The following is a 57,671-nucleotide window of genomic DNA, read 5'->3' as shown; positions in this document are numbered from 1 at the left end:
ACCGAAGAAGAAGTAGACATAGTTCTGTCGGAGAAAAAGCAATTAATTCGACGCAACGGCATTCTAGAGTTCATTGAAGAAGACGAAACCCTGGATGCAGTCGGCGGGTTAGAAGAGCTGAAGCGGTGGCTCAAGCAGCGTTCCAATGCCTTTACAGAACGAGCGAGAGAATACGGCTTGCCCCAACCAAAAGGGATGTTAATTCTCGGCGTACCGGGATGCGGAAAATCGCTGATTGCCAAGACTACCTCCCGCCTTTGGGGACTGCCCCTGCTGCGCTTAGATATGGGTAGAGTCTACGACGGCTCGATGGTAGGTCGATCGGAAGCCAACCTCCGCAACGCCCTCAAAACCGCAGAATCCATCTCCCCAGCCATCCTCTTTATTGACGAACTAGACAAAGCCTTTGCAGGAGGCACTGGTTCGGCCGACTCAGACGGAGGCACCTCCAGCCGGATTTTCGGTTCGTTCCTCACTTGGATGCAAGAAAAGACTTCCCCAGTCTTCGTAATGGCAACAGCCAACCGCATCGAGCGGTTGCCGGGGGAATTCTTGAGGAAAGGTCGATTCGACGAACTCTTCTTTGTTGACCTGCCAACTAAAGAAGAACGCCAAGATATATTCAAAATTCACCTGTCAAAACGGCGTCGGGAAATTTCTCGCTTCGATTTAGAGCAACTTTCCAATGTTTCCGACGGCTTTTCAGGAGCAGAAATTGAGCAAGGGCTAGTAGCAGCCATGTACGAGGCCTTCGCTCAAGATAGAGAGTTTACGCAGTTAGATATCATCGCGGCCATTAAATCTACATTGCCACTGTCTAAAACCATGACCGAACAGGTCAGCGCCCTCCGAGATTGGGCGAGACAGCGCGCACGGCCCGCTGCGTCTTCCGTCGCTGAATACCAGCGAATGGAATTCTAAAAGCTTTCTCCTGGTCCAAACAGGAGCAAAGGCTAGCAACAGCTAGCAGTTCGATTGAAGAGCCGCCCAGCGGCACCGTTAAATCCAGACCGTTGTTGTTTCTCTCTCAGTTTTATTAGGAGGAAATCCAATGTCTCACTTTAGCACTCTGCGTACCAAAATCACTGATGCCGAAATCCTGAAAGCTTCTCTACGTGACTTGGGCATTTCAGTCAAGTCAGAAGCTGATGTTCGTGGCTATAATGGTCAGCGCGTTCGCTCCGACATCGTGGCGACTCTGGAAGGCGAATATGACCTGGGTTGGTCTCGCAATAGCGACGGTTCCTTTGATCTGATTGCAGACCTCTGGGGCGTCGCCAAAAAGCACAATCAAACTGAGTTAATTAACTCCATCAACCAGAAGTACGCTGTTAACAAAACTTTGGCAGCAGTCAAGCAGCGCGGTTTGCAAAACGCCAACGTTAAGCTGGTAGTCCAAAATTAATCGCTTTGCGTGTTTCTAAGCTTGCGGGTTAACCACATACGGGTTAACCCGTTTTTAGTTGGGATATAGCGACTTTAACTTTAGATTAAATGTGTTCACTCGCCCTTAATTAAGCCGGATTAGTTTTTACAAGTTCTTCCAAGCACTGAGCTAAAGTTTGTGCACTTCGGTCGTGGCTAAATTTGGCGATGATTTTTTTCCTAGATTCCTGACTGAGGCTCAAAGCAAGCTCGGGATTTTGGAGTATATTGGCGATCGCATCTGCTAATTGCTCGGGGGCTTCAGGTTCTACAAGTAGCCCATCAATCCCGTCATCTACAAGCTCCTTTACTCCTCCTGAGCCTGTAACTACTACAGGCATCTCCATTGCCATCGCTTCCATGATGGCGACACCTAGAGGTTCGTGCAAACTGGCAAGGGCAAATACGTGTGCTTTTTCGAGGGACTCATTGACGATATCTTCAGACACCGCACCGAGAAGGCTAACACAATTTTTCAAGCTAAGCTGTTCGATCAGCTTTTCTAACTCCTGACGGTAGCCACTGCCACCCTGTTCGTCTTCTCCTGCAATTTGCAGATTAGCATTAAATCCTCGTTTTCTGAGTATATCGATCGCAACAATCAAATCCGCATGACCTTTACATCTGTTGAGACGCCCGCAACTAAAAATGTGGCAAGCATCACTTCCATTCCACGCTGAGTATGCTGTTTTTCTGTGGAAACGCGAGAGTTCAACCCCCATAGGAGCTATTTCAATCTTGTGAGGAAGATGACCAGCAAGACAGTTGTTCACTTCGTCATAAAGCTTTTTAGTGATGACTATTGCAAAAGTAGAAAAGTGCCATTTTTGTTCTTGGTTAGGGCCGTAGTCAGTTAGAGGGCCGTGCAGCGTCAGGCTATAGGATACTTTTGAGAGTAATGAGGCGAACATCGCTATATTGGCAGAATCAGCACAGGAATGAACGTGGATGTGCGACCAACTTTTTGTTCTTGCTAACCCTACGAGTTTGCCAGCAACCAAAACCAATGCCAATAGTCGAACCTTTTCAGATAAGGATGTATCTTTTGCTTTGGAAATAACTGCGAGGCACTGCCACCAGGCAGCGGGACCAGCTTTGAGAACCTCTATGAATGAGTTAATAAAATCTTTCGCAGTCAAGGGAAATAGATAAACAGTATTTTTTTTAGCTTCTTCTGCCCATACGTGAGAAGTGATAGCTCTGGGGGGCAGTTGAGTTGATACCAAATCTGTTTCAATTCCAAGTTCTGCAAGAAATTGTCGCTCCCGCCAAAAAAAAATGTGTGTTTGTCCTGGAAATTGTGGAAGAAAGTATCCAATTTTTGCCTTCATCACGCACCTGCTTTCTAATTTTTAACCCAAGGATATTTATCTATGCCGATACACGAACACCTTTCTCAGCAAGCATTTTTTCGTAAATCTCGACGATTTTTCCTGCCTTGTTATCCCATTCAAAGTCTTTGGCTCTGTCGATAGACTTGGCTGACATACTTTCCCGCAGACGATCGTCTTCGACCAAAATTTGAATTTTTTTTGTTAATTCTTGGGTAAGATACTCTCTAGAATTTGGCTCGATCTTAAAACCTGTTTCTTCAGTTACGTATTCTCCAATACCGCCGTTGTTTGCTACAATACAGGGCAGTCCGCAAGCCATAGCTTCGATTACCACTGCTCCGCCAAACTCTCGGATCGAAGGGAAACAAAAAATATCTGCTTTCCTGTAATAATCGCGAGTTTCCTGTTGATTTACCCATCCGGCAAAGCTGACTATTTCGCCTAAATTAAGTTCCTGCACTCTGTTTTCCAAGCTACTTCTTTCTGAACCGTCTCCCACTATAGTTAAGCGTATTTTACTTTGAATTACAGGGTCTAATTTTCCAAGAGACTCTATAACAACATCGGGGCATTTATAGGGAACTAATCTGCCCACAAAAAGTAAATTTATCTTGTCGCCTGCTTTTTTGGCTGGTTTTGCAGGCATTAAAAAATCCTGGGAAATCCCATTTTCGTAAAACAGCTCTATTCTTCGATCGGGGATAGCAAACAATTTTTTTAGCAAATTCAAGGTATATGTTGAACCTGCCAATACTTTGTCTGCTTTCTTGTAAGTTTCTACGTAGCCCGGTACTAACGCTCGACCCACAGCTCTCAAAAAGTTTAAATAAGCAAATTCCTGTCTAGCTACTTCTTGAAAACCGGGAGGAAAGGGAACGCCTCCATTCACGGGGCCCAAAAGAAAAGGAGTTTGCTTGCACGCCTTGACTGCTTTGACAGGATATCTAGGCATCATCGGAGTTAGAGCGTGAACTAAATCGTAATCTCCTCTCTGGATTTGCTCTTGGAATTGCTGATAAACTTTGTGATTGAATTCTGCATATATCGGGTAGCCGAGAGTATTAGCTAAAGGCCAGTTATTGCGACCTTTTAGTGTCATGCTTGCCATCAGAGGGTAGTATTTTTTTGTTAACTGACTCTCCTTTATATAAAAAACATTATTATACTGATTGAGTCTTTCCAGGGCTTCTTTATTTCTAATGTGGGTAACTAGCGTTGCATCTACAAGCTTGTTAATTGCTTGAAAATATTTGTATCCTTCCAAAGGTACAGATGCCATTTCTGGATTGCACTGCTCTATAATTAGCAATATTTTTAATTTTTTTTGTATCATTTGTTTGCTACTTTTGAATGTAGGTTAATTTGAGTATAGCAGAGGTGTTGAAAAACAGCAAGTCCGCTGCATTTAAGACCAATTCTCATTAACTATTTAACTATGTGTTAATTTGGTTAGCGGTCTTATATTCGATCAACTTGCTGCGCTGCCCTAGCAATCGGCGCAGGTGAAACTGAATTTGACCCTGTAGCTGAGGAAATTTGGCTATTACACAAGACAGGGCATACACGGCAGCGTTTTTAGCTGTGAAATTCGGCTGCTTTGCATAATAGTTATAGGTGCGATAGGTTGCCAAAAGGTAAGCGCTGCACGCTAACAGGCTCCAGCCTTTTGTCGGCCATGCCATGGACAATGCTAGCACTGGTAAGACTAATCCCCAAAACCAGGTGCTTCGGGTTTCTTTGACCCAATGGCGCTCCGGTTCGCTTCCGTGCATCCAGGCGCCCTCGGCATAGGCGTGACCCGCTCTTTGAGCGCGCTTCCACCACTGAGCGAAACTGGTCATTTGGGCGTCGTGTAGGGTCATTTCTGCGTCTAAGCGAAGGATTTTCCAGCCTTTTTGGCGCAACCGCAAGCACAGTTCGGGTTCTTCGCCAGCTATTAAAGCGGGATTGAAACCTTCGACTTGCTCAAATGCGGTGGCGCGCATCATGGAATCGCCACCGCAGGCTTTGGTTTCGCCGATCGGGGTATCCCATTCGATGTCGCATAATTGGTTGTAGATAGTAGCTTCGGGGTACCTTTCGCGCCGGCGGCCGCACACCGCAGCTACATCGGGGCTGGCTGTGAGTTCGCTGTGCGCGCGATCGATCCATCCCTCAACCACTTCGCAGTCGCCATCCACAAATTGGACAAATTCGATGTCGGGTGATAGTTCCAGCAGGCGAGCAAAGCCTACATTCCTGGCGCGAGCTGCGGTAAACGGTGTAGACAAGTCGAGTTCCACTACATCGACTCCTAGGGAAGAAGCTAACTCAACGCTGCCGTCTGTGGAGCCGGAATCGACGTAGACGACGCGGGCAACTTTGCCACTGGCCCAGACTAGGCACTGGCGGAGCCGCTGCCCTTCATTTCGTCCGATCGCCACTAATCCAATTTGTTTCAAGTCTTACCTCTTGAATTCCACCAAGCTGTTCTTTTAATATTTTAGTAACAATCAAGTTAATTTCACAAGATCTTTATGTCAAAACTTTCAGCCCAGGGATGTAGTGGGGGTGAAAGGGCCTTGAGCTTATTATATATTAAGTTATGTCAATAGTTGGGCCAGTTTTTTAACACCCCTGTAAGCTTTACAGGGTTCGCCCTGCCATTTTTAAGGCATTTTTTGAAAGTTAGCACTCTTACTTAACGCCAGAAAAAATAGTCCACAAGTAAGCCCGCCTGGGTTTGGGGTACTCGATTAGCGCCCCCTACAGTCCGAAGTATGTTAATGTCACATCTACCGTTTTGAATTCAGCAGAGTCAACCATGCTAAATTTGAGTTCTTTGTTCACAATTTACTGTAGCGGTCAAGGAATCAGCCATATATTCTTGTCACTTTGCTCTTAGTGGGATTACCCAGACGTTAAAACCCGGATGGTTGTTCCCAATTGCCCGCCATCAGATCGCGGGTATAATATTGTTGAAAGCGTACCCCGATATTTGAAATGGCTCTACTACAGGGTCGGAGATACAGCGCAATCTTCTGCTGAAAAGCGTTTTCTGAGGGATCTCAATGATTTTGATGCAGTTTACTTGTTCCCTCCCACTTCACTGGAAACTTTTAGAAAGGTAAAGCAGCAGGGGAAAAAAAGTTTTTTTGAGCGTATTAACTGCTCTACTAAAAAGGCAAAAATTATTCTTGACGATGCTTACGGTCGCTTGGGCATCGCTCCCCAACATGGAATTACAGATGCGATGATTCAGCAAGAAGATGAAGAAATGAGCTTGGCTGATTTCATTTTTTGTCCGAGTCCGGAGGTCAAAAAATCATTTCTCGAAATAGGAGTTCCCGAAGACAAACTGATCTCAACCAGTTACGGGTGGTGTCCCAAGCGCTTCCCGAATATTTCGCCCAAAAAACAGCCGTCAGACACCGTTACTGTGGTCTTTGTGGGCAGCGTCTGCGTCAGAAAAGGAGCTCACTTGCTCTTGCAAGCTTGGGAAAAAGCCGGCCTTAAAGGCAGACTGCTGCTTTGCGGAAGGATAGAGCCTGCAATTGCCGAAATTTGCAGCGATATTTTAGGACGCTCTGATGTAATTCATATAGATTACACTACCAATGTTGGCGCGGTCTATTGCGAAGCTGACATTTTTGCCTTTCCGAGTCTGGAAGAAGGCAGCCCGCTGGTTACCTATGAAGCTATGGCTCACGGGTTGCCAGTTCTCACCTCACCTATGGGAGCGGGCGGAATTGTCCGGGACGGCACAGATGGGATCGTTGCAGACCCCTACGACTCTGAGGCTCTGGTTGAAAGTTTGCGAAAGCTTGCTTTGTCGCCGGAGTTAAGAGCACAGATGGGTTATAGTGCTCGCCAGCAAGCCGAGGAATTTACCTGGGAAAAAGTAGCACGCCGCCGGAAAGATTTGGTGCAGGAAAAATTGAAAGTTTAGGAAATAGGAGAATTCTCTGAAAGAATCCTTGCTCTGCAACTTCCTTTTTCCTGCCAATATTTCTCGTCGGGGTGGATTTTCAGGCTTAGGGTTTTTTTTCGATAATTTTTGCGGGTATTCCGACTGCGGTTGCGCCCGGTGGTACGTCGCAAATCACCACAGCATTGGCACCTATCAAAGCACGATCGCCGATCGTTACGGAGCGAATAATTTTTGCTCCGGCGCCGATATCGACGTGACCGCCAATTTTGACCTTAGCAACAATTGTTACCTGTTGAAAAATCAGACAGTTCGGGCCAATAGATGCCTCTGGATGAATGACAACGCCATTAGGATGAGGCAAAATCACTCCCCCTCCTATCTGGCAGTTCAAGGGGATGTCAGTTCCAGTTACAACGCTCCAGAATAGATGCTGGATTATGTTCAACCGGGATAAAAAATACCCTAAAATTCCACCTTGCTGCTGCCATTTTTGATAGTTGCGGATAGATTTTAGCAGTTGGCGACTGGGGTCCCACCACTTGCTAAGTTGTTCGCGGCTCCAATCTGGCTCTGTGGAAGAAATGACAGGTGTAGTTATTGATTGAACCATTCTTTGTGCAAGAGAACAGATAAGATATACTGATAATCATGTAACCCTGGAATATAAGTATATCTTACCGGGTTGGTGGTTGACAATATTTTTGGAAATTCTCTAGGAATCGTATTTGAGTTGTAAGGTTTTTGTAGGTTGCCAGGTTTTTCTGGTAAGCACGGGGGCACTAAGCCTACAAATTATTCACAATTAATACAGGATTGCTAGATGGTCAACTTATAATTATTTAGTTAACCGAGTTGATGTCTACAAACAAGCAGTAGCGATCGCACCCTTTGTGCAACTATAACAATTGCAATAGAACTCGACGATTTCGTAACAGCATCTATCACTATAGAGGTGGTATATCTCTAGTTTATTTAAGTCTCAGAAGAGACCGGTCAGTTTTTCGGGCACTAATTTAAGGATTGTTTTCGACTGGGCGAGATTTGATAATTTTGGCAGGGATGCCAACGGCAGTTTGACCAGCAGGAATGTCTGATAAAACGACAGCATTTGCACCGATATTTACGTCGTCTCCCAGGTGGACTTTGCCGAGAATTTTTGCTCCGGCGCCGACGTTCACCCGATCGCCCAATTGAGGGGATTCTAGGGGTTTTTCTAAGTAGCGGTTCCCCAGGGTGACGCCTTGGCGGATAATGCAGTCGTCACCAAGAGTGCAGCATCCGTGAACGATTATACAGCCTTCATGTTCAATCACGACGCGGCGGCCGAGCTTTACTGTGTACGGCAAATCTATGCCGTAGGTGTTGCGGACTTTTCGGTAGAGCGATCGATATAGAATGCTCAAGGGGGCCCGCAGCAGTTTTGGTTCTACCTGCATTCTCCAGACACCGAATCTTTGAACTGCTACGGCGCGAAATCCCGGTTTTGTCCAATCGCGACCGTGAGCAATCCAGTCTTCTTTAATCTGCTGCCACAATCCCAGTGCAGGGGTTTCTACTTGAGTTTCACTTGCTATTAAGTTTGGCTGCGTTACCATAAGCTGTACTCAACACTCTGTCTTGTTTAAGTTGTTATTAGATGCCCCAGATCTTAAGCTGTTTCTCGGGTTTTTCAGGGAGGAGCCACCCGCTTTCTTCACTCTAAAATACCAATTGCTGGGGTGAATCAGGCAATGTTTGGTTGGCCCGGATTAACCTGGTTTCTCAGGCTTTGATTTATTTACAAACAGCATTTAAAAGTTTTTGGAATCTTCAATCTTACCTCCCTTAAAAAATACACTATTCATGACAAAATCGGTGAGCATTTTTGGTGGATCGCCGTCTGCCTTACCTTGAAGTACGCGGCGGAACCTCCAGGCTGCAAAGCCTGAAGCCCAGGATACATCAGTTAATGCTGTGTAAACCAAGCCGTAGTTTTTGATAAAGTACCGGCGCCGGGAATCAAACCAATACTGTGGCAGTCGCTTATGGGGCTTTTTGGTGTCAGTAACACCTGAGCTTTGACCTACTAGGTGAACCACGCGACTTTCAGGTACGTACCAGCAACTCCAGCCGGCTTTGTTCGCTTGCAGACAAAAGTCCATTTCTTCGCAGTACATGAAATAAGCTTCATCCATCAAGCCAATCTTTTCAAATACTTCGCGACGGACGATCATGCTGGCTCCAGCTACCCAATCAGTTTGACAGATTTCTTGGGAAATAGGAGGCGCTGCGGTCCAGTTTGCCAATAACTTGGAGAGCAAGCCCGTCCGCCAACCAAAATCTAGTTCGGTCAAGAGATTGTGAAACCGAAAAGCTGACTCCTGCGGCGTGCCGTCGGGGTCTTCCAAGCGGCTGCCTGCGATGCCGGCGTCGGGATGAGTCTCCATGAAATCGACGAGGGCTTTCATGGCTCCGGGGCGCACTACGGTGTCTGGGTTGAGCAGCAGGAAGTAAGGGGGAGGATTGGTGGATTGCAGGACAGGACGGATCAGGGCGTTGTTGCCGAAGGCAAATCCGCCGTTGCGGTCTAGGGGAACGAAGGATGCCCATTCGCTCCAGCCTTCTGCTGCGATCGCGGCTGCTATTTGTTCGCTAGAATTGTCGCCTGATGCGTTGTCGGCAACTGCAACTCGCATACCGGGGAGCGATCGAACTTCGCTAACTAGAGAGTGCAAGCAGTCAATGGTTAAACCAGGGGTTCGGTAGTTGACAATGACGACAAGTAGTGGATACGGATGATTCGACGGGCTGGCATTGGACATAAGTGCGATCGTCTGTTTAACAATTTTTAGCTCAACTTGTCTCGATTTGGCAAGGTAGAGCGATCGCCAGTTGAGGCATCGCCTACTGTTTTGATAGTTTGGACATATTTTACAAAAGCGGCTACTATTTTTAATCTCTACTCTTGAAAAGCCTACTTTACTGTTAATAAAAACCCTGATAATGCCCCACAAAAATTCCGGAAAAGCTTGTTACATAAGGGTAAGGGGTGTGAGTCTTGTTGGATGTGTCTATTTATTTCTGATTATTTCTGATTATTTCTGATAAAAATGTGACACTCGCAATTGTATAAGCTGGAGTTCCATTTCGGGGTCGTAGGCTCCCTCGCGACTGTTAATTAAATCTGCCCACGGTAGGCTTTGAGTTTCAGTTTGCAATTTTTCCACCAAGTCTGCGACGCGGCCGATGGGTTTAGCGGGAACACCGGCAACTATATCGCCTTCTGCGACATCTTTGGTGACGACGGCACCGGCGGCGACGATCGCATTGGGGCCGATGGTGACGTTGCGGAGGACGATCGAGTTGTAGCCGATAAATACGTTGTCACGGATGTCTATTTTGCCCACAGCATCTAGTTTGACGTTGTAGGCTTGATTGAGCATGGCGACCGCTCCGTCGTGGCCGATCGGGATACAGGTGGAAAAGTGGACGTTGTTGCCGATGCGGACGTAGGAGGGGTCTGTAAACACCGTGCTTGGCAGGATCGTGCAATTTTCGCCGATCGAGTGCAGGTTGCCGTGGAGGCGGAGAAATTCGGTGTATTCCTCGGAACTAGGGTCGCATAATTGGACGTAGAGGCTTCGGAACTTGCCGTAGCGCATGGCTAAGTGGCGAAGGATTTTCTCAAAGGTTGATTTAATCATTTTCCCGAGCCTTGATAGATTTAAGCCTATTGGTAGACATACAAACCGCTGTTATGCCAGGAGGTAGATCTGACAAGATGACAGCGTTGGCACCAATGTTCGTGTCCTCTCCGAAAGTGATGCCGCCGATAATTTTACCACCATTGCTCAGGCGTTGATTCGATCGCCCAATTGATACCCTTCTGGGCCGCGATCGAGAGTGCAATTGCCCAAGCTTACCTATTGGCGGATCGTGCAGTTGTGGCCAACTAATAACAGTCAACTATCCTCGGGCCTTGATGTTCAGCAACTAGGTAGCGGACGAGTTTCACAGTGTTGGGCAAGTCTACGGTGTAGGTGTTGCGACTCTCTAGCTGCTGTTGCTGGCGATCGCCAGCATTCTAGTAGAGATCGAGCGAAACTAGGTTTTTGCTTGAGCAGGACACTGGTTTCAGATTTTTCGCGAAATGTCTATTGTTAAACTGAGCATTTTTTTTCCTAAATACAACTATCATACAAATTGTACTAACATCTAGCAGTTCGCCGTCTGATTGATAGTGTTTATTTTTTTCTCTTATACCGACCAGTTTGTGAGTGAAACAAACACGATTATTTGATAATTGGATAGCCCCATTTACTTGTTTAGTGTTCGTGCTTAAAGTCGATATTGCCTGTAGGCTTGACTTGCGGCTCGGTGCAGCAACGAATGTCGGTAAACTAACCCCTTCGTGTCATCGGAATAGCCTCCGCCAATCACGCAGGCAACGGGATAACCACCAGCCAAACACGCCATCAAAACTTGCATTTCCCGGCGAAATAGACCCGTATCAGTCAAAGCTAATTTTCCCAGTTTGTCGCCCTGATGGGGGTCTACTCCGGCATCGTACAAAACTAAATCTGGCTTGACATTTGACAGCAAGTCTGGTAAGAATATATCTAATGTTTGTAAATATTCGTCGTCCTCCATACCGACAGGCAAAGGTACATCTAAATCGCTCTTTTGTTTAGTGCCGGGAAAATTTACTTCGCAGTGCATCGAAAAAGTAAAAACGCTGCTGTCATCTTGGAAAATTACCGCTGTTCCGTCTCCTTGGTGCACGTCTAAATCGATAATTAAAACTTTGCGAACTAAACCAATTTTTTGCAAGACGCGACAGGCGATCGCCAAATCATTGAAAATACAAAAACCAGACCCAAAATTAGGGAAGGCGTGGTGAGTTCCGCCCGCAGTATTGCAAGCCAAACCGCACTCTAAAGCGAGCTTGGCAGTTAGTACCGTCCCAGCAACCGCAGTGCAAGTGCGGTTAGCAAGGGCCAGACTCCAAGGCAGACCAATTCGCCGCTGAGCTTTGGCATCCAGCGTTCCGTTGCAGTAAGCTTGAACGTAGCTGCGGTCGTGGACTAATTCAATCCATTCTTGAGGGGGAAGTTCGGGAGCGTGAAATTGCGATTTATCTGCTACCCCCTCCCCGAGCAGCATCTGGTAAAGCATCCGGAACTTTGCCATCGGGAAGCGGTGTTCCGGCGGCAGGGGTGCAACGTAATCTTCGTGGTAGATAATTGGTAAGTCCATGCCGATGATTGTAGAACGATCGAATTTCCCATTGAATGCCTGAAATCTCAAATTTAAATTCGCTGGAGAACTTTTATATGCAACTAAAAACAGTCTGGCAGTCCGGCAGCAACGACCCCGAAAATTCTAACAACCTCGATAATATCAGTCAGTGGTGGCGAAACCTCAACGGTAAAGAAATTAGCTGGGTAGAGCGACTGATTCCGCAAATCGGCGGGTTGAACGAAATTCACTGGCAGCCCCAGCGTTTTGACGAAACATTTGTGATAGTCAATCCCCAAATTCGCGAAGATACTCTCTATTGGTACAAACCCGATTCTCCTCTCGAACGCAATAACACAGTTGACAAACTAGAACTCGACAACCTGCAACAGCAATTGTACCTCTATCCTCAGTTGGAATCCGAACTGGTAATTCGCGTAGGGATTCCCGAAGTTAAATATCAAACACTTGAATTGAAGAATCCAGAAATTGCTTGGGCAGAAGATAATACTCTGTTGCTGTGGGAGGCTGACCAAGAACTTGAAATTAAAATCTCCCTCAGCCCTGAAAATATTGCTAAACTTAAGGAATTGCTGGCTTAGGAAAGACGGAGAAAAGAGTTGATACGGCGGGCAGTGGGTGCGGGCCAGTCAATCTATACTGTTACTTGCCTGTCTCGGTGGTGGATTTAAATTGTAGATTTCGAGAATTCATCAAAAATCGTCAAATCCGATCCCCATCGGCCCCTCAATCACAACAGACCATATTTCTAGCGCAACAGCCTATGAATATCTTAAAACTTAGGCGCGGGTGCATCTAAAGTGTTTTTTTTCAAGCGTTTGCTTCGTTGTAGCCCGGACAAGATTAAAAAACCAGGTTTTTTCGCGTCGGGTTGCGATCGCGCCTGTATCTCTGCTAAAACCTTTTTAAGGTGGCATTAAAATGTCAAGAAGCTTGCGTCATCCTCCTGGGAGTGTTAAGCCTAAAGTCAACCGAAAAAAAAGTCTTGGGCGCATCAACCGGGTTAGATGTAGGAAAAGACGCGTCGCAGCCCTAGAACAGAGTTAAAAAACTCAGGTTTAAAAATCTGGAGTGCCTCATCAATGATTTTTTTGGCAAAACTTAATATTTTCAGGGAATAATTGGATTTGTTTTTACGATAAAATATGGCAACAATCCGGTTGATTGGAGTTGCTAATTTAAGAGAAGCCGCCCAAAAAATAACCAAGAAAAGGTGCGTTACTCGATGGACTAATATCTCAAAATAATCCTGTGTCTGCTTACTTTTAAAAGGCAGGCTGAATAATTGACAATTCAAAAATAATTTGTCGCTTCATTAAATAATTAATCTGCTAACACTCGACCAGGAAAAATGGCAACACAAAAAATGGCTATCGACAAAGAAAGTATTCACATTTTAATTATTGACGACCAGCCTAACAACCTCCGATTTATATCAAATATTTTGACAAAAGAAGGGTATAAAGTTCAGCGGGCGATTTCGGGAGAAATGGTTGTAAATGCTAAATTTACCGTTCTACCAGACTTGATTTTGCTAGATATTGCCATGCCCCGAATGAACGGCTACGAAGTATGCGAAAAACTGAAGAATAACGAAAATACTAGGGAAATTCCGGTAATATTTTTAAGCGTTTTTAATGAAAGTTTTCACAAGGTAAAAGCTTTTGAAATTGGCGGTGTTGACTACATTTCTAAGCCTTTTCAAGTGGAAGAAGTTTTAGCGCGGATCGAAAGTCAATTGACTATCCAGCAGCTATCGAAACAATTAAAACAGCAGAATGTCCAACTGCAACAAGAGGTAGAATTTCGGAAGCAGACAGAACAAGCACTCCGGGAAAGCAAAGCGCGGTTGCAGAAATTGGCGGTTAATATACCGGGCGTTATTTACCAATTAGTAAAAGATTCAGAGGGAAACTCTAATTTTGAATATATCAGTTATGCTTGTCGGGAGATTTACGAATTAGAGAGTGAGGATATATTAGAAAATGCTGAGTTAGTTTGCGCTCAAAATCATCCAGATGACCGAGAATATGTGATAGAAGAAATTGCAGAAAGCGCTCGAACTTTAGAACCTTTTGCCTTTGAATGGCGGATTGTTACGCCGTCGGGCAAACTCAAATGGCTGCAATCTAATTCTCGGCCAGAAATGCGCGACAATGGCGATATAGTTTGGTATGGCGTACTTTTTGATATCAGCGATCGCAAGCAAGCAGAAATAGAAACTGCCGCAGCTAAAGCGGCTTTAGAACGGCAAGTTCAGCGAGAGTTGCTGATTGCCAAAATAACTCAAGAAATTCGATCGAGCTTGCATCCCGAACAAATCTTTCAAATAGCGGCCACTCAAATCGGTCAGACATTCTGCGTCAATCGCTGTTTGATTCATACTTACATTACTACCCCCCAAGTCGATATTCCTCTGGCGGCGGAGTATCTCGAACCCGAGTGCGAATCTATTTGGAATTTACCCATTCCTATTTGGGGCAATCCTCACGTCGTACAAATGATGATACAAGATCAGCCGATCGCCTCCAACAATGTTTACTCAGACCCTCTTTTGCAAGCTGCGAGACCGATTTGCCGCGAGATGGGCTTGAAATCGATGCTGGCAATTCGTACTTCATACCAAGGTAGGGCAAATGGCGCTATCTGCTTGCACCAGTGCGATCGCTACCGGCAATGGACGAAAGATGAAATGGACTTGTTAGAAGCGGTGGCGGCTCAGGTAGGCATCGCCCTGGCTCAAGTTCAACTGATCGATCGAGAGAAAAAGCGGCTTGGACAACTCGATCGGCAAAATAAACAGTTGGAAGCAGAAATTCGCACCCGCATCCTCGCCGAGCAAGCTTTGCAGGAGTCAGAAGCAGAATTGCGGATGATTTTTGCGGCTATGACTGACACAGTTTTAGTGAGAAATGCAGAAGGACGCTGCATGAAAATCGCCCCTACAGGAGCGACCAATTTGGTAAAACCTGCCAGCGAAATGATTCATAGAACCGCCCATGAAGTTTTTCCGGAACCTGTGGCAGATTTGGTATTAAGTGCCATTCAACAAGTGCTCAAAACGAAGCAAAGTATCAATGTTGAATATAGCTTTATGGCCGGAGAGCGCGAAGTTTGGCTCGATGCTAAAGTTTCTCCGCTGTCAGCAGAGTCAGTGATTATCGTAGCGCGAGATATTACCGATCGCAAACAAACAGAATCTGCACTGCGAGAAAGCCAGCACTTCATTCAGGCGATCGCCGATTCTAATCCCAACCTATTGTATGTTTACGATTTAATTGAACAGCGGAATGTCTACAGCAACCGCCAAATTGCTGCGATACTGGGCTACAACGTTCGAGAAATAGAAGATATGGGTACAGCCATGATGCCAAATCTGATGCACCCCGAGGATATGTTGGCTTTCTGCGAACACATCCAAAAGTTCGATCGAGCCGAAAGTGGCCAAATTATCGAATTGCAATACCGAATGAGGCACAGAAATGGCGAATGGCGGTGGATGCACAGTTGGGATACCGTATTTCTGAGACAAGCTGATGGTAAACCCAAACAACTTCTGGGCACGGCTAATGACATCACAGATCGCAAATTAGCCGAAGAAAAACTGCTAGCATCGCAGCAAAGAATCTCATTTTTATTGCAGCAAACGCCGATCGCAGTGATCGAGTTAAACTTGAATTTAGAAATTATCACTTGGAATCCAGCCGCGGAGGCTATTTTTGGCTACAGCGAGCAATTCGCCAAAGGGAGAGTCGCCACCGATTTGATTGTACCTGAAAGCTACCGCGAGCAAGGAGCTGAGATTTTTGCTCGCGGTTTGAGGGACAAATCCAGCGGCATTTCCGAAAATCTGACCAAAGACGGCAGAATTATCATCTGCGAGTGGTACAATACTCAGCTAATTGACGAGAACGGCAAAGCGATCGGTACCGCTTCAATGGCTGTAGATATTACCGAACGCAAGCAAGCAGAAATCGAACTCCAAGAAAGTGCTTTGCGGCAAAGAGCGATCGCCCGCATTATTGAAAGAATGCGGCAGACTTTAGATCTCCGAGAAATTTTTCACGCGACAACCCGAGAATTGCGCCAAACCATGAAATGCGATCGAGTCGCCCTTTACCGTTTCAATCCTGACTGGAGCGGCCAATTTGTAGCCGAATCCGTTGACAGCAAGTGGATTTCTCTCATTCAAGCACAGCAAATAGACCCCAACTTCACAGCAGGCGCTTTAGAAAGCGAAAATTGCCTCGTCCAAAAATTCGATAGCACCTCACAAGAAGTCTGCGATACTTATTTGCAAGAAAACGCAGGTGGAGCCTACAGCAGAGGTAAAACTTACCTTTGTGTCCCAGACATTTACAAGCAAGGCTTCGATAATTGTTACATCCAACTCTTAGAAAGATTTCAAGCCAAATCATATATTACAGTGCCCATTTTCTGCGGTGAAAAGCTCTGGGGATTGCTAGCATCCTATCAAAATTCAGCTCCCCGCCAGTGGAGCGAAGCTGAAATCAACGTTGCAGTTCATGTAGGCACTCAACTAGGAGTAGCATTGCAGCAAGCCGAATTGCTCACCCGCACTCAAAGGCAGTCAATGGAACTAATTAAATCCAAAGAAAACGCCGAAGTAGCCAACCGCGCCAAAAGCCAATTTCTCGCTTCCATGAGCCACGAATTGCGCACGCCTCTCAACGCCATTCTCGGTTTTTCCCAAGTCATGGCTCGCAACACTTCTATCACGGCAGAACAAAAAGAATACATAGAAATCATCAACCGCAGCGGCGAACATTTACTGGAACTGATCAATGATGTTTTGTCAATGTCAAAAATAGAAGCAGGTCAAATTACCATCAATGAAAGCCGCTTTAACCTCCACAACATTCTCAACAGCCTCAGAGAAATGCTGCAACTAAAAGCAAACTCTAAAGGCTTGTACCTAATCTTTGAAAACATCGGCAATTTGCCAAAGTACATTCAAACAGACGAAGCTAAATTGCGGCAAGTTTTAATTAACCTGCTCGGCAATGCGATTAAATTTACTCAACACGGAATTGTTAGTCTGCGCGTCAGCAGCCAAGCCGAAACCAACGAAGAAAACAAATCCCAATTGCTTTTTGAAATTGCCGACACGGGGCCCGGCATTTCCCCCTTGGAACTTCCCACATTATTCAAGCCCTTCGTACAAACCGAAACAGGTCGAAAATCCATGCAGGGAACCGGGCTAGGATTGCCGATCAGCCAACAGTTTGTCCGGATTATGGGAGGTGATATTTCTGTGGAAAGTCAACTCGGTCAAGGCACAACTTTCACGTTTAATATCCAGGTTAAGTTAGTCACAGAAAGCGACGAACAAGAAAAATCGGCGGCTCAAAAAGTTATTGCTTTAGAAGCCGGACAGCCAACTTATCGGATATTAATAGTTGAAGATGTAGCGGAAAATCGCCAACTGCTGCTTAAGCTCCTCACACCGCTGGAATTTGAAGTCCGCGAAGCAACTAACGGTCAAGAAGGAATTGCTTTGCAGTCAACTTGGAAGCCGCACCTGATCTTAATGGATATGCTGATGCCAGTGATGGACGGGTACGAAGCGACAAGACTGATCAAGCAAACTCCAGAAGGTAAAGAAACAATAATTATTGCCCTGACTGCTAGTGCTTTTGACGAGCAGCGGCACATAATTTTGTCTGCTGGTTGTAACGATTTGATTTGTAAACCGTTTCGGGAAGAGGTACTATTTGAAAAGATAGCCCATCACCTGAATCTGCGTTATATTTATGAAGAAGAAAGCTCATCTATTTCTGGCTCAGCACCGAAACTGCTTAAAAGTTTGACCACGGAGGATTTGAGTGTAATGCCTACAGACTGGGTGGTCGAGTTGTACCAAGCAGCACTTTGCGTTGACGACAACCGCATTCTCGGACTGATCGAGCAAATTCCCGAAACTGAGGCAAATCTCGCTAACGCTTTAACAGATTTAGTGGATAATTTTAGGATAGATATCATTATTGATTTAACTCAATTATATTATGATGAACGACCATCCATTACCAGCGACTCCTAGAGACATTCTGATCGTTGACGATATGCCGGACAATTTGCGACTTTTATCCACCATGCTAGCATCCCACGGGTATCTAGTCAGGAAGGCTATTAACGGACAACTGGCTCTGCAAGCGGCACAAATGTCTCCTCCCGATCTAATTTTACTAGATATTAATATGCCGAAAATGAACGGCTATGAAGTTTGTCAGCACTTAAAGAAAATTGAAAATACTAAAGATATTCCGGTAATTTTTATTAGTGCGCTCGATGACGTGCTGGAAAAAGTTAAAGCTTTTCAAGTAGGAGGAGTAGATTATATTACTAAGCCTTTTCAAGTAGAAGAAGTTTTGGCCCGCGTCGAAAACCAACTTTCCCTGCGTTCGTTGCAATCGAAACTGCAACAGCAAGCCAGGGAACTGCACGATCGCAATTCGAGATTGCAGGAAGAAATCGCGGAACGGCAGCGGGCTCAAGAATCAATCCGGTTTTTGCTGGAAATTACGCGGGCGATCGGCGAAGCTGCAAACTTTGACTCAGCTTTAGAAGTCATTCTGCACCAAGTTGGCGAAACAATCGGATGGGATTTAGGAGAAGCTTGGATTCCCAATGCAGAAAGAACTTTCCTGGAATCTGCTAGGGGTTGGTATGCGGGAAATGCCAGCATGGACTTGTTCCGCAGGGAAAGCCAAAAACTGACATTTGCCAGGAATATAGGGCTTCCGGGACGAGTTTGGGCATCCAAGCAACCGGAGTGGGTAGAAGATATTACCCAGGGCTACCCGCCTTTTACTCGAAGTCAAATAGCACTAGAAACCGGATTTAAAGCAGGTTTTGGTGTACCGATTGTGGTAGGCGATGAACTCTTGGCAGTGCTGGTTTTCTTTAAGATTTTTCCTGGTCGGAAAGACGCGCGATTTATAGATGTTTTTGATGCTGTCGGCAGTCAATTAGGTTCTTTGATTCAGCGCAAAAAAGCCGAAGAATTGCTGCGAATTGCTGAAGAAAGATATCACAGCATTGTAGAAAATGCGATGGAAGGCATTTTTCAAAGTACGCCTTCAGGAGGCTTTATCAGCGCTAATCCAGCTTTGGCAAAATTGTACGGTTATGACTCGCCAACAGAACTGATATCCTGCATTAACAATACTTCTCAAGTGTACGTTGAGCCGGAACGCCGCAAGGAATTCGAGGCAGCTATGGATGCACAAAATGCTGTGTTGGGGTTTGAGTCTATGGTGTTTCACAAAGATGGTCACCGGATTTGGGTATCAGAAAATGCCCGTGCTGTTCGAGATGCAGAAGGTAAGCTGATGTATTATGAGGGTACTGTTTCTGACATTACAGAGCGTAAATTAGCTCAGGAAGCGCTAAAAATTCAACAGCAACAAAGCGAGAAGTTGCTGTTAAATATTTTGCCCAAACCAATAGCAGAACGATTGAAAGCCGAGGAGAGTACGATCGCGGACAGTTTTGCAGAAGTAAGTGTTTTATTTGCTGATATTGTTGGGTTTACTGAACTGTCGGTGAGAATGTCTCCGACGGAGTTGGTAAAGCGATTGAATGTAATTTTTTCCCACTTTGACCAGTTGGCTGAAAAGTACGGTGTGGAGAAAATTAAGACTATTGGTGATGCTTATATGGTAGTCGGGGGTTTACCTACACCGAGAGACGACCACGCCTCGGCGATCGCCCAAATGGCCTTGGGAATGCAGGAAAAAATAGCTAAGTTGTCCGCCGAGACAGGAGAAAAACTGGCAATTCGCATCGGCATCAATTCCGGGCCGGTGGTGGCGGGAGTGATTGGTGTGAGCAAGTTTACCTATGATTTGTGGGGAGATACGGTGAATGTGGCGGCGAGGATGGAAGTTACGGGATTTGCAGGCAGTATTCAGGTAACAGATGTGACTTATGAACTTTTAAAAGATAAGTATTTGTTTGAGAAGCGAGGCATGATTCCGGTAAAAGGTAAGGGGGAGATGATGACTTATTGGTTGGTACAAAAAATTAGTCAGTAGTCATGGGGCATGGGGCATGGGGCATGGGGCATGGGGCATGGGGCATGGGGCATGGGGCAAACAGGGCAGTGGGGCATGGGGCATGGGGCATTGGGCATTGGGCATGGGGCATGGGGCATGGGGCATGGGGCTATGGGCATGGGGCATTAGTCATTAGTCGTCAGTGCGAGCGTCCCCGCTCGCGAACGTTATTAGTCATTAGTCTTTGGTAATTGGTAATAATGTTCTTGTGAGATGGGCTTTGAGCAGCGTCCCCAAAAAGGTGGGACGTTGCTCCTAGCCCGCCCCGGAGCGGGATTCTACTGCTATGATGAAATAAGTTAACGAAAATTTACATTTAGATCCGTGACAGCACAACAGTTAGTATCTGCAACGAGTTTAGAAAAGCTAATTTGGACTTGGAAAGGTCACAAAATCGAATATACCGTCCAAGGCACCGGCCGCCCTCTGATTTTGATTCACGGATTTGGGGCTTCGATCGGACATTGGCGGCAAAATATCCCCGCACTCGCAGCCGGCGGCTACCGCGTATTTGCGCTGGACTTGTTGGGATTCGGGGCTTCCGCGAAACCGGCCCTCGATTACACCCTGGAATTGTGGGAAGAATTACTCACAGATTTCTGGACTGATTTGGTACAGGAACCGGCGGTATTTGTCGGAAATTCGATCGGCGCATTGCTAAGTTTGATGGTAGTCGCCAACCATCCAGAAATCTCCGCCGGCGGTGTCTTAATCAACTGTGCCGGCGGACTCAACCACCGAGCCGAAGAACTGAGTTTTCCCCTGGGATTAATCATGGGGACTTTTGCTAAATTAGTTCGATCGCCCATCATCGGCCCCTTTGTCTTCAACAACATCCGCCAAAAACACCGCATCCGCAACACCCTGCGCCAAGTCTACAGCAACCGCGAAGCCATCACCGACGAACTCGTAGAACTCCTCCACGCCCCATCCTGCGAGCCCGGAGCTCAACAAGTCTTCGCCTCAATTCTCACGGCCCCAGCAGGCCCTCAACCGTCAGAATTGCTGCCAAAGGTCGATCGTCCGTTACTGGTACTTTGGGGCGCAGACGACCCCTGGACGCCGATCGCCGGGAGCCAGATTTATCAAGAATTAGCCACCAACGGTAAAGCCGTGAAATTTGTCTCAATTCCCAACACAGGCCACTGTCCCCACGACGAGCGACCCAATGAGGTCAATCATCTGATTTTGGACTGGATGCAGGAATTAAAATAAAATTTTTCTGCCGAATGCAAGGAAAGGGCTATCGAGCAAAACCCTTGCCTTGCATAGGTTATGCATCGATCCACCTCACCATGATCCGGACTTTGGCAGACTCAAAAAAAAACTTTTGTAAAAAGTATTGACACATTCTACCGAGTCAGCTATAGTGATGGACGTGTGAGGAGCGAACCAGTAAGAGCACCGAGACGAAACACGGCCAGTCGTCGGTGCTCTTTCTGTTGAAAAGCATTTTTAAGATTTTTCAATTATCTACAATTCCCATCCAAAATATCTGCAAACGGGCCCCTTGAATTCTTCTTCCTTCGCGTTCTTAGCGTCTTCGCGGTTCGTTAAATAAAAACTCTATGGTTCGATCGTTCGGACTTCAGTCCTCATAAAAATCAGAGGACTGAAGTCCGAACGATCGAACCATAGATAACAGGCTTTCCGCCCTGTTCCACAAATAATATCAGCTCGCGCCCAAAACAAATTGTTCGATCGCCGCAGCCACCCCATCATCCTCCACATCCGGCGCCACCCAATTAGCACCAGCCTTCACCCCATCAGGAGCATTCCCCATCGCCACGCCCACACCCGCGTAAGCAATCATTTCCAGATCGTTAAAATTATCGCCGATCGCCATCACATTCGCCGCCTGCAAACCCAAAAGTTCCTCCGCTAAATACTGCACCGCAGCTCCCTTATTCGCCGAAGGATGCGTTGCTTCAAAAAAAGTAGCAACGGATCGAGTTAAATAAAGCTCCGCAGGCGTGTAGCGCTCCCGCATACTGCTGAGCAAGCCGTCGAGTACCTCCGGATTCTGGCACAAAGCCAAAACTTTCGTCGGTTCCCCCGGAATATCTCGCCGCAAATCTTTAATTACATTTGGTTCAATCCCCGATCGATCGGCATAAAGTCGGGTAGCTGCGGTAATTTCCGGTACGTAAAGTTGATCTTCTATGTAGAAATGGATCGAAAGGAGCGATCGCAAATCCGGTGCTTCAAAATGCTCTAACAGTTGCAAAGCCGTTTGTTTCGACAGCGGTAAGTGGCGAAGCCGCTTTTCAGTCGCCGGATCTTGAATCCACGCCCCCTGATAGCAAATCAGCGGCAAAGTTGAGCCGATGTCCGAGTGAAAACGCAAAGCAGACTGGTACATCCTCCCCGTAGCCACAGCCACTTTCACTCCCCGCGACTGGGCTGCTAAAATTGCCTGCTTGACTGGTTCTCGGATCTGATTTGACAAACCTGCGATCGTGCCGTCGATATCCACTACCAGTAGTTTAATCTCTGCGGTGCCAAAATTGCGATCGGTCGCACTAGCTGGATTTGAGGCAATTATATTCTGCATGATTGTTTTGAGATTTTACCTGTTCATTTGCAAGCACCAGTTTATTTTGGCACTGCCGGGATAGCCAAGTGTGACTTTTCATTTTTTGAATACTAGAATATAGATAAGTGAGTAAACCCAAAAAAAGTATCAAGGATGAGCCTTTAGGGACTGGTTTAACTAAGCTACATAATAGCAGCTAGTTTACTGCCGTAAAAACCGCCCTCGATCTGCGACCTGTATTTTTACTTACTTAATAGTACCATGTAAAAAAAAGCAACAGCAGCCAATATGTCAATCATTCTGTCATCATTCATTCCCACTTATTCAATCTCAAATCTAAAATTTAAAATCTAAAATCCTCTAACCGTACTTTTAAACCCAGCCCTCAAACAGCATGATTACTATTCCAGGATACCGCATTGACAAAGAAATTTATACAAACCCTCACACAGTTATTTATCGAGGGATGCAGCTTGAGGAACAAAAACCAGTTATCCTCAAAACTCTCACGCCGCCATACCCTACACCAGCGCAAATAGCCCAACTCCTGCACGAAGCCGAAATCCTTAAAGATTTGAATTTTCCTGGAATAGTCAAGCTTTACAAACTCGAAAAATACAACCACTTTCCTGTTTTAATTTTAGAAGATTTTGGTGGCATTTCCCTAAAAGATTTTCTCAGCAACAACCAGATCGAGTTACAACAATTTCTGCAAATTGGCATAAAACTAGCAGAAACTATCGGGCAACTCCACGAACACCACATCATCCATAAAGATATTAAACCCAGCAATATTATTGTCAATAGTTCGACGGGGGATGTCAAGATTGCTGATTTTGCGATCGCCTCCCTGCTACCAGGCGAAAACCCAGCCCTCAACCATCCCAATTTACTCGAAGGAACCCTCGCCTATATGTCTCCCGAGCAAACGGGACGTATGAATCGGGCGATCGACTACCGCACCGATTTTTATTCTCTAGGCATCACCTTTTATGAAATGCTCTGCGGCGAATTGCCTTTTAATGCCACAGATCCGATGGAATTAGTGCACTGCCATATTGCTAAAACGCCCGTTTCTCCTGGCGAGAATAGAAAGCAGAAAGTAAAAGACAGAATCAATCAAACAGAAAGCGGCGAGATTCCTCAAGCCGTTTCCGATATCGTGATGAAATTATTAGCAAAAACTGCCGACGACAGGTATCAGAGTGCTTTCGGAATTTTCTACGACTTAGAAAAATGTCTCGCTCAACTGCAAACAACAGGCGAAATTTCTCACATCACCATCGGTGAGCAAGATCGATCGAGTCACCTGCAAATTTCCCAAAAACTTTACGGGCGAGAATCAGAACTTAATCTGCTTCTCAAAACCTTCGAGCGCATGAAGCGGGGCCATACAGAAATCGTGCTGATTTCCGGTTGTCCAGGTTTGGGGAAATCGTGGTTGGTATATGAAATTCACCAACCGATAGTCCGGGAAAACGGATATTTTATTGACAGCAAATTTGAGGAATTTAAGCGCGATATTCCCTACGCTTTTTTGCTCCAAGGTTTTCAAGACTTGTTGCGGCAAATCCTCACAGAAACAGCCGCCCAACTCCTAGTTTGGAGACAAAAAATATTAAAGGCCCTCGGCGGCAACTGCCAAGTAATTATTGAAGTTATTCCCGAAGTAGAACTGATAGTCGGGCCGCAGCCCCCAGTGCCAGATTTAGGAGCAAATGAATCTCAAAATCGCTTGAATTTAGTATTTCAAAAATTTCTCCGCGTCTTTACTCAAAAAGCACACCCGCTGGTAATTTTTCTCGACGATTTGCAGTGGGTCGATTCAGCATCGATCAAGTTAATCCAACTGCTAGCAACTGACCCAAAAAGTCAATATTTATTAATAATTGGAGCCTATCGAGAACAAGAAGTAAATGCAAATCATCCCCTAATGCTGACCGCCGAAGCAATTAAAAAAGCAGGCGGGAATGTGAGCGCGATCGCCCTTTCGCCTTTAGATATTAACAGCGTCAATCAATTCGTGGCGGATACTCTGAACTGCGCACCAGAAAAATCGCTAAATTTAGCAGAATTACTTTTTCAAAAAACCGGAGGCAATCCATTTTTTCTCACTCAATTATTGAAGTCTCTTTACTCACAAAAATTGCTCCAATTTAAATTAGTACCGTCGGAAAAATCGGTCGAACCAGCAGAGCCTCACCTTTCAGACTTTGCCCAACAAATCCCAGAGCAAGCTGTAAAAAAATGCAAAATCACAGGCGAGTGGCAGTGGGATATCGAGCAAATACAAGAAATAGGAATAACTGACAATGTTGTAGAATTAATGATAGACAACATTCAGAAACTTTCCGAAAATACGCAGGAACTGCTAAAATTAGCCGCTTGTCTGGGCAACAAATTTGATTTAGGAATTCTCTCGACAATCAGCGAAAAACCTCTGGCGTCCGCAGCAACAGACCTCTGGGAGGCACTTCAGTCCGGTCTGATTTTGCCCGTGAATAACGCCTACAAAATTCCGATCGCACTAGCAGCAAGCACAGGCTTAACAGACCAAATATCTAGAGACGTTACAGATGAATTAGCCCTACCAGTTGCTGATGCTGGTAGCGCGACTTATAAATTTTTGCACGAGCGAGTTCAGCAAGCAGCTTATGCTTTAATATCCGAATTTCAGAAACAAGAAACCCATCTAAAAATCGGCAGATTCCTGCTGCACAACGCGCCTCCTGAGCAATTAGAAGACCATGTTTTTGATATAGTAAACCAACTAAATGCAGCCCGACAAATCAGCAGTGAATTAGAAAAATTTCAACTATGCCAATTAAATTTAATTGCGGGCCGCAAAGCAAAAGCCAGTGCAGCCTACGAACTCGCTGTCAAATATTTAACCGTAGGTATTGAATTGCTTCCCTCGGAAAGTTGGGAAACTGACTACGACTTGACTCTTTCACTCTACGAGTCAGCCGCAGAAGCAGCTTACCTCGATACCGAGTTTGAAAAAATGGAAAAATGGGGAGAAATTGTCCTGCAACACGCAACCAATGAACTAGACAAAATCAAAGTTTTTGAGATCCGAATCACAGCTTGTGCGATGCAAACCCAACTGCAAGAAGCAGTAAAAATTGGTCGAGAAGCACTAACAATGTTAGGAATAAACTTTCCAGAATCGCCAATTCCGCTCCACATTCAGCAAGCACTCACCAAAACCGCCGCTTATTTAACCGGAAAAAAAATAGAAGATTTAATTAACTTGCCGCTGATGACAAATCCGCGTAAACTAGCAACGATGCGCGTGCTTTCCAGTATGTTTTCAGCTACGTTGATAGTTGAACCAGTGCTGCTGCCACTGATTGTCTGCGAGCAAGTTAATTTATCTATAAATTACGGAAATTCTGCGTTTTCTGCCTTCGGTTATGCTAATTACGGAGCCATTTTAAAAGGAATAGTTAGAGATATCGAATCGGGCGATCGTTTCGGTCAATTAGCTTTAAATTTGATCGATCGACTAAATGCTTTAGAATTTAAAAGCAAGACGCTTAATTTAGTCGCATTCATTTTGATGCACGGCAAACATCATGTTAAAGACACTTTGCCGCTGTTAGAGGAAGCCTATCAAAGCGCGCTACAAAATGGTGATTTAGAATGTGTCGGATATGCCGCCGTAAATATTTGTCAGTCTTTGTATTTCATCGGTCAAGAATTGCCGCAACTGGAACGGAAAATGGTAAATTACAACCATCTGCTGTTTCAACTCAAGCAAGAAACGGTATTGACTTGGAATCAAATATATCGGCAAACAGTTTTGGAATTGATGGGAAACTTGGCAAGCCCCGACATTTTATTAGGTGAAGCTTGCAGCGAAGAAACATTATTGCCGCTGCTGTTGAAAGTTAACGATCGGGTCGGACTCCAGCACTTTTATTTGCAAAAATTAATATTAGCGTATTTATTTGGAAATGTCGAGCTAGCGCTAGAAAATGCAGCGCAAGCCGAAGTTTATTTAGACGGAGTTGTGGGCTTTATTAATGTTCCTGAATACCATTTTTACGAGGCTCTAGCCCGACTAGCAGCATATTCATCTGCAACAAAGCAGGAACAAAAAGAGCATCTTTTTTCCGCAACAAGCAACCAAAAAAAGCTGCAAAAGAAAGCACTTTCTGCGCCCATGAACCTTCAGCATAAATGCGATTTGATCGCGGCAGAAAAAGCGCGCATTTTAGGAAATCTTGTGAAAGCAATGGAATATTACGACTCTGCAATTGCCGGAGCCCAAGCAAACGGATACATACAGGTACAAGCCCTTGCAGCAGAATTGGCAGGAGCATTTTATTTATCCCTAGGACGACAAAAAATTGCGAAAACTTACTTAACAGAAGCGCGTTATTGCTATCAGCGCTGGGGAGCAAAAGCCAAAGTAGCGCATTTAGAATCAAAATACTCGAAATTGCTAACTTCTGCTGCGATTTCAACTAATATCGAAACTCACAAATCTACGAGCAGCGCTTGCACTACGAGCGGCAGTGCAGGCGTGCTAGACTTGACAACAGCAGTCAAAGCATCGCAAACCTTAGCCGGCGAAATAGTTTTAGACAAACTGCTGGCAAAAATGATGAAAATTGTTATTGAAAATGCCGGGGGACAAAGAGGCTTTTTAATACTAGAAAAATCCGGCAAATGGGTGATTGAAGCATCAGGCTCTGTAGATGTCGATCGCGTTTCTGTCATGCAATCAATTCCCATAGATTTTGTAGCAGAGGATCGAGAAGTAAATTTGCTAGCAGTTGCAGTCGTCAACTACGTCGCCCGCACCCAGCAAAGTATAGTTTTAAACGATGCCACCCGCGAAGGACAATTTACTCGAACACCTTATATAATTGCCGTTCAACCTAAATCAATTCTTTGCACTCCCTTAATCCATCAAGGCAAACTCAGCGGCCTTCTATATTTAGAAAACAATTTGACTACAGGCGCTTTTACGCCAGACAGGTTAGAAATATTAAAACTGCTGTCTTCTCAAATTTCTATCTCGATCGAAAACGCCCAACTTTACACGAACTTGCAGCAATTTAATCAGAATCTCGAAATGTTAGTACAGCAGCGTACCTCCGAGCTTTCCCAAACTTTAGAAGACCTAAAATCGGCTCAAAATAAACTGGTAGAAGCGGAAAAAATGGCTGCGCTCGGAGGGTTGGTTGCAGGTGTTGCTCACGAAATCAATACTCCCATCGGCATCGGTATCACCGCCGCCTCCTTGCTCGCTGAAAAAGTCACCAAATTTTTTGAGCTTTACAGCAACGGCCAAATTAAACGCTCCGAGTTAGAAAAGTTCCTGGATACCGCCATGCAAAGCAGTAATATGATCTTATCTAACCTGACGCGGGCGGCAGACTTGATTCACAGTTTTAAAGAAGTGGCTGTCGATCAGTCGAGCGAATTAAAACGCAGGTTTAATGTGAAAAACTATATAGAGGAAATTTTGACATCCTTAAGCGCCAAACTAAGAAGAACTAAACACAAAATAGAGATTAAGTGCGATGAAAATATGGTACTGGACAGTTACCCGGGCGTGCTGTGTCAAATTGTGACAAATCTGGTGTTGAATTCGCTAATTCACGCTTACGATGGAGAAGATGAGGGCATTCTGGCCTTTGATTTCAAACTAGAGGGCGATCGGCTAATATTTGAATATGCCGATAACGGCAAAGGAATTACCCCAGAAAATCTCAGTAAAATTTTTGAACCGTTTTTTACCACGAAAAGAGGTCAGGGCGGCACCGGATTGGGACTGCACATAATTTACAACCTGGTTACGCAAAAACTAAAAGGCACAATTAGCTGCGAAAGTCAAGTAGAGAACGGCACAAAATTTATGATTGAATTTCCCGCTAAAATTAGCAATTAGTTATTCTACCGCCATTTTTAATATACTTTTATTTAGGAGAGCGATAAATGTCAGAAGCTAGTAAAAATCTGTTGGCTGCGGGCGATGACGAATTAATCGCGGCGGGGGACGATGAATTAATATTTGCCGCAGAAGATGAGGTGGAAGAAAAGCCGATAGCAGCCAGTTGGAAAATATTAATTGTAGACGATGAAATAGAAATTCACAATATTACAAAACTCGCCTTAAATGAATTTATATTTGAAAATAAACCGATCGCATTTATCAGTGCTTACTCAGGCAAAGAAGCCAAAGAAATAATCGAAGCCCATCCTGACATTGCCTTGATTTTACTCGATGTAGTTATGGAAACTGAAGAGGCAGGCTTGGAAGTAGTAAAATACATCCGCGATATTTTAGACAATCAAGTAGTGCGGATTATTTTGCGAACCGGGCAGCCGGGACAAGTGCCAGAAGATGTAGTAATTGTCAGCTACGATATTAATGATTACAAAACCAAAACAGAACTGACAAACAAGAAGTTATTTACCACGGTAGTGACAGCACTCAGAGCATTTCGCGCCCTGACTCAAATCGAAGCCAGCAAAAGTGAACTAGAAAAAATAGCAGCAGCGTCAGCGCGCTTTGTCCCCAGAGAATTTTTAAGATTTTTACAAATAGAAAGCATAGTTGATGCCAGATTGGGAGACTCTGTACAGGCAGAAATGACGATTATGTTTGCTGATATTCGTTCATTTACAAGTTTGTCAGAGAGTATGTCTCCCAGAGAAAATTTTGAATTTCTTAACTCTTATTTAAGCCGAGTTGGCCCAGTTATCCGCCAGTACAACGGTTTTATAGATAAATATATTGGTGATGGGATTATGGCTTTGTTTCCTAACCGTGCTGAAGATGCCGTGCAAGCAGCAATTGAGATGCAGCAGCAAGTTAAAATTTATAACAGACACAGGCAAAATAGCGGTTATCAACCTATTTCGATCGGGATTGGCTTGCATACGGGAACTTTAATGTTGGGTACGATAGGGGAGGCGGAACGGATGGAAAGTACGGTAATTTCTGATGCGGTGAATTTAGCTTCCCGGGTGGAAGGATTGACAAAGCTTTACGGAGTTGGTATTGTAGCTAGCGTTCAGACTTTGTGTCGGATTGACGACCCCCAACATTACAAGTGCCGATTTCTCGATCGCGTTCAAGTCAAAGGAAAACAAACACCTGTTGCTGTATTTGAAATTTACGACGGGGACTCGGATATCACGATCGAACTAAAAGCACAAACCCAAACTTATTTTGAACAGGGAATTTTTTTTCATTACCAGCAGCAATTCGCGCAAGCAAGGCAAATGTTTCTGCGCGTTTTGCAAGTCAACAAGTATGATAAGGCAGCATTTTTTTATGCTGAACGCTGCGAGATGTTGATGAAGAATGCTCTAATTATGACTTTGGAAGGAATTGAGATTTAGGTAATTGGTCAGTTGTCAGTGGTTAGTGGTCAGTTGTCAGTTGTCAGTTGTGAGTTGTCAGTTGTCAGTGGTAATGGGTAATTGGTAATTGGTAATGGGTAATGGGTAATGGGTAATGGGTAATTGGTAATTGGTAATTGGTAATTGGTAATTGGTAATTGGTAATTGGTAATTGGTAATGGGTAATGGGTAATTGGTAATATCATGTCCGAGAGACAACAATATTGTCGGGGCGGGTTTACGGGATATCTCGCTTATATTACAGACAATGCGCGAACCCGCCCCTACTGGAATTCGGGTTAATTTACCGGACATCATATAATGGGTAATGGGTAATGGGTAACTGGTAATGGGTAATTTTTAATCCGTTAAATCCCTTAAATCCCGTACACTGCTTCGTTGCCGAACTTGCTTCTATCCGTTACATCCGTTAAATCCGTTAAATAATCCGTTGCCGAACTTCTCTCCATGCGCTTAAAATCTCTTGATGTTTTTCGCGGAATTGCGATCGCCTCGATGATTCTAGTCAACAACCCCGGTAGTTGGAAACAGGTGTATCCGCCGCTAGATCATGCAGAATGGCACGGCTGCACCCCGACAGACTTAGTATTTCCGTTTTTCCTGTTCATCGTTGGCTGCGCGATGTCCTTCTCGCTGTCTAAATATACTGAAAATAATCAAAAAATAGGAACAGAAGCATCGGAAAATTCCGCAACACAGGAACAAACAACAAGAGAACAACAACCTTCTTCTTTTTCATCTCTTACTGAAAATATTTACTGGCGAATTGCGCGGCGGGCGGCGATTTTGTTTGGATTAGGATTGTTGTTAAATACATCTTCGATCGCCCTTGACGTACTTTTGAACGGCGCCCCGATCGCAAATTTCGGTAAAATCAGGATTATGGGAGTATTGCAGCGCATCGGTTTAGCTTATTTCATCAGTGCGATCGCGATTCTGAACCTTTCCCCCCGCAATCAAAAACTGCTCGCTGTTGCGGTGCTTTTAGGCTATTGGGGCGTGTTATCCGCAGGCGGTGTAGGGGGGTACAGCGCCTACGAACTGACGCCAGAAGGATATTTAGGTGGATATGTCGATCGGCTAATTCTCGGCAGCCAACACCTGTACAAAGGCGGCCCCTTCGATCCTGAAGGATTGTTGAGCACCTTACCAGCCAGCGTGACAGTGCTGATCGGCTACTTTACAGGAGAGTGGCTGCGCGTGCAGCCTATAAAAACCCGCACGAGTTTAAATTTAGCGATCGGCGGCCTCTGTTGCCTAGTAATCGGCCGTTTGTGGGGATTTGCTTTTCCCATTAACAAACAATTGTGGACGAGTTCCTATGTAGTTTTTACTGCTGGCTGGGCGTTGTTATTGTTAGCAGTTTGCTACGAAACTATAGAGGTGCGAAAGTGGAAATGGGGATGGCCGTTTGAAATCATGGGTTTGAATGCAATTTTTTTGTTTGTCGCGTCCGGTATTGTCGCCAGACTTTTGTTAAAAACTCATGTTGGTGGTGATAAAACTGCTCCAACAACTTACACTTGGATTTATGAAAACTGGTTTATACCTTGGGCTGGGCCGCTCAATGGTTCTCTAGCTTTTGCGGTGACGGCGGTATTGTGTTGGTGGTTGATTTTGTACGGGATGTACCGTCGAGGTTGGCAGATTAAAATTTGAGAAGTTTGGTGTAGTTGATGTAACTCTTTTAATAATCTCAGATAAGGGCGATCGATCTTTCTAGCAAAACACCAGTTTAATTTATAATTGAAGGCAGGAGGATATATTATGGCGACTAATGCTCGAGAAATTTATCTTCAAGTTGTCCGCACTTTGCCACCAACGGAGCAACTACACTTAGCAACTCTGATCCTCAACGATTTATCACAGGAAAATGTCTCTGTCGTCGAGCCAAGCGATACCTCAACTGAGGAAGATTGTCTCGATGTAACAACTAAACCAATTCAAATTGAAGAAGTCCTAGCACGGGTGAATACTTATCAGGGTTTGGAGAACATTCAAAAACAGCTTCGTCAAGAAATTTGCGATCGCCCACAAGCTGAAAACAATTTGCAACAAACCCTTGCTACCTTACGGGATGCACAAATGGAACTGCTACTAAAGGAGAGGGAAAAAAAATTGGTTTTGGTTAATCCATTAGACGGTGTTTCTCACGAAATTCATAGCCTGATCGGCTTTCTCAGCGGCAACATCGACTTCACTAAAATGGGCGTTCAAGACTTAATCGGACATCTAGCGCTCTATCAGCAACACTATCCCAACCCAGCAGCACCAATTCAACAGAATGCCGAAGATATTGACCTATAATTTTTAATCGAAGACTTGCCCAAGTTTCTGAATAATACAGCGCAACCAGCGAGCGAGCGCATCAGGAATATCTTCATTTCACTTCGTAATTTTTGTCGGGCTGACTCAGACTCGAAAGTTTTTTGTAACATTCACGACTACATTGACAGTCTAATCTTCATTCTCAAAAATCGCCTCAGAGGTAATTTAAACCGTCCCAATATTGAAATCATCAAAAATTATGGCAATTTGCCAAGGATTGAGTGTTTTCCCGGTCAGTTAAAGCAAGTGTTTATGAATATTCTGGTAAACGCGATCGATATGTTTGACGAAATGGCACAAACTCGGTCTTTTGCCGAAATTAAAGCCGATCCTCAACAAATTTCGCTCCGTACAGAAATCATCTCAAACCAGGTTAAAATCAGCATTTGAGATAATGGATTAGGTATGAGTGAAGATGTGAAATCTCAAATATTCGATTGTTTATTTATCGCAAAAACAGTTGGTAAACGCACAGGATTGGGGCTAGAAATCGCCCGTATCATTGTGGTAGAAAAACACGGAGGTGCGATCGAAGTAAATTCGACTCTGGGGGAAGGAACAGAATTTATAATTATTTTGCCAGTTGGCGGGTCGTAGATATGTGGGGTGCGCGCTGCGCGCACCTTACGTCCTAAATAATGTAGGGAGCGATCGCACCTATTAAACCTCTTGCAAAAATCCTTTTGATCAATTGATGGGACGGGCTCTCCGGCCCATCCCACAAAAAAAATAAATCTTGTGGGATGGGCCGGAGAGCCCGTCCTAATTATTTTTGCAAGATGTCTATTCTTAAAGCTGAGTTGGATCGATATCCAGTTCTCTTAGTTTTGCAGCCATTCGATCGCGCTGTTGCTGAATTTCATCGCGCTGTTGCTGAATTTCATCGCGCTGTTGCTGAATTTCATCGCGCTGTTGCTGAATTTCATCCCGCTGTTGCTGAATTTCATCCCGCTGTTCCATTAACTCGACATAAGATAAAAACCGCTGTCCGTCCGGACGAATTATCTCTAATTCTGGTTCTGCAAATACGAACCGAACTCCCAAACGCGGACTGATCCAGCCATCTAAAGATTCAATAACTGTCAGTCCTGCTTCAGTTCTTTGCCATCCAGTCAGATCGTTATTATCTGGATCGTAGAGATAATATTCTTCCACACCAAAGCGGTTGTAAAACTGCAACTTCAGCGCCATTTCCGATAGCGTATTTCCCGGCGACAAAATCTCAAAAACCACCTGGGGCGCGATATTATCTTCAAGCCATTGCTGATAAGACCCGCGATATCCTTTTGGTCTGCCAAATACCACCATGATATCGGGCGCGCGCTTCATTTTATTGTCACCTTCGACGGGATACCACAATAAATCTCCGGCTACGAATACAGTTGGATTGTCTTTAAATAAGGCTTCGCACCCTTCTTTGAGTTTGACAATCCAACCAAATTGAAGTGTGTTATCTGACATGGGCTGTCCGTCGCTGTCTGGATACAGAACTTTTTCTGGTTGTTGAGTTGGCAGTAACTTAGTTTGTAATTGAGAAGTCATTTCATTTCTACCAAAAACTTCCACACCTAATTATAACCGACGAGAATGCCTCAACTGGTTTCAGCTTCAAGCTTTTAGCCTTCAGGGCCGATCGCCCGCCACCGCACCCTAACTATAAATGAGCCCAAATCGCTAAAATAAAAAAAAGATACGTAATAGGCAGGCCCGTTCAATGATCCCAACAGTTATAGAACAATCCGGTCGTGGCGAACGCGCCTTTGACATTTACTCGCGACTCCTGCGCGATCGCATCGTCTTCTTGGGCCAACAGGTTGACTCCGACTTAGCCAACCTGATCGTAGCCCAATTGCTATTTTTAGACGCCGAAGACCCGGAGAAAGACATTTACCTCTATATCAACTCCCCTGGGGGATCGGTAACAGCAGGTATGGGCATTTTTGACACGATGAACCACATCCGCCCCGATATTTGCACTATTTGTCTCGGTTTGGCCGCCAGCATGGGCGCTTTTCTGTTGAGTGCGGGCGCTAAAGGCAAGCGGATGAGTTTGCCTCACTCCCGGATTATGATCCACCAACCTCTGGGCGGAGCTCAAGGACAAGCTACCGATATTGAAATTCAGGCGAAAGAGATTTTGTACCACAAACAACGCCTGAATCAATTTTTGGCAGATCATACCGGTCAGCCGCTTTCCCGCATTGAAGAAGATACCGAACGCGATTTCTTCATGTCGGCTGAAGAAGCAAAGGATTATGGTTTAGTCGATCAAGTGATCGATCGCCGTCCTTCTGCTAGCCGCCCGATCGCTGCTGTGGCGTAAATTAAAAATTAAAAATTAACAATGGGGAAATCTTCTTCATTGTTGATTTTTGATTTTTACTGTCCGCTTAATTCCTTTTCATCAAATAGGTTTGATCGTTCGGACTAAAGTCCTGAGAAAGAAGGACGCTCAGTCCGAACGCTCAAACCTATTTTCCTGATTTTTAGTGGGAGTTGTTCGATATTTTTGGACTAAAGTCCTTAGAAAGAAGGAGGGAGCATCTCAGTTTTGTAAAAAGCATTTTTTTGATCTTCCGTGCGAGCTGTCGCGAGCTCGCGTATTGTACAATACGCGAGCGGGACGCTCGCACTGTAAATGCAAAACTGAGATGCTCCCAAGAAGGACTCAAGAACGATCAAACCTATTTTCCTGATTTTTAGGGTAAAGATTCGAGATATTGCAGGAAGTCGAACAATTCTTCTCTATTTAATAAATGTCGCGCTGCTTTGCCGTAACCTTGATTGAGATAATCTTTTCCTTGGTTGGCTGTCCACCCCAATCTCTTGATTTCCTCGGTGGTTCTGCTGTAGATTTCTAGATATTCTAGGAAATCTGCTAATTGTTCGCTAGAAAGTTCTCTCTGGGACGATTTGCCATAGAGTTGTTCGAGACAGTCGGTTTCCGTTTTTTTATTCCATCGCTGGCGTTTGAGGATGCCGTCTATTTGGGCGATCGTATCAGAATCATCCTCGATCGCATCGCTGGGAATTCCCAGGGCGATCGGCTGCGATTCCCGGACTTCGGCGGCACCCTGCGACAGTTCGCGATCGCTAATATTCGGCACTTCCAGTTCTGGAAGCGGTTCGCCGTAGCTGGAAGACAGCCAAGCGTCCGAGTCTAACTGTTTTGGGACAAATCCAGGAACTTGGGCCCGATCGACTGTTGGCGGTAGCGGTTCCGGTACAGGTGCGATCGGCTCTGCATTTAATTTCGCTTCCGTATTGACAAAATTGGTTTGATGTGGTAAATCCACTTGGTCTGGAACAGGCATTTCTAAAACCGGAAGCGGAGCAAGGGCTGGCCCAACGGGAACGGGAACAGCAGGAGGGGGCGCTACGGGAACGGGAACAACAGCAGCAACCGGAGCCGGAGCCGGAGCCGGAACGGGAACAGCAGCAGCAACCGGAGCAGGAGCATCAAATGCGAGGACAGCGATCGCTCGCGATCGGGCGCGGTCTTCAGCATCCTCAACAGACTCAGCAGCCGACATACCAGTAGCAAGAGTTTTGCCGTCAACCTGAACCAGACAGCGAACCACAAACTTACTGTGATGAATAGTCAGCAACTCACAGATTAACTGTCCAGTGGGATAAAGGGCGCGAAATTGAGCAAGCATAATTTTTTTACCCCGAAACCTGAAGGGGCTGATGACTTCAGTTTAGTACAACCAGAGAGAAAACAATTTTCTGAAAGCACATATTCAACATACAATAAATGAAAGGTGAATCATGCGCGCAACCTTTCACGCCATAAAACCCTATCCCACATCCGGCGGTTTAAGCTAACAAGCACCGGGGGTCATTTCTACCTATAGGAGATGACACAGCAACTAGGCAAAAGTAGTAAAAGTCTCCGGTTTTGTGTACCTTGCACTTTCTACAGCACAGATTGCTCCCTACCCTGAATTTCACCTCCGTCCGCAAGGGCAGAGCGCTTGCAAAAACAGGGGCATCCCAGCGGCGAGCTACTAGCAATTTTGCCTAATCGCCGGTAAAATCTTTGGCTTTAGCAAAAGGCAAGAGGCACTTCAAAAAGAAGAAGAAAGCAGGAAAAAGGCAGAAGGAAAAAGGTAAGAGGCCCAAATGCAAATTTTCTCCCTCTCCATCTATCCCAATCCCCGAGTCTACCCGTCGCTTTCAGCATCGAGTCATCTTTTAAGAACCGACAGGGGCTTTCTACTTCGCGAAGATCTCGGCGCTCAAAGCGAAAAGCAAAGGAACCAACGCTAAAAACTTGTATTGGGGCATAGGGTGCGGGGCATTTGTTTGCACCGTCATCTGTCAGTTGCAGACAGACAGCAGACAATTAACGCTCGCGCCAGTGTCGGGAAAAAATCTGAAAAAATCCCCGCGCACGGGTAGCACCGACTGTGTTCGCATCTCCACCTACTAACCCGCGAATTTGTTGGGAAGCAGGCACAGCGAAGGCGGGAGAGGGCGCGGCGGCTGATTTCGCCAAAATTAGACTAATTGCTGGAAACAAGAGGATCGATCGCTACATGGAATTTTCTATCGCTGCACTGCTGGCAAATTTTACAGAAGACAAATTAGTGGCTCCCAAAGCACTAGAAAAAAAACTCGACTGCAATGATGAAACCAGTCAACTCAAACTTCAAATCGCATTAGAAGCTCTAGAGAAAATTGGCATATTAGTCAAAGACAAAGGCCGCTATCGTCGAGTAGTGGAAGACGACGTAGTAGAAGCAAAACTGCGCTGTTCCAGCAAAGGATTTTGCTTTGCAATTCAAGACGCTGAAGGCTCAGAAGACGTTTATGTGCGGGAAAGTCACCTCTCGACAGCTTGGAATGGCGATCGAGTTTTAGTCAAAATTATCAAAGAAGGTAGCCGCCGCCGATCGCCCGAAGGCGAAGTCATGCTGATCCTCGAACGCGCCAACCCCTCGGTACTGGCGCGAGTCAAGCAAACCGCCACCCCCACCGGCCGCGTCAGCTACAGAGCAATTCCCCTGGACGATCGCCTGTTGTTTGAACTAGACTTACTCGCCAACGGTACAAATCTCCAAGAGGCGATCGACCATTTAGTACACGTCGAAGTCAAACGCTATCCCCTCGGCACCCACCGCCCAGTCGGCAAAGTAGTACAGGTACTCGGTTCTGACGCCGAAGCTGCTGATGACCTCGACATCGTATGCTGCAAACATGACCTACCGCGCTCCTTCCCCGCCGCCGTCATCAAAGCAGCCGAAAATTTGCCCAGCAAAGTCAAAAAAACCGACATTAAAAAACGGTTAGATTTGCGCAACATCCTGACTGTTACCTTTAGCAAAAACGAGGCGGGAGAAATCAACAGCGAAATTGATGCCCCTCAAGCTCAGCAGGAAAGCTTCTCAGACGAAGCAGCCGAAAACGAGTTTGACCCGACCTCATTCCTCTCCGATCCGCCCATAGAACGCGCATTGTCGATCGAAAGCCTGAAGTCCGGCTGCTGGCAAGTTGGAATCCACGTCACCGACGCCGCCGAGTACGTACAGCCCGAAACCCCGATCGACCGCGAAGCCCGCAAACGAGGCACCTGCGCCCATCTGGGAGAAAAAATCATCGCCGTACTCCCAGAAATCCTCAACGAGCGCTGCTCCCTGCTGCTAGACGCCGAACGGCTGGCTTTCAGCATAATGCTCACCATAGACGAATCCGGAGAACTCCTAGAATACGAAATTCAAACCAGCGTCATTCAAATTGACTACCACCTCAGCTACCAGGACGCTCAAGCAATTCTCGAACCAGGCTCCGATGCCGAAGATCATGCTTTGTCCTCCGCCCTCCGTCCTTTCCTCGATCAAATCTCCGCAGCCTCAAAGGCTGCCAGAAAGGCGAGGCTCAAGCGAGGAGCTTTTGAACTAAATTTGCCCGACGCTAACTCTCACTTCGACGATGAAGGCGAATTAGGAGCTTTTGCAACGGCTCCCCCCGCCCAGTCTGCTGTCTCCGAGTTGGTCGTACTCGCCAACCAAGCTGTCGCCACCCACCTGCAAGCCTTGGGAGTCCCAGCAATCTACCGCGTCCAGCCGATGCCAGATCCAGCAGACATTCAAGAGTTCATCAAACTCTCCAACAACCTCGGAGGCGAACTGTATCTCGAAAACGAAGAAGAAGTTCTGCCCTTGGACTTTCAGCGATTTACCCAGCAGTTTGCCGGCCTCAAGTCCGAAAGAGTTCTCACCTACCTGCTGGAAGACACGATGAAGCCCGCTGTTTACAGCACAACTCCCAAGCCTCACTTCGGTTTGGCCCTGTCAAGCGGCTACACGCGCTGCACTTCGCCACTTTCCCGCTACGCCGATTTGCTGGTGCTGCGGGTGTTGCACGCTGTGTTAGAGCAAGGCCGCAGCAGCCGTACAACTCGCGCTAAGGAAAAAGTTAACCTGCACCATTCCTCCTGTCACGGTCAAATTACTTGGAATGTCCTGCCGCCAGACTTGCATCACGAGTTTGAGACAGAGTTTGCAGCGGCGGTGGTACACCTGACGGAACGCGAAAGGGTTGCTGAAGATGCCGAAAGCGATTTGCAGGGATTGAAGAAAACCGGATTGATGAAAGAGCGCACCGGTCAAACTTTCCAGGGTTTGATTACAGGGGTGCAGTCTTACGGTTTCTTTGTGGAAATTGAGGTGCGGCCGCCGGAAAGTGAACTTTTGCGTGTTGAAGGGTTGGTGCACGTTTCTTCGCTGAAGGATGATTGGTATGAATATCGATCGCGCCAGCAAACTCTAGTTGGCCGCAAAAACCGCAATCAATACCGTTTGGGCGATCGGGTAGAAGTTCAAGTTAAGAGCGTTGACTACTACCGCCAACAAATAGATTTAGTTGCTGTGGGCGGCGGTAGCCAAGCTTTTGATGATGATGAGTAGTCAGTAGTCAGTTGTCAGTAGTCAGTTGTCATTAGTCAGTTGTCATTAGTCATTAGTCATTAGAAGTGCTGTCGCCGCTCGCGAACAGCAGTCATAGTCATTAGTCATTTAACCGATGACCAATGAGTACAGAGATGGAGGACACGGCAGTGCCGTGTCCCTACAAACATCGAGTAGGGAAACGGCACTGCCCTGTCCTGAAAGACATCGCAACCTGTCGCGAAAGATATTGAAACCCGTCCCGAAAGATATTGAAACCCGTCCCGAAATACATCGCAGCCAATCCCGAAAGATATTGAAACCCGTCCCGAAATACATCGAAACAATCCCGAAAGACATCGAGCGAATTTGATATTATTTCTGCTTGCTTCTTCTCATATCGTGTCCGTTCGATTAACAGCAGTAAGATTCGTTCGTAGTGCGTCCTGGCGTCCGCAGAATGAAAGCGGACGCCAGGACGCACGCTCGATCCGTTTTTGTAGTGGTAATCGAGTGGACGCGCTCTCAATTCCTACTTGCTTCTTGCCTCATACTTGTTCCTGAAAAATAATGACAAATAACTACCCGCTAATTGTAGGAGTGACTGGAGCATCGGGATTAATTTACGCCGTGCGAACACTAAAATATCTCTTGGAGGACGATCGCGCCGTCGAACTGGTAGCATCAAAATCTACCTACATAGTTTGGCAAAGCGAACAGAACATCCGAATGCCCGCAGAACCAACTCTGCAAGAAGAATTCTGGCGAGAACAAGCAGGAGTACCCAATTCTGGCAAACTCCGGTGTCATCCCTGGCAAGATGTTGGTGCTAATATTGCTAGCGGATCGTTTCGCACCCAAGGGATGATGATTATTCCCTGTAGCATGAGTACACTAGGCAAATTGGCGGCTGGCTTGAGCTCGGATTTACTCGAAAGAGCGGCCGACGTTCAGCTCAAGGAAGGGCGAAAATTGGTACTTGTACCTAGAGAAACCCCTTTTAGTTTGATTCACCTGCGGAATTTAACTACGTTGGCGGAAGCTGGAGCTAGAATAGTGCCAGCGATTCCTGCTTGGTATCACAATCCACAAACTATTGAAGATTTGGTAGACTTTGTGGTGGCTCGTACTTTAGACCAGTTGGGGATTGACTGTGTTCCTCTCAAACGTTGGAAGGAAAAAGAGTTGACAGTTGACAGTTGACAGTTGGGAGTTGACAGTTGACAGTTGGCAGTTGGCAGTTGGCAGTTGGCAGTAGTCATTAGTCATTAGTTATTGGTTAGTTGTTATTGGTTAGTTGACAGATTAATTAGCAATGCCCAATGCTCAATTCCCCAATGCCCTGTTTGGCCAATTCCCCATTCCCCATTCCCCATTCCCCATTCCCAATTCCCAATATTATTAATATGCGTCCTGTATTATTGCTCGTGATTGTCGTGGGGCTAACTATTTTTGCCTTACAAAATGTGGAGCCGGCTTTATCGCTGGTATTTTTGGGAATTCGATCGCCCGCTTTACCCTTATCTATCTGGATTTTGCTCAGCATGGGGACGGGAGTTGTCACGTCTTTATTGATTTCTACTTTGCTCTCATTCTCAAATTACCTATCTCAAACACGACAGCGCAGCGGCCGCGACATTCGCAGCCGTGAGGCTGTCTCAGCAGACAGGAGAACAGCTTACGCGCCACCTCCTCCTCCCAGAAAACAGGAGATTGACCCCGATTTTGAGACGGTAAATAGCCAAACTTCCTATCGAACTGAGTACGGGACACCGGCAGGCTACACTCCGCAGACTTTCCAACAAGAAACTCCAAACCCAAACCCTCCTGTTGCCAAGAATTACAATCAACCGACAACTATTCAAGCCGCAGACGATGAAGACGATTGGGTTTCGGATGGCTCAAAATCGGCCTCTAGTGGCAGCGATGACGATTGGGGGGACGATCGCGATTTTGCCGCTCGACCGCAGGTAAATGACGTTCCAGCGGCAAATCCGAGGGCTTACGAATCGAAACAGGAACCGAAAAGCAAGTCTTGGGCTGGCTCAGTATACTCTTATGGCTATCGAGATCCCAGCAAGTCGGGGGTGGGACAAACAGAGTCTGTCTACGATGCAGAGTATCGAGTGTTGGTTCCCCCGCAAGATCCCATACCTCCCGGGGGTGGCGCCCAAGTCCCGCCACATCCTAGTGCAGACACAGAGGATGATTGGGGATTGGATGAGGATGATGTATTTGATGAGGACGATCGCCCCAGCAGCGGCCCGATTAACCTGAAAAAATAGCAAAATATTGGAGGATGTGGCGGTGGATTTGTTGAGGGGAGTTAATATCTATCTCGTCGGGATGATGGGTGTGGGAAAAACCACCGTCGGGCGGATTTTGGCAAGGGAATTAAAATACCGTTTTTTTGATACGGATGAACTAATTGTGCGAGTTGCTCGTCAGTCAATAGCTGAGATTTTTGATACCCAAGGGGAAGAGGCTTTTCGGGAATTAGAAACGAAAGTGCTCGGCGAATTGGCTGCTTATCAAAATTCGATCGTGGCTACGGGTGGCGGCATTGTTGCCCGATCGACAAATTGGGGTTACTTACATTACGGTATAGTGGTTTGGCTGGATGTGCCTGTAGACCAATTGTGCGATCGACTGCGATCGGACACCACTCGTCCCTTATTGCGGGAGGGTGAGCTCAAATCTAAGTTGGAAAGCCTTTTGAGCGAGCGAGAGCGTTTCTACGCTCAAGCAGATGTCCGAGTTAGCATTTCAGGAGGCGAAAGGCCTGAAGAAGTGGCGCGTCGGGCGATCGAAGAAATCCAAAAAGTTATCAAATCTCAAACCGAACCTGATATCAATTGAGACAGTCATAAACCTGGTTTCTGGGAAAATAGCCGATTTATGAGGACTTGTTAATTCCGTAAAAATACTGATTTCTGTCTGAGTGTGTCGGTTTAACCGCTCAATGTTTGCGAATCAACCGGGTTTGAGCGGATGCGGTGCGTAAATTTTCTCTAGCCACCACCCAGACTATTAGGACATTCTTAATTGCTGAAACCCTTGGTTTGATTGCCGCTTCTTGCTTCTTCCTGATGACTGATGACTACAGTTCGCGAGCGGGGACAGCACTAATGACTAATGACGGCAGGACTGATGACGGCAGGACTTCTGTTGTGCCAAAAAATAAAATGGCCCCACCGCGGTCGGGCTGTAGGGCGCAAGGACAGTTAAACGCTAACCTCATTGTCGGTAAATTTAGCATCGATGCTATCCTCCTATGTGACGATTTCGCGATCGTCCATCGACTGAGCAACTCTCCCGTATCAAAAAATGTAACCCAAGATCGATCGCATTCAACCTGTCCTATTCTAAAAACAATACCTCATGCATTCTGACGAGCAGCTCCCTAAAGCTGCTTTTTTATTGGGATTTAGTTTTTGGCTGCTACACTTGCGCGCGTTTGGCAACAACATTTTAGTCAAAAGGAAGAGGGAAGAGGGAAAAAATCCCGATCGCCCATTACCAATTACCGATTACCCATTACCAATTACCGATTACCCTGAGAAAATTCCCCAACCTGCCTGTTATTAACAAAAATTCTAGCGATCCGCCCACCCCCAAACCTGTTAAAGAAATAGTAGCTAATACTGCCAAAGCGCGCCAATTTTTCCAACCAGATATTTGAAGATCGAGTCTTGCCAAAGAGCCGGCTGAAATCAAGACTAAACAAGTAGCAAAAAGGTGCAGCCAGGTAACAACTACTACTGCCACAAAAGCTCCTAAAATAATAGAAATAAAAGCACCGACATCACTCGAAAACCACCTCATCATCAAGGATTTTGTATCCTTCAGGGGGAACGACAAGGCGACAGCTAACAGTAAAATAGAAGCTACGGCTAAAAACCAAGTCAGGTGCGGGGGAACATCAAACTCAGATAATTTCCAGCCAAAGGTGAAATAAGTAAGGAAAAGTAGAGTTAGGGAATGCCAAGAGTTTTTTTTCATCCGATGGAAAGATTAGGGAAACCAGGCAAAAAAAGATGACCCCGAGAAATTCGTGCGCGGGCTTAGAGGTTAGTAGAAATAGCTTGCACCGGACAAGTAGGGATGCACTGCTCGCAAACGATACAGCGCGATCGAGCAAACGTTAGTTTAAAGCTTTCTGGGTCAAGGGTCAAGGCTTCTGTGGGGCAAACCCCCGTGCACAAGCCACAGTTAACGCAGGTATCTTCGTCGATGAGTATTTCCCTGCTGGCTAGGGAAACGCCGATGCTTTGCGATCGCATCCAGTCGATCGCCGCTTCTAGTTGGTCAATGTCCCCTGATAACTCTAGCACCAGTTTGCCCACTTGATTCGGAGCCACCTGAGCGCGGATAATGTTGGCTGCAACATTAAAATCCTTGGCCAGTCGGTAAGTGACAGGCATTTGGATCGATCGTTGGGGAAACGTCAGCGTTACCCGTTTTTTCACTTTTACCTCGGTAATTTACAAACACAATCTTTCTTATCTTATTGTTTTAGCGCACTTGGTCTAATTAATGACCTTAGCCCTATTTTTTGATGAGATTGGTCTGATTATCTCAAAATGTGGTATAATTTAGACTGCTTATAAAAAATAAAAACATAGAAATAAAATCGGCATTTATTTTATGAGTCTCAATTCGCCAAACTCAACTTCTGCCCCCGCACCCAAAGATTCCGAAATACAAGCCGCCGCCCGCGTCAGAAACTTACTGATCGTGTTAGCAGCGATCGCCCTTTCAGTATCCCTCTTCTTAGGAGTGCGAACTCAAACGCCATCAAGCAGTCTCACCGAAATGGCAAAAGCCTCCGCACCGATAGAAACAGCCTTAACAAACGGCAAGCCAACACTCATGGAATTTTACGCTGATTGGTGCGGTAGCTGTCAAGCAATGGCTAAGGACTTAAGCGCCATAAAACAGAAATATGCCGAACCAATGAATTTTGTCATGCTGAATGTAGACAACGACAAATGGCTGCCAGAAATCACCAAATATCGAGTAGATGGCATTCCCCACTTTGTCTATTTGAATAATAAAGGCAGCAGCGTTGCTGAAACGATCGGCGAAACACCACGCAGTATTATGGAAGATAATTTAGAAGCTTTAATTGCAGGAAAACCAATACCGCACTCGCAATCTTCCGGTCAAGTTTCTGATTTTACTCCCGCCACAGGCCCTGTGAAAACAAGCAGTTCAGACCCGCGCGCCCACGGCAGTCAAGTGCAGTAAATGAAGGAAGAAGGAAGAAGGAAGAAGGAAGAAGGAAGAAGGAAAAAGGAAGAAGGAAGAAGGAAGAAGGAAGAAGGAACAGGCAAGATGCCTGTTCCACAATCAATAAACCTTCTTGTGGAGCAGGCATCTTGCCTGTTCCAGATAGTAATACCTTACAGAAATTCAACAGCAGATCGCAACTTATGTCAATTTCGGTTGAGGGCGACTACCTCCAAAGGAATATTCAAAAAAACTTTATTTACATTTTATTAAATTTTATTATAATTGCAAAAAGTGGAGTGTAAATATTCGATCGCTCCCGACAAACAATAAAATGCGATCGAAAAGAAGTTGGTCGCAATCCCCCGATTCATGCCTTCACAGGCTGAGTGAGGCAGGGTAGTTTTATTGTCAGGATAAGAAATCTGAAACAATAGAAAACGGGTGCATCTGGTTTTGGCAAATATGTTTGTAGGGGCGAAGCATGACCTCCGTGAATATGGGATTATAACTAATAACTTATATGCGGTCATGCTATAGCCCTATTCAAAAACCAGATGCACCCCAGAAAACATCGCTCAAAGGTCGGGTGGCGTATTAGATGCAACTGTCATATTAATCAAGGCACGTAGTTGGGCCCCGGCCCTCTTGAGGCGTATATCTAAAGAGGGCCGGGGCCCAACTACGTACCTATCTCCCGACTATAAAACCACCCTGCTTCGCACGCTGAGTGACGCCGTAAACTTTTCAATCTAAAATCTAAAATCCCCAATCGTCTAATCTAAAAATCTAAAATCTAAAATCGCATGACTTCCGACAAACCCGGATTCAGCATTAGCAGCATCTCAATCCGCCGCCACATCGGCACCCTGATGCTGACACTAGCAATCATCATCGTAGGCTTATTCTACATCACCCAACTGCCCGTTGACTTGCTACCCTCCATCACCTATCCCCGGATCAGCGTGCGCCTAGACGCACCGGGAGTCTCGCCAGAAGTAGCAGTTGACGAAATTACCCGCCCCCTCGAACAAGGACTTTCCGCCACCGAAGGAGTCACGCAAGTGTTTTCCCGCACCCGCGAAGGACAAGTCAGCGTCGATTTATTCTTCAGAACCGGCGGCGATATCGACCAAGCCCTCAACGACGCCACAGCCTCCGTCAACCGCATTCGCAACCGACTTCCCGACACAGTTGCATCCCCCACTCTGTTTAAATTTGACCCTTCCCAACAGCCGGTTTACGAATTTGCGCTGACTTCAGACTCGCGCCAAGGCGTAGATTTGCGAGTATTCGCCGATGACGAATTAGCCAGGGAAATTAACGTGATTCCCGGAGTAGCTTCCGTTGACGTTTCCGGTGGCGTTCAAGAAGAAATTCAAGTTAATATTGACCTGAACCGACTGCAAAGTTTAGGCGTTAATCTTAACGATGTTTTTAGTGCTTTGCGCGAGCGCAATTTAGACACTTCCGGCGGCCGACTGCGCCAAGAATCCAACGAACCGCTGACCCGCACAATCGGCCGCTTTAAAACAGCCGCCGAAATCAACAACCTTTCCTTTCAAATATCCGGTTCCAACCCGCCAAAACGAGTTTACATGCGCGATTTTGCCACAGTCTATGACGGCACGGAAGAACAGCGGGTCAAAGTTTTTCTCAATCAAAAACCTGCCGTTAAAATTAGCATTTTGAAACAGCCGGACGCCAACACGATTACTGTTGTTGACGGAGTCAAAAATCGCCTCAAACAAATGCAGGAATCCGGCTTGATTTCGGCAGACATGAAAGTAGTTACGACCTTAGACGAATCCCGATTCATCCGCAATTCCTTAGCGGATGTGGCGAATGCGGGAATTTCCGGGGCAGTCTTGGCTGCGATCGCCGTTTTGTTCTTTTTAGGTTCCCTCAGACAAACGCTGATTATCTCTCTGACTATTCCCCTGTGTACTTTAGCTGCGATTATTTTAATGCGGCTGTTCGGCTTGTCGCTGAACTTGTTTAGTTTGGGCGGTTTAGCCTTGGGAATCGGTCAGGCGATCGATACTAGCGTAGTTATTTTAGAAAATATTGTAGTCGGTTTAAACAGCAACCCCGACCTCAAAGGTGGCAAAATCAAAAATCGCCAACAACTGACCATAGAAGAGTCGGTAATGCGCAGTCAAGAAGTAGAATCAGCAATGGTTGCTTCCACGGCGGCGAACTTAGTATCGGTGCTGCCATTCTTGCTGATCGGCGGCTTCTTTTCGTTGCTATTTAGCGAACTAATTTTGACAATTTGCTTTGCAGTAGCAGCGTCTTTGCTAGTAGCTGTAACTGTAGTACCGATGCTGACTTCTCGCTTGATGGGAATGTCTTATTCCAGCGGTGTCAGTCAGTTCGGGCCGATCAAACATTTCAACCGCGGCTTTGAAAACGGCACGCGGGCCTACGGTGCGGTGCTGTCAAAAGTGCTGGGTTTGCGCTTAATTATCATTCCACTGGCTTTTATAATTTTAGGCGGCGGCACTTGGGTGATGGCAGGTCAAATTCCCCAAGAAATTTTGCCGAGAGTCAATACAAGTCAAGCGCGATTGTTTGCTTTGTTTCCTCCAGGGACTAACTTAGAAACCAATCAAAAAGTAGTTGCAGCCGCCGACAAACTGCTGCTCGCACAGCCAGAAACCGAGTATACTTTAACCACAGCCGGAGGGCTGCTGTTCGGCAACAATACGATCGAGAATTTGCTCAGGGGAAGCAGCACGATTACCCTAAAATCTGGTACGAATACGATCGCCTTTACCGAAAGAATGACTGAGGAATTAAGGAAAATTGACGTTCCCAAAGGCACTCGCTTGCGCTTAGTCCCAGAAGGAATCAGGGGTTTAGTGTTAACGAATTCCCCAGTCAGGGGCGGCGAAATTGATGTCATACTTCAGGGCCCAACCGAAAAATCATTGCAAGAAGCAGGCCGTCAGATATTAAAAGAATTGGATGAAAAGGTAAAATTAGCGAGGTTTCGGCCGGATGGAGACGCGCCGCAGTCGGAAGTGCAAATTCGTCCTGACTGGGAAAGAGCTTCTTTGTACGGACTCAGTGCCCGAGACATTGGGGAGACAGTTCAAACAGCAATTGAAGGTTCTGTTCCGACTCAAGTGCAGCGGGGAAACCGTTTGGTAGACGTGCGCGTGCAGTTCGATCGCACTTCTGTCAAATCGATCGCCCAACTCGGACAAATTCCCTTATCTGGCAATAATAGCATCGTCCGTTTAAGCGATGTGGCAAAAATTGCGATCGGCCAAGCGCCCGGAGAAATTCAGCGTCTCAACCAGCGGCAAGTTTTCTTAATTGTGGGAAACTTAAATCGCGGTGCAAGTCTCGGCGATGCTGTCAAGCAAGTCGATGCAGTTTTATCGGAATTGAAGTTGCCGCCAGGAGTCAGAATTGTGCCTAGTTCCGCTGCGGAAACCAACCAGCAATTGCAAACTGCGCTCAAACTTTTGGGCGGGTTGGCGACATTTTTAGTGTTTGTAGCGATGGCGGTGCAGTACAATTCTTTGGTCGATCCGCTGGTGATTTTGCTGACAGTGCCGCTGGCGTTGGCTGGGGGGATTTTTGGGCTGTACGTGACCAAAACTGCGATCGGGGCCACGGTGATGATCGGGGCAATTTTGCTCGTGGGAATTATCGTGAATAACGGCATTATTATGGTAGAATTGGCCAACCAAATTCGGGAAGATGAAAAGGTCGATCGCGCGACAGCAATTATCAGGGCGGCACCTCAACGTTTGCGTCCGATTTTGATGACAACTATCACCACAGTTTTGGGTTTGTTTCCCCTCGCTTTGGGGATTGGAGAAGGTTCGGAATTTCTGCAACCTTTGGGTGTGGTGGTGTTTTCGGGTTTGTCGCTGGCGACGCTGCTGACGCTGTTTATTATTCCGTGTTTCTATATTTTGCTGCACGATTTCTTTGGGACGTTTGCAGCGAAGAAGAAGCCGCAAGCGGTGGCTGTTCCCGTGCAGAAGGCGGGGAGAAAGAATGCGAATTTGTAAACTTCAGTGTTAGCATTACTAACAATTAGTCTCAGCTAATCGCACAGTAAGCAAAGGGTAAACCTGAAGCATCAAAGCTTTTTACCATTAAAGTGACATAAAAAACTGATTTTTAACAAGTCTTTAAAAATTAGATTATAAAGTTTTGCTGAATAAAGATCAGGTGTTTATAAAGTTTTGGTAAAGATTGGTTTTCAAATCTTTCAAGAAGCAAAAGATTTAGCTATGCTTATGTAATCTTACTGAATAAAAGTTCTCCGTAGCTTCTAAGCATTTAGTTAAGAAATTAAGTGAAGCCTCGGAACTAAGACAAAACAAGAGGTAAAAATGCTTAAACTTAATTCTATTTTAAAGTCTGGGTTGCTTACCGCTCTGACCGTAGTCACTAGCAGCCTAACTTTTCAACCTGCTGCATCCGCATGGAAAATAACTCGCACCGGGCGGGAATTGCCAGTTAATCAATCTCTTACTATTGGTAGTAAATCCTTTAGTTGTGGAGAAGGTTACGGTTTCATTCCAGGGGCAATCTTAGAAAATAATGGTCAGACATCAACTGTATTCATGGATAAACCCTTGTGTTTACCCTATAGCCCATTAGGAACCACGTTTGGCAATACAACAGTATCTTTTTCATTTGAAACCACTAACCAAGGCGTTAAAGTAGACTTGCGTTTCTCTAATCCAGAGAGTCCAGAGTTTATTGGCGGAGAAAGTACCGATAAATGGACACTTGAAGGATACATTGAGCAGGTTTCGCAGGGAAATGGATTTTATAGTAGAAATGTTTTCACCGGTGAGGGAACTGAACAGACAACAAAAACATTCCCAACATCTTACCAGCCTGAAGGTTCTTTTAATTCGGGTAGTGATGGACTTCCTATAGGCTCTGACCCACTTTACTCTTCTAAGAGTAGTAATGTGAGTTCAAATTTTACTGATGGACCAACTGCTAGCGACTATATACAACTCTGGTCACCAAGTGGCCAGGTTGTTTTAAATAGTGGCGATATTTTTACAAGAGGGTATTTAATGCAACCTCACTATGGTGCTTACGAGCCTTCAGGCAATGTTGTTGCTGACTATTATAAGTTATCTTCGTACGCTCTGCAACCAGGAAGAGATGACAAGGGCAATGACAAAGACATTATTCCAATTTTATTCGCATAAAAAAATGTTGAGCATTCTTTATTACCTAATTTTTCCGAAAATACAATATATGTTGATGAGCAATCTAAAACCAGTTGGTTAGCAAAACTTGCTACTCCTGATGAAGTGAATACTTTAGAAAAAATAACTTCTCCTTTAAAAGCTTACAACCCTAACCAAATAATCAAGGATATAGAGTTTAAGCCAGAGCTTTCTAACAATAAGAGAACAATCTCCTTTAATTTTGGTTCCCAAAATAATAATATTCCAATTGAACTTGGAACTTTAGCAAAAGCTTTAGGTTACGAATACTTCAACTATTTACAAATTATTTCTGGCGTTCCAGAAAGCGAAACATGGTGGGACGGAAACGGAAAACGAGTAGTAGACAAAGGAAAAATAACCACATCTAAAGGAACAGGGGCATTCTTCGATTTACTGCCAGGTGGAAATTTAATTTACACTTATGATCAATCGAACCTGAATCAAGGTGAGCAGTTGCTTATAAATAAAACTCAACTTTCTCCAGAGATTATCGAGATCCTAAAAAATAACGGTCATTGGGTGAAAGCAGATACACAACCTTTCTATAATGACGTACCTGGGTATGGAGGCAAACAGCCAGGAAATTGGGGAACTTACGAGGAGCATGCCGATTTATATAACGTATCAATGGAAGATACACCTTTTTCGGGAACAAACCCCAATAATCACTATCGGCTTTTTCATACGCTTCTGGTAGGTGTTAAAGATAAAGGAAAGACTTTTCATCTTTTAGAAGGTTTAAGTAAGCATTGGAGTAGTAATACAACTTGTTATTCTGGGTTAGGTCGTTCTTGTACTGGTGGCATCAGCGGTGGGCCTTCAGAATTGCTGCCTGAATTTACAACTGGAGGCATTGAAATATTAGACGATAGCGTTACATTTGATGAGTTACCAGACGATGTAATTGCTTTGCTTACCTCTTCTGGCGGCAAGCTGATCAATACTGATGGTTCAGAGTACATCAGGAATCAAGATGCGGAGGCGGTTCCTGAACCTTCGTCTATATTAGGATTAATGATGGCATTAGGTGTTGGTGCTGCTATGAAACGCAAATTTAGATAGCAGGATAGAAGATAACAGGCAAGTTGTCCGTGTAGTTTACCCGAACACACAATGAGGTAAATTCTGTAACTGAATATAGGGTAGTAACAGTTTTATCATTGCATTGATTGTCATTACCCTATTTAGTGAAAAATTTTTGTATAATCAAAGCAATAATTCAGTAAATAAGAATTACGAAAGCTCTTCTTAGACATATCAATTGCTTCTTTAGCTGTCCATTGCTTATGCGGAAGCAAAGCGACGATATATCGATTTTAGTCCTCTTTTATTAGTCCTCTTGAGCGAGGACTTTCGCTATGAGACAGGGGTTTTCAACCCCTGTCGGACTGTCGGACTCACAAACAATACCGGTACTGCATTTGATGTGAAATTGACGCGACGAGAATTAGTCGGTAAGGTGCGTCAGCCAACATTCTATGACTCCCAAAAGAAATTCCCGACTGACGCACCCTACGATAAATGCTGCTAGATTTCAGTTAAAATAGAGGCTATCTACGCAAGATAACTAAATATCTTTATGCTGATTTTACCAAAATATGAAAGACAAATTGACTGGTCGTTCTCATACATAAATCAACCCATTAATTCCGAGTGGGCGACGATCGTCAGTGGCGATCGCCAAAAAGTCACTTTAGTCGATCGCAACTTGTCACCAAAATACGAATACCAGTTTCCCGACGAAATTAGCTGTTTAGCCATCAGCCCCAAAGGCGACTTGCTAGCAGCAATAATGGCAAATGGCAATCATTTAGCAATTTTGACAGCAGAAAACCAGCTAGTTTTTGAAGAACAGCTACCTAACCCTCCTGTTAAAGTTTCACATTTGCATAACAAGAATGGATTTCAGGACTGCTGGTTTGATGCAGATGGCTTACGTTTTTGGTGCATGAAAGTAATTGAAGGTCAAGAAGTCGAGATTCAAATTCGCGATACAAATTCATGGCAAATTCAGCGAAAACTTTGCCTCAAAGACCCTATTGGCGGCTACAGTACCTTTTCGTTTCACCCACACCCAGAAAATCAAATTTTAGCTCTTTGGGCTGCTTGCGGTCAGAACGGACAGCAAATCTACTGGCTTTATGATGATGGTACGAGAATTCACGCCGTGGAAGTTCCCTGTCTTTATGACACAGCGCCTCCAGAATTTCATCCTGCTGGTGGCGAATTTTTGGTACTAGATGATTCTGAGCGAAAAATCAGCCGATTCAGTTTTCCCGACTGCAATCTACTTGGAAGATGCGAATGGCCTTGGCCTGATTCTGATGACGGTTTTGGCTACTATATGTGCTACCTATCGGACGATCGCCTTCTAGTTAATACTGATGAAGGGCTCATGTATCTAATCGATATTAACAAAATGGAGATATCAGATCAACTAATTTTAATCGGTCACGAACCGCGTTCGTGTAAAGAACTTTACCCTACTCTCAAGGATCTTAAAGAACAGCTTTGCGGCGACTTGCACTATTTCTATCGTTTTGGTTCAGATAGTATTCTGTCCGTTCATTCACAAGTCCTGAGTCAAGAACCTCGCTCTAAACAGAAGACATTAGTTATCTTCGGCGGAAAAGAGCTGTTTGGTTCGCTGGCGAAGGTACAACCATCCGCACCCTATAGTAAATTATTCATTCAATCTTTGCGAAGATCTTAAGGATTTTAAATCTATAAAGTTTCCTGGTATGTGTCAGATTTTCGCCGAGCGAAAACCGACTGTGGATTGTGAGGGAAAGTGCAATGATTTTTTCAGTCCTCTTTGAGAGGACTTTCGCTATGAGACTCTTAATTCATTCCCTGTCGGACTGTCGGACTTACCAACAATATCGGTGCTGCATTTGATGTTAAGTCCGGCAGGGGTTTAAACCCCCGCCGAGAGAGCGAAAGTCGGTTGAAACCGACTGCGGATTGTGACGGAAAGTGCGATGATTTTAGTCCTCTTGAGCGAGGACTTTTGCTATGAGACAGGGGTTTTCAACCCCTGTCGGACTGGGAAACTCATACCAATTTTCCAAATTAATGCAACATTATCCGTAGGGTGCGTCGCGTGGGAAAAATCCCTAAACTTAACCGACAATCTGGTAGCGACGCACCTGACACATCGGGTGGGAACACAACCATCTATTTAAATATGCTCCATAAATTTTGTGTTGCACGACTCCCACAAATGGGACAAGGTGCGTCGCCATGAGATTGTCGATCTTTTCTTAGGGATTTTTCGCAGGCGACGCACCCTACTAATACTCTGGTATTTGTTTTGAAAAATGGTATCACAAACAATACCAATACAGCATTTGATGTTAAGTGCGATCGCCCTGAACAAGATTTATCATCGCCCCCTATCATATTTCAAGCCTTTAAGGGACACCCCAGCCACCCCAGCCGACGCCCCACCAGCACCCTACCACCCGATATTTTCTGGTCTCAGTCTCATAAAGTTACATTCCGTTACAATAAAAAAGTAAACAGAACTTGCAGGCGAGCTCAAAAATCAATGCGCTTAATCTTAATGACCGGAAAAGGCGGCGTCGGCAAAACCTCCGTAGCCGCTGCTACAGGGCTGCGATGCGCCGAATTGGGATACAAAACCCTAGTGCTGAGCACAGATCCCGCCCACTCCTTGGCCGACAGCTTCGACATGGAACTCGGACACGACGCCCGACTCGTAAAACCCAATTTGTGGGGAGCAGAATTGGATGCCCTCAGAGAATTAGAAGGCAACTGGGGAGCAGTAAAACGCTACATTAGTGAAGTTTTGAGAGCCCAGGGACTTGAGGGCGTACAAGCTGAAGAACTAGCCATTTTGCCCGGAATGGACGAAATATTCGGTTTGGTGCGGATGAAACGGCATTACGACGAGGGAATATATGATGTTTTAATTATCGATTCTGCTCCCACCGGCACAGCATTGCGGCTCTTGAGTTTGCCAGAAGTTGGCGGCTGGTACATGAGAAAATTTTACAAGCCATTGCAAGGCATATCAGCCGCCCTCAGACCTTTAGTTGAACCGATTTTTAGACCAATTGCGGGCTTTTCTTTGCCGAACAAAGAGGTGATGGATGCACCTTACGAATTTTACGAACAAATCGAAGCTCTGGAAAAGATTTTAACTGACAATACTGTGACTTCGGTCAGGTTAATTACTAATCCTGAAAAAATGGTAATTAAAGAGTCTTTGCGCGCCCACGCTTATTTGAGTTTGTACAATGTTGCCACAGATTTAATCGTAGCCAATCGGATTATTCCCGAAGAAGTAACCGATCCTTTTTTCAAGCGCTGGAAAGAGAACCAGCAGGAGTACAAGCAGGAAATTCACGAAAATTTCCGCCCCCTACCCGTGAAAGAAGTGCCGCTTTATTCCGAAGAGATGTGCGGTTTGCCAGCTTTGGAGCGCTTGAAAGAAACGCTTTATAAAGACGAAGATCCCAGCAAGGTTTATTACACAGAAAATACGATTAAGATTGTACAGGAAAACAATCAATATGTTCTAGAACTGTATTTGCCGGGAATTGCTAAGGATCAGATTCAGTTGAGCAAAACTGGAGATGAATTGAATGTTCGGATTGGAAATCACCGCCGCAATATGGTATTACCGCAAGCTTTAGCCGCGCTGCAACCTTCGGGCGCGAAGATGGAGGATGATTATTTGAAGATTAAGTTTGCTTAAGCTACAAATATAGGACACTGCATTGCAGTTTCCCTACAAATAGAGGACACGGCCATGCCCATTAATAACTGGTTCCTTTCGCTATCAGCCTGGTAACGAGTAAGATCGTGTCCGGTCGATTGACTGCAATAAGTAAGGAACGCACGTGCGCCCGAAAGTCCGCAAAAAGCTGCGGACTTTCGGGCGCACGTGCGTTCCGTTTCTGTTATGATAATCGACCTGACATGATATAAATAGTTTTTTTCTCAGGAGTTATGCACAGCAACTAAAGAAACTGGATTGCTCTTGGCTGCAATTAACGATTTTTGATTCAGCAATCCCCTTTCTTGATATTACAATAATTCACCATCTACTTCATCGGGTGGTAAAGTCGCGACAAATTGTGCATCTCCTAAGTGAATCAGTTGCTCTACTTCGGAGAATTTTTCATAGGCTTGGCGATCGCTTTTCCATAAAGAAACCCCAATTCCGACAATAAATGATAAAGGAATTGTGACTAAACCAGGATTTTTTAGAGGAAAAATAGCCTCGGTATTTTTGAGTAAATCTATTTGAATTGTCGGAGACAAATAGATTAATAATAAAGAGGAAATAGTCCCTGTTAGCATACTCGCCACAGCCCCATTTGTGGTAAAATTTTTCCACAAAATTGACATTAATAAAGCCGGAAAATTACCGCTAGCCGCGATCGCGAAAGCCAAACCCACCATATAGGCAACATTTTGACCTTTAAAAACAATTCCCAAAATAATTGCCAAAACACCTAACAAGCCAGCAGCACCGCGGGCGACTTTTAATTGTTCGGATTCATTAGCGGAACCCCCTCTCACCACATTCACCCATAAATCGTGAGAAAGCGCGGCAGCCCCCGAAAGCGTTAATCCCGCGACAACTGCTAAAATTGTCGCAAAAGAAACTGCGGCAATAAAGCCTAATAAAACATTACCGCCCAAATGTTCTGCTAACATGGGTGCGGCCATATTACCTCCTTTATCAATTGCCTTAATATTGTCTTGGCCTAATAAAGCCATCGCGCCAAAACCAAGGATAAAAGTCAACAGATAAAAGAAGCCGATAAACCATGTCGCATACATGACAGATTTGCGAGCAGCTTGGGCATCTGGTACTGTATAAAAACGCATTAAAATATGTGGCAACCCGGCAGTACCAAACATTAAAGACATCCCTAGAGAAATAGCGTCTAAAGGATTTGCTACCTGTTTACCCGGTGCTAATACTTGGGCGCCATATTTCTCGGATGCTGCGGCAAACAAATTAAGGGGATTAAATCCAAATTGAGCTAATACTAAAACCGCTAATAATATTGCGCCCCCTAATAACAAAAATGCCTTGATAATTTGCACCCAAGTTGTTGCCATCATGCCCCCGAAAATCACATAGGCTAGCATCACACAACCCACGATCGCTACGTCTAATTCGTAGTCCAGGCCAAAGAGCAATTTAATTAAATTTCCAGCCCCTACCATTTGGGCAATTAAGTAAAAAGTAACAACTGCTAAAGTACCGATCGCAGAGGCAATTCTCACGGGAGTTTGACGCATCCGATAAGCAACAACATCGGCAAAAGTATAGGTTCCTAAATTGCGTAAAGGTTCGGCAATTAAAAACATCACAATTGGCCAACCGACTAAGAAACCAATGGAATAAATTAAGCCATCAAAACCATTCAGCGCGACTAAACCAGCAATGCCTAAAAAACTTGCCGCGCTCATAAAATCTCCCGCGAGGGCTAAACCATTTTGAAAGCCATTAATTTGACCGCCTGCGGTATAAAATTCGGCGGTACTTTTGGTCTTTTTTGCGGCCCAATAAGTAATCCCTAAAGAGGCGACAACAAACAATAGGAAAAAGGAAACCGCAGTGATGTTAAATTGTCCGAGGTTTGTGTTCATTTTGAACTCTTGATATATTCTTGAATTTTGCGATCGTAGTAGTTATTCGTCCAAGTGACGTAAATGTAAATTAATACCCAGGCGGCAATAATGACTAGGGCACCTAAGAGGATTCCCCAACTTAATCCTGGTACAATTAGAGAACCCATTAATGACTTATTAAAAGCCACTAATAATATAAATCCCAAGTAGATGAACATCATGGCTAATGTTAGTTTTAAGGATATTTGCCATCGTTCTTCTGCTAGTTTTGTAAAGACTTTATCTCTGTCATTCATAGTTTTTTACCTTAAGATGAGCGGTATTATATACTACTGATGGTTCAATTTTTTGAGTTTTTATTATTAAGAATTGAAAACAAGTATTTATACCTATGCCGGTTCACAAACTTTTGCTAGAACAGAAGTGTTCGATTTGTTTAGTCCAGCCATGTGTAAGGTGCGGATATTGCAAGATTGTCGAGCTTTTTTTAGGGATTTATCGCCAGCGACGCACCCTACGACGACTAGCCCGATCGCACTTTTAACACAAATCGCACAATTTTAACCCTTCAACGTTGATTCACTGTATCCGATCGCACTAACGATATCGCGATCGATCGAACTCAGCCAATTCTCTTGTTGGGATTTAACACCTTGCACAAAGGAACTCAACAGACAGGCGATGAATCTCACAGAGTCTTGATTTGAGAGGTCGGCTGTGTTATCCTCTGGCGGTGCTTCACTGGGTTGTTGAGAGTCATTGATGCTGTAGTGGTTTAAACCCTTCAACTCAATCAAGGTTTTTGCTGATGCTGTTATCCTCTGAAATGCCGCTCTCGAAAGTTCTGGAGGAACCACTGAATCCTTTTCCCCACATAGCATTAGGATAGGAGGCAACGGGGCGATCGCGCTAGTGTTTGATGGGGCGCATGACCCGTAGGTAACTATCGCCATGAGTTTACTCACTAAGTCAAGAGAATTAGCACCTAAAGTACCGAAAGCAGCCATTCCGCCAGCCGAATGTCCTAACAATACAACTCCTCTATCGAGAGCATTGTTAAGCGACTGAGAACTCCAAGGTTTCAGTGCGGCGATCGCCTTCGCCGCTGAACTGTGATCTGGACAAAGGTAATTTCTTCCAACTGGGAAACAGTTTGGCACCATTACCCAGAATTGATGCTTAGTCAACTCGGTGGCTATGGCTGCATATTCTAATTTGTCGATTTCTACTCCCTGTAAGATTAAGATGACCAAGGATGAGTCATCTTCTTCCTGGAGTGGTTGAGGAGGATAGATATCGAAAGGAATCGGAGATGCCAAGCTAGACGTTACGGATATGGGCATATACTGGTTAATAAAATTAGGATACTATTATTTCAATTTAGGACACGGTTTGTAGTGAGGACTTTAGTCCTTTCTGAATGGATAAAGAAGGACTGAAGTCCTGACTGCGAACCTTTTTCCTCTGCTTCTTC

The 57,671-nt window shown here is 45.2% G+C and carries 41 protein-coding genes and 1 pseudogene (1 of these 42 only partly in view); 26 read left to right on the top strand and 16 right to left on the bottom strand.

What is annotated here, in order from left to right:
- Positions 1-921, top strand: partial view of a stress-responsive protein Ycf46 gene (ycf46, locus tag QUB64_RS02985; RefSeq protein ID WP_333266338.1) — the 3' portion only. 600 nt of this gene lie to the left of the window's left edge; 921 of the gene's 1,521 nt are visible here — the last part of the coding sequence; its start codon lies off the left edge, out of view; it ends in the stop codon at positions 919-921.
- A gap of 130 nt (positions 922-1,051) precedes the next feature.
- Positions 1,052-1,405 (top strand): DUF1257 domain-containing protein, encoded by a 354-nt coding sequence (locus tag QUB64_RS02980; protein WP_096832348.1) that lies wholly within the window; start codon positions 1,052-1,054, stop codon positions 1,403-1,405.
- A gap of 109 nt (positions 1,406-1,514) precedes the next feature.
- Here QUB64_RS02980 and epsE read toward each other — a convergent pair whose 3' ends face one another.
- The 3 genes from epsE to QUB64_RS02965 all read right to left on the bottom strand — a co-directional run bounded on the left by epsE (position 1,515) and on the right by QUB64_RS02965 (position 5,200).
- Complete coding sequence (gene epsE / locus QUB64_RS02975; RefSeq protein WP_333266335.1) at positions 1,515-2,756, bottom strand: exopolysaccharide biosynthesis GT4 family glycosyltransferase EpsE; 1,242 nt, start codon at positions 2,754-2,756, stop codon at positions 1,515-1,517.
- A 40-nt stretch (positions 2,757-2,796) separates the two neighbouring features.
- Positions 2,797-4,092 carry a glycosyltransferase family 4 protein gene (locus QUB64_RS02970; RefSeq protein ID WP_333266333.1) on the bottom strand — a complete coding sequence of 432 codons (1,296 nt, stop codon included), beginning with the start codon at positions 4,090-4,092 and terminating at the stop codon, positions 2,797-2,799.
- A 100-nt stretch (positions 4,093-4,192) separates the two neighbouring features.
- The gene (locus QUB64_RS02965; protein ID WP_333266331.1) at positions 4,193-5,200 is read right to left on the bottom strand and encodes a glycosyltransferase family 2 protein; all 1,008 of its coding nucleotides are present in this window, start codon (positions 5,198-5,200) and stop codon (positions 4,193-4,195) included.
- A 470-nt stretch (positions 5,201-5,670) separates the two neighbouring features.
- Here QUB64_RS02965 and QUB64_RS02960 point away from each other — a divergent pair, with 470 nt between their 5' ends.
- Positions 5,671-6,687, top strand: coding sequence for a glycosyltransferase family 4 protein (locus tag QUB64_RS02960; RefSeq protein WP_333266329.1), 1,017 nt, complete (start codon positions 5,671-5,673; stop codon positions 6,685-6,687).
- Positions 6,688-6,772: 85 nt separating this feature from the next.
- Here QUB64_RS02960 and QUB64_RS02955 read toward each other — a convergent pair whose 3' ends face one another.
- The 5 genes from QUB64_RS02955 to QUB64_RS02935 all read right to left on the bottom strand — a co-directional run bounded on the left by QUB64_RS02955 (position 6,773) and on the right by QUB64_RS02935 (position 11,904).
- A complete protein-coding gene (locus tag QUB64_RS02955) occupies positions 6,773-7,279 on the bottom strand; it encodes a serine O-acetyltransferase (RefSeq protein WP_333266327.1) in 507 nt (168 codons plus the stop codon).
- Between the two features lie 403 nt (positions 7,280-7,682).
- Positions 7,683-8,264, bottom strand: a complete 582-nt coding sequence (locus tag QUB64_RS02950; protein ID WP_333266325.1) for a serine O-acetyltransferase — start codon at positions 8,262-8,264, stop codon at positions 7,683-7,685.
- A gap of 195 nt (positions 8,265-8,459) precedes the next feature.
- Entirely contained in the window at positions 8,460-9,470 is a 1,011-nt protein-coding gene (locus QUB64_RS02945; RefSeq protein ID WP_333266324.1) for a glycosyltransferase family 2 protein, read from the bottom strand.
- 273 nt (positions 9,471-9,743) lie between these two features.
- The gene (locus tag QUB64_RS02940) at positions 9,744-10,352 is read right to left on the bottom strand and encodes an acyltransferase (protein WP_333266322.1); all 609 of its coding nucleotides are present in this window, start codon (positions 10,350-10,352) and stop codon (positions 9,744-9,746) included.
- 634 nt (positions 10,353-10,986) lie between these two features.
- The gene (locus QUB64_RS02935) at positions 10,987-11,904 is read right to left on the bottom strand and encodes a histone deacetylase family protein (RefSeq protein WP_333266409.1); all 918 of its coding nucleotides are present in this window, start codon (positions 11,902-11,904) and stop codon (positions 10,987-10,989) included.
- Positions 11,905-11,981: 77 nt separating this feature from the next.
- On the opposite strand from QUB64_RS02935, the gene QUB64_RS02930 reads away from it, so the two are divergent.
- The 5 genes from QUB64_RS02930 (at position 11,982) to QUB64_RS02910 (ending at position 21,200) form a co-directional block, all read left to right on the top strand.
- Complete coding sequence (locus QUB64_RS02930; RefSeq protein ID WP_333266320.1) at positions 11,982-12,488, top strand: hypothetical protein; 507 nt, start codon at positions 11,982-11,984, stop codon at positions 12,486-12,488.
- A gap of 770 nt (positions 12,489-13,258) precedes the next feature.
- Positions 13,259-17,968 carry a response regulator gene (locus QUB64_RS02925; protein WP_333266318.1) on the top strand — a complete coding sequence of 1,570 codons (4,710 nt, stop codon included), beginning with the start codon at positions 13,259-13,261 and terminating at the stop codon, positions 17,966-17,968.
- Positions 17,934-19,964: an adenylate/guanylate cyclase domain-containing protein gene (locus QUB64_RS02920; protein ID WP_333266315.1), complete on the top strand. Its 2,031-nt coding sequence runs from the start codon at positions 17,934-17,936 to the stop codon at positions 19,962-19,964. The genes QUB64_RS02925 and QUB64_RS02920 overlap by 35 nt, the downstream gene beginning before the upstream one ends.
- 9 nt (positions 19,965-19,973) lie before the next feature.
- Complete coding sequence (locus QUB64_RS02915) at positions 19,974-20,114, top strand: hypothetical protein (protein ID WP_442921626.1); 141 nt, start codon at positions 19,974-19,976, stop codon at positions 20,112-20,114.
- Positions 20,115-20,309: 195 nt separating this feature from the next.
- On the top strand, positions 20,310-21,200 hold the full coding sequence (locus QUB64_RS02910; RefSeq protein WP_333266311.1) for an alpha/beta fold hydrolase: 891 nt from the start codon (positions 20,310-20,312) through the stop codon (positions 21,198-21,200).
- A gap of 457 nt (positions 21,201-21,657) precedes the next feature.
- Here the strand turns inward: QUB64_RS02910 and QUB64_RS02905 are convergent, their stop codons facing one another.
- Positions 21,658-22,539, bottom strand: a complete 882-nt coding sequence (locus tag QUB64_RS02905) for a Cof-type HAD-IIB family hydrolase (RefSeq protein WP_333266309.1) — start codon at positions 22,537-22,539, stop codon at positions 21,658-21,660.
- 376 nt (positions 22,540-22,915) lie between these two features.
- Between QUB64_RS02905 and QUB64_RS02900 the strand changes: the two genes are divergently transcribed.
- The 6 genes and pseudogenes from QUB64_RS02900 to QUB64_RS02875 all read left to right on the top strand — a co-directional run.
- Complete coding sequence (locus QUB64_RS02900) at positions 22,916-28,426, top strand: trifunctional serine/threonine-protein kinase/ATP-binding protein/sensor histidine kinase (protein WP_333266307.1); 5,511 nt, start codon at positions 22,916-22,918, stop codon at positions 28,424-28,426.
- A gap of 47 nt (positions 28,427-28,473) precedes the next feature.
- On the top strand, positions 28,474-29,886 hold the full coding sequence (locus QUB64_RS02895; RefSeq protein WP_333266305.1) for an adenylate/guanylate cyclase domain-containing protein: 1,413 nt from the start codon (positions 28,474-28,476) through the stop codon (positions 29,884-29,886).
- A 468-nt stretch (positions 29,887-30,354) separates the two neighbouring features.
- The gene (locus QUB64_RS02890) at positions 30,355-31,566 is read left to right on the top strand and encodes an acyltransferase family protein (protein ID WP_333266303.1); all 1,212 of its coding nucleotides are present in this window, start codon (positions 30,355-30,357) and stop codon (positions 31,564-31,566) included.
- Between the two features lie 108 nt (positions 31,567-31,674).
- On the top strand, positions 31,675-32,214 hold the full coding sequence (locus QUB64_RS02885; RefSeq protein WP_333266301.1) for a hypothetical protein: 540 nt from the start codon (positions 31,675-31,677) through the stop codon (positions 32,212-32,214).
- A gap of 15 nt (positions 32,215-32,229) precedes the next feature.
- Positions 32,230-32,625 carry a hypothetical protein gene (locus QUB64_RS02880; RefSeq protein ID WP_333266299.1) on the top strand — a complete coding sequence of 132 codons (396 nt, stop codon included), beginning with the start codon at positions 32,230-32,232 and terminating at the stop codon, positions 32,623-32,625.
- A gap of 12 nt (positions 32,626-32,637) precedes the next feature.
- Positions 32,638-32,832, top strand: a pseudogene (locus QUB64_RS02875) (ATP-binding protein); the annotation flags it as partial.
- Between the two features lie 192 nt (positions 32,833-33,024).
- Here QUB64_RS02875 and QUB64_RS02870 read toward each other — a convergent pair.
- Complete coding sequence (locus QUB64_RS02870; RefSeq protein ID WP_333266297.1) at positions 33,025-33,777, bottom strand: Uma2 family endonuclease; 753 nt, start codon at positions 33,775-33,777, stop codon at positions 33,025-33,027.
- A gap of 148 nt (positions 33,778-33,925) precedes the next feature.
- Here QUB64_RS02870 and clpP point away from each other — a divergent pair, with 148 nt between their 5' ends.
- Positions 33,926-34,558, top strand: coding sequence for an ATP-dependent Clp endopeptidase proteolytic subunit ClpP (gene clpP, locus QUB64_RS02865; protein WP_293149808.1), 633 nt, complete (start codon positions 33,926-33,928; stop codon positions 34,556-34,558).
- Positions 34,559-34,934: 376 nt separating this feature from the next.
- Here clpP and QUB64_RS02860 read toward each other — a convergent pair whose 3' ends face one another.
- Entirely contained in the window at positions 34,935-35,894 is a 960-nt protein-coding gene (locus QUB64_RS02860; protein WP_333266295.1) for a hypothetical protein, read from the bottom strand.
- An 882-nt stretch (positions 35,895-36,776) separates the two neighbouring features.
- On the opposite strand from QUB64_RS02860, the gene QUB64_RS02855 reads away from it, so the two are divergent.
- The 4 genes from QUB64_RS02855 to QUB64_RS02840 all read left to right on the top strand — a co-directional run bounded on the left by QUB64_RS02855 (position 36,777) and on the right by QUB64_RS02840 (position 41,984).
- Positions 36,777-39,146 carry a ribonuclease R family protein gene (locus QUB64_RS02855; RefSeq protein ID WP_333266406.1) on the top strand — a complete coding sequence of 790 codons (2,370 nt, stop codon included), beginning with the start codon at positions 36,777-36,779 and terminating at the stop codon, positions 39,144-39,146.
- A gap of 549 nt (positions 39,147-39,695) precedes the next feature.
- Positions 39,696-40,328 carry a flavin prenyltransferase UbiX gene (locus QUB64_RS02850; RefSeq protein ID WP_333266293.1) on the top strand — a complete coding sequence of 211 codons (633 nt, stop codon included), beginning with the start codon at positions 39,696-39,698 and terminating at the stop codon, positions 40,326-40,328.
- Positions 40,329-40,531: 203 nt separating this feature from the next.
- Entirely contained in the window at positions 40,532-41,410 is an 879-nt protein-coding gene (locus tag QUB64_RS02845) for a LapA family protein (protein ID WP_333266292.1), read from the top strand.
- A 22-nt stretch (positions 41,411-41,432) separates the two neighbouring features.
- Positions 41,433-41,984, top strand: coding sequence for a shikimate kinase (locus tag QUB64_RS02840; protein ID WP_333266290.1), 552 nt, complete (start codon positions 41,433-41,435; stop codon positions 41,982-41,984).
- Between the two features lie 678 nt (positions 41,985-42,662).
- On the opposite strand, the gene QUB64_RS02835 is transcribed toward QUB64_RS02840, so the two are convergent.
- Positions 42,663-43,127 (bottom strand): hypothetical protein, encoded by a 465-nt coding sequence (locus QUB64_RS02835; protein WP_333266288.1) that lies wholly within the window; start codon positions 43,125-43,127, stop codon positions 42,663-42,665.
- A gap of 62 nt (positions 43,128-43,189) precedes the next feature.
- Positions 43,190-43,594, bottom strand: a complete 405-nt coding sequence (locus QUB64_RS02830) for an NIL domain-containing protein (RefSeq protein ID WP_333266286.1) — start codon at positions 43,592-43,594, stop codon at positions 43,190-43,192.
- Positions 43,595-43,772: 178 nt separating this feature from the next.
- Between QUB64_RS02830 and QUB64_RS02825 the strand changes: the two genes are divergently transcribed.
- The 7 genes from QUB64_RS02825 to QUB64_RS02795 all read left to right on the top strand — a co-directional run bounded on the left by QUB64_RS02825 (position 43,773) and on the right by QUB64_RS02795 (position 54,302).
- Positions 43,773-44,375 (top strand): thioredoxin family protein, encoded by a 603-nt coding sequence (locus QUB64_RS02825; RefSeq protein ID WP_333266284.1) that lies wholly within the window; start codon positions 43,773-43,775, stop codon positions 44,373-44,375.
- Positions 44,376-44,630, top strand: coding sequence for a hypothetical protein (locus QUB64_RS02820; RefSeq protein ID WP_333266282.1), 255 nt, complete (start codon positions 44,376-44,378; stop codon positions 44,628-44,630).
- Between the two features lie 533 nt (positions 44,631-45,163).
- Positions 45,164-48,388 (top strand): efflux RND transporter permease subunit, encoded by a 3,225-nt coding sequence (locus QUB64_RS02815; protein ID WP_333266279.1) that lies wholly within the window; start codon positions 45,164-45,166, stop codon positions 48,386-48,388.
- Positions 48,389-48,715: 327 nt separating this feature from the next.
- Positions 48,716-49,555 carry a hypothetical protein gene (locus QUB64_RS02810; RefSeq protein WP_333266277.1) on the top strand — a complete coding sequence of 280 codons (840 nt, stop codon included), beginning with the start codon at positions 48,716-48,718 and terminating at the stop codon, positions 49,553-49,555.
- Positions 49,556-49,660: 105 nt separating this feature from the next.
- Complete coding sequence (locus QUB64_RS02805; RefSeq protein ID WP_333266275.1) at positions 49,661-50,641, top strand: PEP-CTERM sorting domain-containing protein; 981 nt, start codon at positions 49,661-49,663, stop codon at positions 50,639-50,641.
- A gap of 517 nt (positions 50,642-51,158) precedes the next feature.
- Positions 51,159-52,292: a hypothetical protein gene (locus tag QUB64_RS02800; protein WP_333266273.1), complete on the top strand. Its 1,134-nt coding sequence runs from the start codon at positions 51,159-51,161 to the stop codon at positions 52,290-52,292.
- Between the two features lie 837 nt (positions 52,293-53,129).
- Positions 53,130-54,302 (top strand): TRC40/GET3/ArsA family transport-energizing ATPase, encoded by a 1,173-nt coding sequence (locus QUB64_RS02795; protein WP_333266404.1) that lies wholly within the window; start codon positions 53,130-53,132, stop codon positions 54,300-54,302.
- 332 nt (positions 54,303-54,634) lie between these two features.
- Here the strand turns inward: QUB64_RS02795 and QUB64_RS02790 are convergent, their stop codons facing one another.
- From QUB64_RS02790 to QUB64_RS02780, 3 genes are all read right to left on the bottom strand, one after another.
- Positions 54,635-56,215 carry a sodium:solute symporter family transporter gene (locus QUB64_RS02790; protein ID WP_333266271.1) on the bottom strand — a complete coding sequence of 527 codons (1,581 nt, stop codon included), beginning with the start codon at positions 56,213-56,215 and terminating at the stop codon, positions 54,635-54,637.
- Positions 56,212-56,493, bottom strand: a complete 282-nt coding sequence (locus tag QUB64_RS02785; protein WP_333266269.1) for a DUF485 domain-containing protein — start codon at positions 56,491-56,493, stop codon at positions 56,212-56,214. The genes QUB64_RS02790 and QUB64_RS02785 overlap by 4 nt, the downstream gene beginning before the upstream one ends.
- Positions 56,494-56,757: 264 nt before the next feature.
- A complete protein-coding gene (locus tag QUB64_RS02780; protein WP_333266267.1) occupies positions 56,758-57,540 on the bottom strand; it encodes an alpha/beta hydrolase in 783 nt (260 codons plus the stop codon).
- Between the last annotated feature and the right edge of the window lie 131 nt (positions 57,541-57,671).

Source organism: Microcoleus sp. Aus8_D2, from assembly GCF_036702665.1.
Taxonomy (GTDB): domain Bacteria; phylum Cyanobacteriota; class Cyanobacteriia; order Cyanobacteriales; family Microcoleaceae; genus Microcoleus.
The sequence above is the reverse complement of the archived record's forward strand: the minus strand, read 5'-3'. Positions and strand labels throughout refer to the sequence as shown.

Bases quoted from the DNA above. Each gene is read 5' to 3' on its own strand.
- QUB64_RS02980 (WP_096832348.1), top strand. From the start codon at position 1,052: ATGTCTCACTTTAGCACTCTGCGTACCAAAATCACTGATGCCGAAATC.
- epsE (WP_333266335.1), bottom strand. From the start codon at position 2,756: ATGAAGGCAAAAATTGGATACTTTCTTCCACAATTTCCAGGACAAACA.
- QUB64_RS02970 (WP_333266333.1), bottom strand. From the start codon at position 4,092: ATGATACAAAAAAAATTAAAAATATTGCTAATTATAGAGCAGTGCAAT.
- QUB64_RS02960 (WP_333266329.1), top strand. From the start codon at position 5,671: ATGGTTGTTCCCAATTGCCCGCCATCAGATCGCGGGTATAATATTGTT.
- QUB64_RS02955 (WP_333266327.1), bottom strand. From the start codon at position 7,279: ATGGTTCAATCAATAACTACACCTGTCATTTCTTCCACAGAGCCAGAT.
- QUB64_RS02950 (WP_333266325.1), bottom strand. From the start codon at position 8,264: ATGGTAACGCAGCCAAACTTAATAGCAAGTGAAACTCAAGTAGAAACC.
- QUB64_RS02945 (WP_333266324.1), bottom strand. From the start codon at position 9,470: ATGTCCAATGCCAGCCCGTCGAATCATCCGTATCCACTACTTGTCGTC.
- QUB64_RS02940 (WP_333266322.1), bottom strand. From the start codon at position 10,352: ATGATTAAATCAACCTTTGAGAAAATCCTTCGCCACTTAGCCATGCGC.
- QUB64_RS02935 (WP_333266409.1), bottom strand. From the start codon at position 11,904: ATGGACTTACCAATTATCTACCACGAAGATTACGTTGCACCCCTGCCG.
- QUB64_RS02930 (WP_333266320.1), top strand. From the start codon at position 11,982: ATGCAACTAAAAACAGTCTGGCAGTCCGGCAGCAACGACCCCGAAAAT.
- QUB64_RS02925 (WP_333266318.1), top strand. From the start codon at position 13,259: ATGGCAACACAAAAAATGGCTATCGACAAAGAAAGTATTCACATTTTA.
- QUB64_RS02920 (WP_333266315.1), top strand. From the start codon at position 17,934: ATGATGAACGACCATCCATTACCAGCGACTCCTAGAGACATTCTGATC.
- QUB64_RS02915 (WP_442921626.1), top strand. From the start codon at position 19,974: ATGGGGCATGGGGCATGGGGCATGGGGCATGGGGCATGGGGCATGGGG.
- QUB64_RS02905 (WP_333266309.1), bottom strand. From the start codon at position 22,539: ATGCAGAATATAATTGCCTCAAATCCAGCTAGTGCGACCGATCGCAAT.
- QUB64_RS02900 (WP_333266307.1), top strand. From the start codon at position 22,916: ATGATTACTATTCCAGGATACCGCATTGACAAAGAAATTTATACAAAC.
- QUB64_RS02895 (WP_333266305.1), top strand. From the start codon at position 28,474: ATGTCAGAAGCTAGTAAAAATCTGTTGGCTGCGGGCGATGACGAATTA.
- QUB64_RS02890 (WP_333266303.1), top strand. From the start codon at position 30,355: ATGCGCTTAAAATCTCTTGATGTTTTTCGCGGAATTGCGATCGCCTCG.
- QUB64_RS02885 (WP_333266301.1), top strand. From the start codon at position 31,675: ATGGCGACTAATGCTCGAGAAATTTATCTTCAAGTTGTCCGCACTTTG.
- QUB64_RS02870 (WP_333266297.1), bottom strand. From the start codon at position 33,777: ATGACTTCTCAATTACAAACTAAGTTACTGCCAACTCAACAACCAGAA.
- QUB64_RS02860 (WP_333266295.1), bottom strand. From the start codon at position 35,894: ATGCTTGCTCAATTTCGCGCCCTTTATCCCACTGGACAGTTAATCTGT.
- QUB64_RS02855 (WP_333266406.1), top strand. From the start codon at position 36,777: ATGGAATTTTCTATCGCTGCACTGCTGGCAAATTTTACAGAAGACAAA.
- QUB64_RS02850 (WP_333266293.1), top strand. From the start codon at position 39,696: ATGACAAATAACTACCCGCTAATTGTAGGAGTGACTGGAGCATCGGGA.
- QUB64_RS02845 (WP_333266292.1), top strand. From the start codon at position 40,532: ATGCGTCCTGTATTATTGCTCGTGATTGTCGTGGGGCTAACTATTTTT.
- QUB64_RS02835 (WP_333266288.1), bottom strand. From the start codon at position 43,127: ATGAAAAAAAACTCTTGGCATTCCCTAACTCTACTTTTCCTTACTTAT.
- QUB64_RS02825 (WP_333266284.1), top strand. From the start codon at position 43,773: ATGAGTCTCAATTCGCCAAACTCAACTTCTGCCCCCGCACCCAAAGAT.
- QUB64_RS02820 (WP_333266282.1), top strand. From the start codon at position 44,376: ATGAAGGAAGAAGGAAGAAGGAAGAAGGAAGAAGGAAGAAGGAAAAAG.
- QUB64_RS02815 (WP_333266279.1), top strand. From the start codon at position 45,164: ATGACTTCCGACAAACCCGGATTCAGCATTAGCAGCATCTCAATCCGC.
- QUB64_RS02810 (WP_333266277.1), top strand. From the start codon at position 48,716: ATGCTTAAACTTAATTCTATTTTAAAGTCTGGGTTGCTTACCGCTCTG.
- QUB64_RS02800 (WP_333266273.1), top strand. From the start codon at position 51,159: ATGCTGATTTTACCAAAATATGAAAGACAAATTGACTGGTCGTTCTCA.
- QUB64_RS02795 (WP_333266404.1), top strand. From the start codon at position 53,130: ATGCGCTTAATCTTAATGACCGGAAAAGGCGGCGTCGGCAAAACCTCC.
- QUB64_RS02790 (WP_333266271.1), bottom strand. From the start codon at position 56,215: ATGAACACAAACCTCGGACAATTTAACATCACTGCGGTTTCCTTTTTC.
- QUB64_RS02785 (WP_333266269.1), bottom strand. From the start codon at position 56,493: ATGAATGACAGAGATAAAGTCTTTACAAAACTAGCAGAAGAACGATGG.
- QUB64_RS02780 (WP_333266267.1), bottom strand. From the start codon at position 57,540: ATGCCCATATCCGTAACGTCTAGCTTGGCATCTCCGATTCCTTTCGAT.